The 57,671-nt window shown below is 43.8% G+C and carries 55 protein-coding genes and 1 pseudogene (1 of these 56 only partly in view); 34 read left to right on the top strand and 22 right to left on the bottom strand.

Features of this window, described 5'->3' with window-relative positions; all coding sequences use genetic code 11:
* From R7Z49_RS04185 to R7Z49_RS04140, 10 genes are all read right to left on the bottom strand, one after another.
* Positions 1-616, bottom strand: partial view of a DUF1501 domain-containing protein gene (locus R7Z49_RS04185; RefSeq protein WP_132936433.1) — the 5' end (the start) only. It extends 710 nt beyond the left edge of the window; only the first 616 of its 1,326 coding nucleotides appear in the window; the start codon lies at positions 614-616; the stop codon falls past the left edge of the window.
* 9 nt (positions 617-625) lie between these two features.
* The gene (locus tag R7Z49_RS04180; protein ID WP_064369239.1) at positions 626-2,194 is read right to left on the bottom strand and encodes a DUF1800 family protein; all 1,569 of its coding nucleotides are present in this window, start codon (positions 2,192-2,194) and stop codon (positions 626-628) included.
* A gap of 407 nt (positions 2,195-2,601) precedes the next feature.
* Positions 2,602-3,864, bottom strand: a complete 1,263-nt coding sequence (locus R7Z49_RS04175; protein ID WP_047101062.1) for a hydroxymethylglutaryl-CoA reductase — start codon at positions 3,862-3,864, stop codon at positions 2,602-2,604.
* A gap of 352 nt (positions 3,865-4,216) precedes the next feature.
* Positions 4,217-5,434 carry a mannose-6-phosphate isomerase, class I gene (gene manA, locus R7Z49_RS04170; RefSeq protein WP_005376084.1) on the bottom strand — a complete coding sequence of 406 codons (1,218 nt, stop codon included), beginning with the start codon at positions 5,432-5,434 and terminating at the stop codon, positions 4,217-4,219.
* Positions 5,435-5,558: 124 nt separating this feature from the next.
* Complete coding sequence (locus tag R7Z49_RS04165; RefSeq protein ID WP_064369240.1) at positions 5,559-6,899, bottom strand: MFS transporter; 1,341 nt, start codon at positions 6,897-6,899, stop codon at positions 5,559-5,561.
* A gap of 6 nt (positions 6,900-6,905) precedes the next feature.
* A complete protein-coding gene (uhpB, locus tag R7Z49_RS04160) occupies positions 6,906-8,408 on the bottom strand; it encodes a signal transduction histidine-protein kinase/phosphatase UhpB (RefSeq protein ID WP_170893244.1) in 1,503 nt (500 codons plus the stop codon).
* The gene (gene uhpA / locus R7Z49_RS04155; protein ID WP_005376090.1) at positions 8,408-9,016 is read right to left on the bottom strand and encodes a transcriptional regulator UhpA; all 609 of its coding nucleotides are present in this window, start codon (positions 9,014-9,016) and stop codon (positions 8,408-8,410) included. Before uhpA ends, uhpB begins: the two co-directional genes overlap by 1 nt.
* A 138-nt stretch (positions 9,017-9,154) precedes the next feature.
* Entirely contained in the window at positions 9,155-10,549 is a 1,395-nt protein-coding gene (gene uhpT / locus R7Z49_RS04150; protein ID WP_021707729.1) for a hexose-6-phosphate:phosphate antiporter, read from the bottom strand.
* A gap of 405 nt (positions 10,550-10,954) precedes the next feature.
* On the bottom strand, positions 10,955-11,785 hold the full coding sequence (fdhD, locus tag R7Z49_RS04145; RefSeq protein WP_047101073.1) for a formate dehydrogenase accessory sulfurtransferase FdhD: 831 nt from the start codon (positions 11,783-11,785) through the stop codon (positions 10,955-10,957).
* Positions 11,786-11,838: 53 nt separating this feature from the next.
* On the bottom strand, positions 11,839-12,723 hold the full coding sequence (locus R7Z49_RS04140; RefSeq protein ID WP_054730252.1) for a LysR family transcriptional regulator: 885 nt from the start codon (positions 12,721-12,723) through the stop codon (positions 11,839-11,841).
* Positions 12,724-13,390: 667 nt separating this feature from the next.
* Between R7Z49_RS04140 and R7Z49_RS04135 the strand changes: the two genes are divergently transcribed.
* Together R7Z49_RS04135 and R7Z49_RS04130 are read left to right on the top strand one after the other, a co-directional pair.
* Positions 13,391-15,715 carry an FdhF/YdeP family oxidoreductase gene (locus R7Z49_RS04135; RefSeq protein ID WP_085569020.1) on the top strand — a complete coding sequence of 775 codons (2,325 nt, stop codon included), beginning with the start codon at positions 13,391-13,393 and terminating at the stop codon, positions 15,713-15,715.
* Positions 15,716-15,910: 195 nt separating this feature from the next.
* Positions 15,911-16,387, top strand: coding sequence for a DM13 domain-containing protein (locus tag R7Z49_RS04130; RefSeq protein ID WP_005376099.1), 477 nt, complete (start codon positions 15,911-15,913; stop codon positions 16,385-16,387).
* A 198-nt stretch (positions 16,388-16,585) separates the two neighbouring features.
* On the opposite strand, the gene R7Z49_RS04125 is transcribed toward R7Z49_RS04130, so the two are convergent.
* Positions 16,586-17,035, bottom strand: a complete 450-nt coding sequence (locus R7Z49_RS04125; RefSeq protein ID WP_005376100.1) for a YkgB family protein — start codon at positions 17,033-17,035, stop codon at positions 16,586-16,588.
* Positions 17,036-17,182: 147 nt separating this feature from the next.
* On the opposite strand from R7Z49_RS04125, the gene R7Z49_RS04120 reads away from it, so the two are divergent.
* A complete protein-coding gene (locus R7Z49_RS04120) occupies positions 17,183-17,983 on the top strand; it encodes a PhzF family phenazine biosynthesis protein (protein WP_031781164.1) in 801 nt (266 codons plus the stop codon).
* Between the two features lie 139 nt (positions 17,984-18,122).
* Complete coding sequence (locus tag R7Z49_RS04115) at positions 18,123-18,821, top strand: aspartate/glutamate racemase family protein (protein ID WP_053349909.1); 699 nt, start codon at positions 18,123-18,125, stop codon at positions 18,819-18,821.
* A 67-nt stretch (positions 18,822-18,888) separates the two neighbouring features.
* Here the strand turns inward: R7Z49_RS04115 and R7Z49_RS04110 are convergent, their stop codons facing one another.
* Positions 18,889-20,592, bottom strand: a complete 1,704-nt coding sequence (locus R7Z49_RS04110) for an FAD-dependent oxidoreductase (protein ID WP_318111370.1) — start codon at positions 20,590-20,592, stop codon at positions 18,889-18,891.
* A 151-nt stretch (positions 20,593-20,743) separates the two neighbouring features.
* Here R7Z49_RS04110 and R7Z49_RS04105 point away from each other — a divergent pair, with 151 nt between their 5' ends.
* Genes R7Z49_RS04105 through R7Z49_RS04095 form a run of 3 tightly spaced genes read left to right on the top strand, consistent with a single transcriptional unit; the run spans position 20,744 to position 21,908 of the window.
* Positions 20,744-21,034 carry an ArsR/SmtB family transcription factor gene (locus tag R7Z49_RS04105; RefSeq protein ID WP_005376206.1) on the top strand — a complete coding sequence of 97 codons (291 nt, stop codon included), beginning with the start codon at positions 20,744-20,746 and terminating at the stop codon, positions 21,032-21,034.
* Positions 21,035-21,039: 5 nt separating this feature from the next.
* The gene (locus tag R7Z49_RS04100) at positions 21,040-21,453 is read left to right on the top strand and encodes a YeeE/YedE family protein (protein WP_372058356.1); all 414 of its coding nucleotides are present in this window, start codon (positions 21,040-21,042) and stop codon (positions 21,451-21,453) included.
* Positions 21,454-21,467: 14 nt separating this feature from the next.
* Positions 21,468-21,908, top strand: coding sequence for a YeeE/YedE family protein (locus tag R7Z49_RS04095; RefSeq protein WP_064369247.1), 441 nt, complete (start codon positions 21,468-21,470; stop codon positions 21,906-21,908).
* Between the two features lie 36 nt (positions 21,909-21,944).
* On the opposite strand, the gene R7Z49_RS04090 is transcribed toward R7Z49_RS04095, so the two are convergent.
* A complete protein-coding gene (locus tag R7Z49_RS04090; RefSeq protein WP_064369248.1) occupies positions 21,945-22,808 on the bottom strand; it encodes an endonuclease/exonuclease/phosphatase family protein in 864 nt (287 codons plus the stop codon).
* Positions 22,809-23,117: 309 nt separating this feature from the next.
* Between R7Z49_RS04090 and nrdD the strand changes: the two genes are divergently transcribed.
* Positions 23,118-25,238 (top strand): anaerobic ribonucleoside-triphosphate reductase, encoded by a 2,121-nt coding sequence (gene nrdD / locus R7Z49_RS04085; RefSeq protein ID WP_138940298.1) that lies wholly within the window; start codon positions 23,118-23,120, stop codon positions 25,236-25,238.
* An 84-nt stretch (positions 25,239-25,322) separates the two neighbouring features.
* Complete coding sequence (nrdG, locus tag R7Z49_RS04080; protein ID WP_186585275.1) at positions 25,323-25,793, top strand: anaerobic ribonucleoside-triphosphate reductase-activating protein; 471 nt, start codon at positions 25,323-25,325, stop codon at positions 25,791-25,793.
* Positions 25,794-25,877: 84 nt separating this feature from the next.
* Here the strand turns inward: nrdG and R7Z49_RS04075 are convergent, their stop codons facing one another.
* Positions 25,878-27,263, bottom strand: a complete 1,386-nt coding sequence (locus tag R7Z49_RS04075; protein WP_005388027.1) for an MATE family efflux transporter — start codon at positions 27,261-27,263, stop codon at positions 25,878-25,880.
* A gap of 120 nt (positions 27,264-27,383) precedes the next feature.
* Between R7Z49_RS04075 and R7Z49_RS04070 the strand changes: the two genes are divergently transcribed.
* The 3 genes from R7Z49_RS04070 (at position 27,384) to R7Z49_RS04060 (ending at position 30,279) form a co-directional block, all read left to right on the top strand.
* Positions 27,384-28,241 carry an AraC family transcriptional regulator gene (locus R7Z49_RS04070; protein WP_054575975.1) on the top strand — a complete coding sequence of 286 codons (858 nt, stop codon included), beginning with the start codon at positions 27,384-27,386 and terminating at the stop codon, positions 28,239-28,241.
* A gap of 155 nt (positions 28,242-28,396) precedes the next feature.
* Entirely contained in the window at positions 28,397-29,584 is a 1,188-nt protein-coding gene (locus R7Z49_RS04065) for an aromatic amino acid transaminase (RefSeq protein ID WP_017634625.1), read from the top strand.
* Between the two features lie 11 nt (positions 29,585-29,595).
* Positions 29,596-30,279, top strand: coding sequence for an ATP-dependent zinc protease (locus R7Z49_RS04060; protein WP_206957541.1), 684 nt, complete (start codon positions 29,596-29,598; stop codon positions 30,277-30,279).
* A gap of 129 nt (positions 30,280-30,408) precedes the next feature.
* On the opposite strand, the gene R7Z49_RS04055 is transcribed toward R7Z49_RS04060, so the two are convergent.
* Positions 30,409-30,945 carry a hypothetical protein gene (locus R7Z49_RS04055; protein ID WP_017634623.1) on the bottom strand — a complete coding sequence of 179 codons (537 nt, stop codon included), beginning with the start codon at positions 30,943-30,945 and terminating at the stop codon, positions 30,409-30,411.
* Positions 30,946-31,099: 154 nt separating this feature from the next.
* On the bottom strand, positions 31,100-31,474 hold the full coding sequence (locus R7Z49_RS04050) for a YgiW/YdeI family stress tolerance OB fold protein (RefSeq protein WP_005376220.1): 375 nt from the start codon (positions 31,472-31,474) through the stop codon (positions 31,100-31,102).
* 155 nt (positions 31,475-31,629) lie between these two features.
* Here R7Z49_RS04050 and R7Z49_RS04045 point away from each other — a divergent pair, with 155 nt between their 5' ends.
* The 4 genes from R7Z49_RS04045 to modC all read left to right on the top strand — a co-directional run bounded on the left by R7Z49_RS04045 (position 31,630) and on the right by modC (position 35,726).
* Positions 31,630-33,081 carry a cobyric acid synthase gene (locus tag R7Z49_RS04045; RefSeq protein WP_047101159.1) on the top strand — a complete coding sequence of 484 codons (1,452 nt, stop codon included), beginning with the start codon at positions 31,630-31,632 and terminating at the stop codon, positions 33,079-33,081.
* 69 nt (positions 33,082-33,150) lie between these two features.
* Positions 33,151-33,906 carry a molybdate ABC transporter substrate-binding protein gene (gene modA, locus R7Z49_RS04040; protein WP_017634622.1) on the top strand — a complete coding sequence of 252 codons (756 nt, stop codon included), beginning with the start codon at positions 33,151-33,153 and terminating at the stop codon, positions 33,904-33,906.
* Between the two features lie 27 nt (positions 33,907-33,933).
* On the top strand, positions 33,934-34,623 hold the full coding sequence (gene modB / locus R7Z49_RS04035) for a molybdate ABC transporter permease subunit (protein ID WP_017634621.1): 690 nt from the start codon (positions 33,934-33,936) through the stop codon (positions 34,621-34,623).
* Positions 34,620-35,726 carry a molybdenum ABC transporter ATP-binding protein ModC gene (gene modC, locus R7Z49_RS04030; protein WP_017634620.1) on the top strand — a complete coding sequence of 369 codons (1,107 nt, stop codon included), beginning with the start codon at positions 34,620-34,622 and terminating at the stop codon, positions 35,724-35,726. Before modB ends, modC begins: the two co-directional genes overlap by 4 nt.
* Positions 35,727-35,802: 76 nt before the next feature.
* Here the strand turns inward: modC and R7Z49_RS04025 are convergent, their stop codons facing one another.
* Positions 35,803-36,240: a DUF3069 domain-containing protein gene (locus tag R7Z49_RS04025; RefSeq protein WP_005376232.1), complete on the bottom strand. Its 438-nt coding sequence runs from the start codon at positions 36,238-36,240 to the stop codon at positions 35,803-35,805.
* A gap of 273 nt (positions 36,241-36,513) precedes the next feature.
* Here R7Z49_RS04025 and R7Z49_RS04020 point away from each other — a divergent pair, with 273 nt between their 5' ends.
* Entirely contained in the window at positions 36,514-37,473 is a 960-nt protein-coding gene (locus R7Z49_RS04020; protein ID WP_005376234.1) for a diguanylate cyclase, read from the top strand.
* Positions 37,474-37,726: 253 nt separating this feature from the next.
* Here R7Z49_RS04020 and R7Z49_RS04015 read toward each other — a convergent pair whose 3' ends face one another.
* Positions 37,727-38,965 (bottom strand): GGDEF domain-containing protein, encoded by a 1,239-nt coding sequence (locus R7Z49_RS04015; RefSeq protein WP_206969424.1) that lies wholly within the window; start codon positions 38,963-38,965, stop codon positions 37,727-37,729.
* A gap of 253 nt (positions 38,966-39,218) precedes the next feature.
* On the opposite strand from R7Z49_RS04015, the gene R7Z49_RS04010 reads away from it, so the two are divergent.
* From R7Z49_RS04010 to R7Z49_RS03965, 10 genes and pseudogenes are all read left to right on the top strand, one after another.
* On the top strand, positions 39,219-39,587 hold the full coding sequence (locus tag R7Z49_RS04010; protein ID WP_005376241.1) for a late competence development ComFB family protein: 369 nt from the start codon (positions 39,219-39,221) through the stop codon (positions 39,585-39,587).
* Positions 39,588-39,628: 41 nt separating this feature from the next.
* Positions 39,629-39,910, top strand: a complete 282-nt coding sequence (locus R7Z49_RS04005; RefSeq protein WP_005376244.1) for an HlyU family transcriptional regulator — start codon at positions 39,629-39,631, stop codon at positions 39,908-39,910.
* 434 nt (positions 39,911-40,344) lie between these two features.
* Positions 40,345-41,901: a Re/Si-specific NAD(P)(+) transhydrogenase subunit alpha gene (locus R7Z49_RS04000; RefSeq protein ID WP_318111368.1), complete on the top strand. Its 1,557-nt coding sequence runs from the start codon at positions 40,345-40,347 to the stop codon at positions 41,899-41,901.
* Between the two features lie 8 nt (positions 41,902-41,909).
* Positions 41,910-43,286 carry a Re/Si-specific NAD(P)(+) transhydrogenase subunit beta gene (pntB, locus tag R7Z49_RS03995; RefSeq protein WP_206969441.1) on the top strand — a complete coding sequence of 459 codons (1,377 nt, stop codon included), beginning with the start codon at positions 41,910-41,912 and terminating at the stop codon, positions 43,284-43,286.
* A gap of 155 nt (positions 43,287-43,441) precedes the next feature.
* Positions 43,442-44,896 (top strand): sensor histidine kinase VxrA, encoded by a 1,455-nt coding sequence (gene vxrA, locus R7Z49_RS03990; protein ID WP_053308075.1) that lies wholly within the window; start codon positions 43,442-43,444, stop codon positions 44,894-44,896.
* Positions 44,871-45,533 carry a response regulator transcription factor VxrB gene (gene vxrB, locus R7Z49_RS03985; protein ID WP_005376251.1) on the top strand — a complete coding sequence of 221 codons (663 nt, stop codon included), beginning with the start codon at positions 44,871-44,873 and terminating at the stop codon, positions 45,531-45,533. The genes vxrA and vxrB overlap by 26 nt, the downstream gene beginning before the upstream one ends.
* A gap of 6 nt (positions 45,534-45,539) precedes the next feature.
* Complete coding sequence (locus R7Z49_RS03980; protein WP_005388048.1) at positions 45,540-46,421, top strand: DUF2861 family protein; 882 nt, start codon at positions 45,540-45,542, stop codon at positions 46,419-46,421.
* 60 nt (positions 46,422-46,481) lie between these two features.
* Entirely contained in the window at positions 46,482-47,603 is a 1,122-nt protein-coding gene (locus R7Z49_RS03975; protein WP_005388052.1) for a conjugal transfer protein TraF, read from the top strand.
* 41 nt (positions 47,604-47,644) lie between these two features.
* Entirely contained in the window at positions 47,645-47,806 is a 162-nt protein-coding gene (locus R7Z49_RS03970) for a YoaH family protein (protein ID WP_005376257.1), read from the top strand.
* 875 nt (positions 47,807-48,681) lie between these two features.
* A pseudogene (locus R7Z49_RS03965) lies at positions 48,682-49,068 on the top strand (universal stress protein); the annotation flags it as partial.
* Between the two features lie 93 nt (positions 49,069-49,161).
* Here R7Z49_RS03965 and R7Z49_RS03960 read toward each other — a convergent pair.
* The 4 genes from R7Z49_RS03960 to R7Z49_RS03945 form a co-directional block, all read right to left on the bottom strand.
* A complete protein-coding gene (locus R7Z49_RS03960; protein WP_065275314.1) occupies positions 49,162-49,374 on the bottom strand; it encodes a hypothetical protein in 213 nt (70 codons plus the stop codon).
* 296 nt (positions 49,375-49,670) lie between these two features.
* Positions 49,671-50,510, bottom strand: coding sequence for a LysR family transcriptional regulator (locus tag R7Z49_RS03955; RefSeq protein WP_065275313.1), 840 nt, complete (start codon positions 50,508-50,510; stop codon positions 49,671-49,673).
* A gap of 749 nt (positions 50,511-51,259) precedes the next feature.
* On the bottom strand, positions 51,260-51,544 hold the full coding sequence (locus R7Z49_RS03950) for a hypothetical protein (RefSeq protein WP_249373387.1): 285 nt from the start codon (positions 51,542-51,544) through the stop codon (positions 51,260-51,262).
* A gap of 162 nt (positions 51,545-51,706) precedes the next feature.
* Positions 51,707-52,057 (bottom strand): helix-turn-helix transcriptional regulator, encoded by a 351-nt coding sequence (locus R7Z49_RS03945; RefSeq protein WP_017636227.1) that lies wholly within the window; start codon positions 52,055-52,057, stop codon positions 51,707-51,709.
* A gap of 129 nt (positions 52,058-52,186) precedes the next feature.
* Between R7Z49_RS03945 and R7Z49_RS03940 the strand changes: the two genes are divergently transcribed.
* The 7 genes from R7Z49_RS03940 (at position 52,187) to R7Z49_RS03910 (ending at position 57,291) form a co-directional block, all read left to right on the top strand.
* Positions 52,187-53,266 carry a replication initiation factor domain-containing protein gene (locus R7Z49_RS03940; protein ID WP_318111367.1) on the top strand — a complete coding sequence of 360 codons (1,080 nt, stop codon included), beginning with the start codon at positions 52,187-52,189 and terminating at the stop codon, positions 53,264-53,266.
* A gap of 1 nt (position 53,267) precedes the next feature.
* Positions 53,268-53,603 carry a hypothetical protein gene (locus R7Z49_RS03935; protein ID WP_017636225.1) on the top strand — a complete coding sequence of 112 codons (336 nt, stop codon included), beginning with the start codon at positions 53,268-53,270 and terminating at the stop codon, positions 53,601-53,603.
* An 11-nt stretch (positions 53,604-53,614) separates the two neighbouring features.
* Positions 53,615-53,860 (top strand): single-stranded DNA-binding protein, encoded by a 246-nt coding sequence (locus R7Z49_RS03930; RefSeq protein ID WP_104972595.1) that lies wholly within the window; start codon positions 53,615-53,617, stop codon positions 53,858-53,860.
* A 7-nt stretch (positions 53,861-53,867) separates the two neighbouring features.
* Positions 53,868-54,098 carry a phage coat protein gene (locus R7Z49_RS03925; RefSeq protein WP_256952729.1) on the top strand — a complete coding sequence of 77 codons (231 nt, stop codon included), beginning with the start codon at positions 53,868-53,870 and terminating at the stop codon, positions 54,096-54,098.
* Between the two features lie 133 nt (positions 54,099-54,231).
* A complete protein-coding gene (locus R7Z49_RS03920) occupies positions 54,232-55,842 on the top strand; it encodes a methyl-accepting chemotaxis protein (protein ID WP_318111364.1) in 1,611 nt (536 codons plus the stop codon).
* A gap of 1 nt (position 55,843) precedes the next feature.
* Positions 55,844-56,158 carry a DUF2523 family protein gene (locus R7Z49_RS03915; protein WP_318111363.1) on the top strand — a complete coding sequence of 105 codons (315 nt, stop codon included), beginning with the start codon at positions 55,844-55,846 and terminating at the stop codon, positions 56,156-56,158.
* Complete coding sequence (locus tag R7Z49_RS03910) at positions 56,155-57,291, top strand: zonular occludens toxin domain-containing protein (protein ID WP_033905309.1); 1,137 nt, start codon at positions 56,155-56,157, stop codon at positions 57,289-57,291. The genes R7Z49_RS03915 and R7Z49_RS03910 overlap by 4 nt, the downstream gene beginning before the upstream one ends.
* Positions 57,292-57,671: the final 380 nt, after the last annotated feature.

Genomic DNA, 57,671 nt, shown 5'->3' with positions numbered 1-57,671 from the left:
GATCTTTTTTCAGGACGGTTTGGCGGTGTTCCATTGCCCGTAACCAAAGCGAGTTGCCATGCACACTGTATAGCGGTGTTATTTCTGATTCAGAGTTTAATACATCCAACATTCTGCCAGCCCAACCAAGATTTTTAGACTCGCTCATTCCACCAAGTAACCAAGCGTCTGTTTGAGAATTATGAGAAAACAGTTGCTCGGGAAGTGATGCTTCACCTTGCTCAATAGCTTGTTTGGTGACGGGATGGTTGAGAATGCCACTATTGAGCACGATGCTGGCATCGCCTTGTTCGAAAACGGAAGTCAACGCATTTAACTTTGGGTGTAAGCCGAGCTTCACTGGGTGATTTGAGCTATCGACAGCACTCAAATTGATAGGGAGTATGTCTTCTTTGGCGACAGAGAGTGGCCCTCTGACTTTGGAATATTGACGATAGTGCGCCTCCGATAATGGCAGTATGGTGTTGAATGCATCGTTTCCGCCTGCTAAATACACACATATTAATGCTCGAAAGTCATTGGATGGCGCTGCGAGAGAGTAACCTGGCAGACTAAGAGAGGCTAGTGCGCCCATCGATAGCGTGCTTTGTATAAAATGTCGTCGTGAAATATCCATAATTCACTCCTAATCCTGAATATAGAATTCGTCGCCAGAAATGGCGGTAAATATCACTAGAGCGAGTTTTGTTGTTGGCACATAGTCCCCACGATAATCATTCAGGGCGGTGAGCATGAGCTCTTTCAATTCAGCAGAAGCCGTTCCAGCAAAGAAACGCTCGTTAACCAATTCGACTAAGGCACGGTGATCGTCCAGAAGAAGATAAAACTCGTTAAGATCGAAGTGGTAGGAATCACCACCTCCTCTACGAGTGCTGGTTAACATATAGTTGACCAAATCGGTATAAACAGACCAATTGAGAAGTTCATACTCTGGAGAGTTAATACCAGACTCCGTAAACTCGTTAGACGGCTGATAGTCTGGAGAGTAAAAATTAAACACGGAAGGAGAACGAAGCGGCCCTTGATTAGCGATGTTCATCATCGTTGTTGCGTCTTCGTAACGTGATCCTTTAATCGTAAAACCTGATGCTCGATGAAAATTAGTCAGGACCAGTATCGGTTCTTTCACTTTTATAGGCGGGGTATCCGTCATCCCTAATGCTTCAGGGTCGAGCAATATGGCTCGAACAACGGCGGTTAGATCGCCTTTTTCTCCTTCCCCATTGTTGTTAAATATCGTAGCAACACGCGCGACGTACTCTGGGCTTGGATTTGAACTGACCAAACGTTGGATAAGTAACTTTGAAACAAATGGAGCAACATTTGGGTGAGACATCAACATATCAATCACTTTTGAAAGCTCTTCTTGTGCGGTTAGACCCGATGGGATCACGTTCCCTAGAAATCGCTTCTCGCCGGTGTCGTGTCTTTGACTGATAACTCGCATCGGTTTCACGAATGCGATGTCGGAATTTTTCCATCCAGTTAATGCTCGCGCGAGCTCTTGAATATCAGTTTGATTGTACGTGGGGATAGGTTTGCCTGTTGCGTGGTTTAGCTTTTTACTGCCATCTAAATTGAGTTCATACAAACCGATAGTGAATAACTGCATTAACTCTCGAGCAAAGTTCTCATCGGGAAGCGTTCCTGTCGCACTATTTTCTTTTGCACTACCGAGCATAGACAAATAGCTCCCCATGACTGGATGGATGGAAACGTCATACAACAGGTCTCGGTAGTTGCCAAACGCATGCTCAACCAACAGATCGTAGTAATTCACTAACCCTGTAGGTTTGCTGGAAAGAACGCCGCCATAACGAGAAACGACTACGATCTGACTCAATGCATAAGCCGTTCGCTGTCTGAGCTGATCTTCAGCAGTAACAACAATCTGATACCAAGCATTTTCTCGGTTTGACTGTAGGCCTTTAGAAAAAGGCGTTTGATAAAGTGGTTGATGGTAGGTTGCTGGCAGGTTGATTTGTTTCTGTATCCAGTCCTCTAACCCGTTTTCCCTAACCTCATTAATTAACGCAGGAGTTGGTCCAAAAGAGGTTTGATAGAGAAAACGCGCAACGGTTTGATCGGATGGGGATTGCTGTATTTGTGCTGATACATTAGGCACATGGCTCAGCAATAAGATAGCCAATCCTAGTACCCAAGCAGAGATTTTATTTAGCTTCTGACGTCTCATAGTTAACTCGCTTACCCGAAGTAACGATTTAAGTCCATTTAACGGGAGTTATTAAGCTCTTTTGAGCTGTTTAGTAAATTTATGAAAATCAAGCAGCTGCATAGGCGAGTATAGTAGCTATAAGTGGTGAACAAAAAACTCAAACGATGAATTTGGTACTATAGTGCTAGAAGTTTTTGATGCTATTTTTTCTAAGATACTGATATTAAATATGGCCAATGAAGAGTAACAAGCAGAGATATCGCAATGGATATAGAAGGGGGACAGCTAAAGTACTGTTAACAAGAGATTGGTATGTTTGTTAAGGCTTAAGTTAGTTTCAAGAAATTATTGAGCCAATAAATAAAGTTCATTGGTTTGCACAAGAGAAAACCACACGGATGTTCTCTTGTACAAAGCAACAAAGGTTATTTTCGGGCAAGCTTATGGTGAGCACGAGAAAAGTGATCGGCACAAAATGCGCCCACGATCGAGAGTTCGCCAGCCAGACAAAGCGCAGCTGCGACTTCGGCTAACGCTTTCGCATTGCCGTTGCCGTGCAAACCCAAAATATCCAAACATGCTTTTTGTGTTGGAAGGCCAGTACCACCACCAACCGTCCCCACCATGATGTTTGGCAAGGTCACGCACGCGTACAAGTTGCCTTGAGCGTCCACATCCATACGAGTGATTCCAATGGCAGACTCTGCAACGCAAGCGGCATCTTGACCACAAGCAATGTACAGCGCGGCAAGCGCGTTTGCGTAATGCGCGTTGACGCCAATTGTCCCGCTAAGTAAACCGCCCACTGTAGTCATTTTGCCAAATTGAACCATAGACTCCGGCGTCGTATGCAGATATTTTTCCACCAACTCAGCAGGAATGGTCACTTCGGCGGATACTTTCTTACCGCGTACCGAGCGCAGTGTGTGCGCGTTTGGTTTTTTGTCGCCTGATAAGTTGCCATCCAAGAATGCTTGAGTTGGTTTGATTGGGCTGGTCGCCAAAATATGATGGAACACTTCGTTTGTTGCGATGGTCACCATGTTTTGTCCGGAAGCGTCACCAGTCACGTATTCAAAGACCAAATAAACGTGGTTTCCTTCGATATTTACATTGATGTCTTTGAGTTTGCCATGTGAGGTGGTGGATTCCGCAATTTGACGAAATGCGTCAAACTGGGTCACAACCCAACTGACGAACTGGCCAGCGTCGGCAAGGTTATTAAAGGCGAACACTGGCGTTCGGCTCACCCCTTCACTCAGCAACAATGCGCTCGCGCCACCAGCGGCGGTAATAAGATTTGCGCCACGGTTGTAGGAAGCGACTAACGCGGCTTCTGTCGTTGCGAGCGGAACCAAAAAGTCATCGTTCGCATACAAGCCGTTGACGCGCAAAGGGCCTGCAATGCCGACCGGCACATTAACAGTACCAATGAAGTGCTCGATGTTGTTGGAGTAAGCATCGCAATGTGACTGCGTGAAAGGATCAAGGAGATGATCTTTATTGGTCACGTGTTCCAATACTTGCCAACGGCGCGCCAAATGCTTATCCGACAGGCCAGGGCTTAAGCAGAGACGTTTCTCTGGCTTGTGAAACTTCGGTTCTAATGCCGATTGAATCTTACTGCTGGTTTCGATATCGGAAAGGGCGGAGCTTTGAACAGGGTTATCTTGGTTTAACTTCGGCATACAAACGTTAACTGAAAAATCGAACCAGAGATTGTAGTGATTGAGGCTTTGATTACAACGTTGATTATACGTTTTGCAACAAATACCACTGTGCAAGCGCCTTTATTATCCAAGTGATTTGATATTGGAGCGACGAATTTACCGGACATAAATGGGTTTTGACAATGAATGTTGCAGTAAATGGCAGATCCGGGAGGTTATGCCTCTTAGAGAAACTGGCCTGTAGGTGTTTGGATTCGACAAGGTGTAAGCATGAGTGCCTTAAAAGCGGAATGGTTCAATCTATGAAAGGAATAAATTGTCTAACCCAGTCCCTTGGGTCAGACGTTAGTTTGAATCAGTTATTCAAAAACTAGTTGAAGGCGCGAGCCACACGTCCCGCACTTTGAATACGGTAATGACCAACGTAAGCAGGAACAAATACAGATTGTCCTTTCGAGGCAGTTAACGTCTCACCGTTATCACTGATGAGTGTCAGGTCGGCATCAATCGCCATCAAAATCTCTGCGCTATTGGCATCAACCACTTCATTGTTCGGTTGGTTAAGAATGCTGAAACTAAAGTCTGCCACTGGAACGGGGTAAAGGCTCTGGCAACCATTGGCATTGGGTTTTAGGACAAGGCTGTGAAACGGCTTAGGCACAAAGTCTGTGCATTTAACCAGTTCTTCAACATCCATATGTTTCTGCGTGAGTCCTGCACGCAAAACGTTATCTGAGTTCGCCATGATCTCTAATCCCGTACCTTTAATGTAAGCGTGTGGCGTTCTTGCGCTCAGGAACATGGCTTCGCCAGGTTGCAGCGTGATGACATTCAACAGTAATGGCGCAAACAAGCCGACATCGCCAGGGTATTGAGTGGATAGATCCAAGATGAGCTGGAAAACGTCGTTGTTAGTACCTTGCTCTGATTGGTCTGAAGCTTGGGCAAGAAGCTGTTTCAGTGCACGCTCTTTTGTTTCGCCTTCCATGGTCAGAATGTGCACAAAGAAATCGCGTAAACCTTGTGAGTTGATTTCGCGTTTGAATGCATCTAGCGGTGTGCGTAGCTCATTGATATCGCAAAGGCCAAATGCCTCAATAATCTCGTCATACGAACGAAAACCGTTCATGGCTTGGTAACTTGTCAGCGCGTACACCAACTCAGGTTTATGGTTTGGATCCTTGTAGTTACGATGGCTTGCGTTTAGTGGGATCCCGGCACTTTGTTCTTTTTCGAAGCCTATTTCGGCATCTTGTTTGCTTGGGTGAACTTGAATCGACAGTGCATGTTCGGCCGCTAAGATCTTAAACAGAAAGGGCAGGTCGCCAAATTTCGCTGCGGTTTCTGCTGATAAGTAAGCGGGTTGGTTTTGTTTGATCAGTTCAGACAAAGGCAGCGTGTTTTGCTCAACCTGAACTTCAGAGCAGCCGTTTGGGTGAGTACCCATCCATACTTCTGCTTGAGGCTCATTCGTTTCGTTAGAAAAGCCAAACAAATCGTGAATAGAAGAGGTGCTTCCCCAGGCGTAGTTTTGGATTTTGTTGTTCATTTGAAAGAAGCTATGCGATGAAATAGTGTTCAAATTCATGAATTTTTCCCATAGTTAACCCTCCGAACTGAATCGGAAGAAAAATTGAGCAGAGATACGTTAAATAAGGAGGGCGAGCGCGGTTAGGTCACTCGCCAATTTGCCCTAAGGGCGATAAGTCGATTTACAACCGAGGCTTTGGTTCGAGTGGTTTTCGTGATGGCTGCGCTTGCAAAAATGGCAGCAACAAAAGGCCAATGACGGCTGCACAAACTGAAATGATGATGAAGAAACCCGTCCAATGATATTCTTCAAGAATTAACGCCAGTGGATAACCAGACAATGCTGCGCCCATGTAGGCGAACAAGCCCACGAATCCTGTTGCCGCGCCGGCAGAATCTTTGTGAGAGCACTCCGCCGCCGCCATACCGATCAGCATTTGTGGTCCAAAGACAAAGAAGCCGATGGAGAACAATCCCGCCGCTTGGAATGCAAAGTTGGTCAGAGGCATCAGCCAAAGCGCAGAGACAGATAAGAAAATCCCAATCGCGAACAGCAAGTTCATTGGCCCACGGTTACCGCCAAAGAGTTTGTCTGAGCCCCAACCCGCAACCAATGAACCAACAAAACCGCCGATTTCAAACATAGACAGAGCAGCGTTGGCGTTAATCAGGCTATAGTGATGCTGCTCGGTCAAGTACAGGTTTCCCCAGTCATTGATTGCGGTACGAACGATGTAAACCAACACATAACTGAACGCGAGCAGCCAGATGTATTTGTTGTTAAATACGTACGATTTCAGAATTTCGCGGTAGGTGAGGCCACGTCCGTAATTTTCTTGCGCAAGTTCTAGTGCGTCGTTGCGCCATTGACCGACACTTGGTAAACCCATTGTTGTGGGTTTGTCGCGCAATCGCCAACAAACGAATAGACCGAGCAATACCCCGATGATGCCGGGTAGAATAAAACCTTCACGCCAGCTGTAGTGCAACGTCAAATAGCCCACCAAAATAGGGATCAGCGCGCCACCAACGTTGTGTGCGGTGTTCCAAATCGCCCATAAGAAGCCACGCTCGGAACGTGAATACCAAGTGGTTAACAGCTTGGAGCATGAAGGCCAGCCCCAGCCTTGGAACCACGCGTTTAAGATCCACAGAGTAATGAAAGCCGCGAGTGAGCTAGAAAAACCGAACGCGATATTGACCAGACCTGTCGCAATCAATCCTAATCCCATGAAATAACGAGGATTAGAGCGATCCGAAATCGTGCCAGAAATAAACTTCGAACAGCCGTAAGTAATGTAGAAAAGTGTACCGATAAGACCCAAATCGCCTTTATCTAAGCCAAGATCGGTAATCATCGCTGGTGCGGCGTAGTTAAAGGTCTTACGGGTAAAATAGAAACCTGCGTAGCCGATGTACATCCCCAACATAATGTGCAAACGCCAATGGTGGTAACGCTGGTCGATTTGCTCGTTGCTCAGGCTCGGTTGAGTAAATTTAGGTGAACGTAAAAATCCAAACATCTTGAGTTACACCTTAGGTAAAGTAATGCTGATTTGTGTGCCGATCATTTGATCGCTGGTGGAGTAGATAACGATTTTTCCACCTAACGCGTGCACACGCTCTTGCATGCCGCGAACGCCCATGCCGTTCATGCTGTCCTGAACTTTGAAACCGACACCATCATCGTGAATCATCAGTGACACCGCAGCTTCTCCAATTGTCAGTTCAATATTGATCAACTGCGCTTCTGCGTACTTGGCTGCGTTATTCAATGACTCTTGGCATAAACGGAATAGGGTGACTTTGAGTGTGTCACTCAGGCTGGTGTAATCGCCTTGCCAGTTCAGTTGAACATTCGTTCCGTGATTGGCGAATTCCATCTCTCGCGTCAGTTGCTCGACGGATTCTTTCAAGTCCAAATCATCCAGCATTTTGGGTCTTAGCTTGCTCAACAGTCGCTTAGTGGTGTCGTACACGTTGAGCGAAAGCCCTTCGATCATGTCCGCGCAACCAACGCGTGTTTCTGCGTTGTTCACTCGTTTAATGATGTTGGCTTGTGTGCGGATTGCCGTGATGTTCTGTCCGATTTCGTCATGTAGCTCGCGCGCAATATCGCGTCTTACCGATTCTTCCGCTTTGATAAGCTGGCGAGACAAATTCTGATTGCGCGCAAGTTCGCCGCGCAGTTTGTGATTGAGGTCTTTTTGTTTCTGAACCCCTAAGCCGAGCATAATGCCGGTGATGGTTTGCGCCGAGAGAGATAATAACAAATCGGTGATTTCTAGATTTGATACGCCGCTACGAGCCGCAATCAGCGCTATGCTGTTGAGCATGGTGGCGAGCAGAGCACCTTGCCAGCCGTAACGCAGAGCAAGCACGATGATTGGAATCGCCATACAAAATGGCGCAAATCGTTTTAGCTCTTCAGGCAAGCTGGTTTGCACCAAAATACTGCCGATCAAAAGTAGCGCATAAAGCACGATATGACGCACCTGAAATACAACGGCATTACTAAGTAGGAGAGAGCTAAGCGGAGACCAACGACTTTGGAACAAATAACTCCATAACAAGTAGCACATAGGCACCACGAGCAAGCCTCCAGAAATGCTAGCCAGCCATACCATGTAAACCGAAGGAACGTGAAAACCAACGGCCATCACATTAATAAACGCGTTAATGATAATGACTGCGCTCATCACGGCTAAATGGCGGTTTTGGTCTCCGTAGTAGTATTTTTTCGCAATCAGAGTGACCGGGATACTGGCAATGCTCGCAATCAGCACGGTAAGCCACTGCGGTTGACCCAGTAAGATCGCAAGTGCGATGGAAAGTCCCCACTCCGAAAGGTAAATCGTCGGCCAATAAGCGGTGCGAGTGTGCAGGGCGACACCTAATCTTAAAGCGAAAGGAAACAATAAGATCGCCAGTTCGGGATCATTGACAAAGTAATAGGCAATCACCCATAAGCAGAACCAGGCGCAAGCCATAACAAATAGTCCGCAAATGGTGGTAACAGCGTAAGCTCGCATTAAAAGGACTCTTGAGAAAATAGTTTGGCGAGCTCAACGTTGTTTTTCACGCCGAGTTTGTCGATGGCATTCGCACGATGCACATGCACGGTCTTGTGGCTCAAGCCAAGCTCTGCCGCGACAGACTTTACATCCAACCCGGTCGCAAGTAGCTGACATACCTCGTTTTCACGTTTTGTCAGTTGGCATAGAGAGGTGGTGTTGTCGCTAGGCGTTGCAAGTTTAAGTGCAATATCTGATGTGAGGTAACAGCCGCCAGAAGCACTGGTTCTCACGGCTTGAATAAGTTCGTCTGGGCTACAGCGTTTACTAAGATAGCCTTTTGCACCTAGCTTTAGTGATTTTTCCACCATCGCAGGGGAGTCATGCACGCTAAGCATCACGCAGGCAATGCCAGTTGGTATTTCGCTAAGAAAGTTTAAGCCGCTTTCATCTGGCATGGAGATATCTAGGATGACGACATGAGGGTGTACCGCAGGCAAGCCTTTGCGCGCTTCGGCGACAGAGCCGAATTCACCGACAACGGTAATATCACTTTCTAAATTTAATAATTGTGCGAAACCTGAACGCACGATGACGTGATCATCAACTAGAGCAACATGAATCATTATTACAACCAAATAGAGCAGACGACTAACAACAATAAGCTCCAACAGGAGCCAATAGAAAAACCTTTAATGATACTGAATTGATCAACTCATTTTAATGATCTTGCGCGCTTTACCGAAGTAAAGCGCGCAGAGAAGCTAGGCTTGGTTTTGTGCAAGTTGAAGCTTCTTCGCGTGTCGAATCTTCTTCTCTTCCGCGATAGCGACGAAAGCAAGCAAAACAATACAAATCATGGCGGAGGTATCTAGAGCTGCGAAGGTACCTTTCCAACCAGTTAAGCCGAAGATAGGTGTACCGTCTGCAATCATACCGAGACCAAGTTTCGCGAAGCTGTCACCGATTAGGTAAGCGAATGTACCTTTTACGCCGTCAGCCACACTGATTGCTTTTTTAGGGACAAAACCAACCGCGGCAACACCGATAAGAAGTTGCGGACCAAACACCAAGAAGCCCAATACAAATAGAGAGGCTAAGTACATGAACTCGCTAGTGGCGTGTTGGTAGAACTCAAGCGATACGATGATCAAACCAAGAGATACACAAGCAACCAATGCGCGGCGACCGTTTGCTAGGTCAGACAGGTAACCCCACATCAAAGTACCCACAAGCGCACCGACTTCGAACAGAGTAAAGCCAGAGATTGCCGTTTCTTTTGACAGACCAAGTTCTTGGTACGCGTATACCGTTGACCATTGGTCGATACCGATACGAACGATGTAAAGGAAGATGTTGGCAAAGCAAAGTAGCCAGATAACTTTGTTTTTAAGAACGTATTCAACAAAGATTTCTTTTTTGGTCATTTGGTTTTCTTCAGCGGCGGTGTCTTCTTCACTCACTGCTTCATCGAAAAGTTCTTCTACTTTACCTAGACCGTAAGCTTCTGGAGAGTCGCTACCAAAGCGCATACCGATAAAACCAACGATGATCGCGATGATAGAAGGGAACACGAACATGCCGATTACGTGGCCGTCGAATAGGTAGTTGGCACCGAAAAGAGCAACACCCGCTGCGCCCGCACCACCAACGTTGTGTGACATGTTCCACAAGCCTAGGTAAGAGCCGCGTTTGTTACGAGGTGTCCATTTTGTAATGGTTGAGTAACTAGAAGGGCCACCAGTACTTTGGAAGAAACCACTCAGAGCGTAGAAAGCCACCATCAAGAACAGGCTTGCACTACCGCCGCCCATGCTGAAGCTGAAACCAAGCATTGCAAGACCAGAAAGGATCAGCATAAAAGGGAGGAATTGCTTGGTGTTCTTACCGTCAGCGTAGTAAGAGACAACGGTTTTACCGATGCCGTATGTGATGGAGAAGCCAAGGCCAATAAGACCTAGGTCTGTCATGCTCAAACCGTAAGTTGAGATCATGTCGTTTTGCGCGACATTGAAGTTCTTACGAATCAAGTACATGGTTAGGTAGCCGATAAATACGACCAAGTAAGATTGGATGAACGGTTTAAACCACATCTTTCTTCTAACTTCGACAGGAAGATCGAGGGTCGGCTTCCGCACCTGTTCGAGGAATTTTAACATGATGAACTCTCTTGTAATTGTTTTAGAAACACAACGGAGGCCGTTATGCGCTCTTGTTACCTTTGACTGAGCGGAATTCTAGAGAGTGGTTTTGTGAGGCACATGAGATGGTTGCCTAGATCGGCTAGGAAAAATTCCTAGAAATGCCTAGGAAGGCGGAAAAGCGTGAAAAGAGTCACACAAAATCCTTACTAATTTATGGGTTTTTGACTGGTTTCTTATCGGATTGGAAAGCGTTCAAATGCAAGCAGGTTAATATACGCAAGCTTAGTGCTGACAAGGGGTGAGTACGTTTGGTTGGAAGAATAGTGTCTCGTTGCTAGCTATCAATCGCGAATGAGAAACAAACAACAGAGACCCAGAGGTCTCCGTTAGAAATATTAGGAATTCGGCTAGGTTGACGTGTTAAGGCGCAGGGCTGTATAGACGCGGCGAGCCGTATTTTGGCAAGTGAATTAGGTTCAAATGGTTTCTTCTTGCCCATTCGACGGTTAACGCTGTCGGTGCAGATAAGCAAACCAGAGTGGGGATACGCGCGCGAACGGCTTTGTGGATCAACTCTAAGCTGCAACGGCTTGTCATGATTGCGAAGCCACTTTGAGGTTCGATGTGATTGTTGGCCAATGCGCCAATCAACTTATCTAGCGCGTTGTGACGGCCGATGTCCTCTCGGCACAACTTGATGTTGCCTTGTAAATCTGAAAATAAAGCGGCGTGTAGCGCGCCAGATTCACGTGCGGCTTCTTGATGCAGTGCGACTTTGTCTCGCAGCCCTTCGAATACATCGGAGCGCGGAGGAAGAGACGGTGTTAGCGGTGCTAAATCAGGCAAAGCTTGTTCCAGAGCCTCGACGCCACAAATGCCGCATCCGGTTGTGCCTGCAAGATTCCGACGTTGTGTTTTTAGCGCCCAGAAAGCGCGGTTGCTGATTTCTACTTCCGCATAATGAGATTCGTGATCGCCACCAATTTCAATGTCTTTGATCTCTTTGAAGTCGTGGACGATGCCTGTGCTTAGGCTAAACCCTTTCACAAAGTCTTCCAGATGGCCTGGCGTCACCATCATGACCGCTTGGCTAATGCCGTTATAGCTGATAGCTAAAGCTGACTCACTCGCCAGCGACATTTGTTGCACTGGGCGGCCATCAATCAATTCTCGGTAATTGAACGCACTTGGTTGAGGTGGTGCTTGATTGAAATCGGACAGTTCAAAATAAGATTGAGTAGTACATCTCATGAAATCACCTCATAAGCCGTTATGTATGCCAAAAATTGACGTGTGGGTTGTTGTTATCGATTGAATATGTTCTTCGCTTCTGCGAAGCACTGATCGGTTAGCGCGGAGAAGGGTTCTTGTTTTCGCTTTAACAAACCTAGCGGGGCGTGAACGGCGGCTTCTTCGATAGGGATAATGCGAAGCGTATCGTTCAACTCTTCTAATCCACAGTTCAGCGGCATAATGGCGCAACAAAGGCCACTGGTTACTGCTTGGATCAAGTGAAAGGTGGAGTTACTTTCAATGACGGTTTGCGGAACCAGCCCTTTACTCACAAAGCTAAGATCAATTGAGTGGCGATAGTGCATACCCTTCGAAAGCAGCCCTAGCGGAATGTTATTGAGTGACTCCCACAACACTTCAGATTCGGCAAAATCGAAATGACGCTCATCGAATAAAACGCCAAGTTTGGTCGAGTATAGCTCGATAACATCGAAGTAAGCGGTGTTGACTTGATCGACATAACACATCCCCAAATCAAGTTGATTGCGATTGAGTTGGTCTATGATCTGTTCGGTCGTCATGGAGAGTATTTGAAAGCGTAACTCAGGGAACTGTTGAGCTAATGGTTTGAGCAATTCCATCGGGTTTTGGCTGGCGAGTGGCACCATTCCAAGCCGAAGTGAACCGACCAACTGACCACGGCAGTTAGCAGCCTCGGCTTGCAGTCCATCATGAGCGGCTAAGACGGTTTTCGCCCAAGCTAAAATGCGTTCTCCTGCTTCAGTAAACCCTTCAAATCTTTGACTTCTTTGGATTAATTCGAGATCGAGTTCTTCCTCTAAGCTTCGGATTCTCATGGACAAGGTAGGCTGCGTAATGTGGCACAATGCGGCGGCTTGACCAAAGTGTTTGGTCTGTTCAAGTGCGATGAGATATTTAAGTTGTTTGATATCCATAATGGCTTGTTAACCTTGCGTTGTGAGTCACATGTACGGGGGGAACTCCCTAAAAAGGGCACAGCACTACCGTACTTTTTAAGCGCTGGAGCGTTTTAACTGGGGAATGGAAAACCAAAACCAAGTCAAGAATAAAACCTCACTCAAAATTGATCTGAATCAAGGCTATTCCTGATATTAATTAGGGTCAAATTTAAAGTATCTATAGTGTGATAGATATTATCTATTATCAAGAGTGGCGATTTTATTGAGTTCGTTAAGCGAACTAGGTGGAATCGGATGGGAAAACGATTAACCTCATAAATTGTATTGATTAAAAATGTGATGACCGTCAGTGGAAAAATTCGTCATAGATTTTGTTTATCACTCGGTCAGGATTATCAATTGGACGCATATTGAATAACGACTTAATCTTTGATTTAGATCAAGACGCAACAATGCGCATTGAATCTAACAGTCTTAGAAGCAGTAGGCGGGTATCCGATATCAAGAATCTAGATAAGTAAACGCTCGGACAAGCGAGAGCATGTTGAGTGGTTACTTATTTGGATTAAAAAATACATGGATTAGAAACTAAGCCCTTCAATACTTCCGCATTATCTCAATAAATAACGCGCTTGTTTTCACGGGCACCCTGCTTGCTGGTATATCTGCGAGGAGTAAAGTCGTGAGCCAAAAAGAACAAATAAAAACATACAAAGGTCCAGCTGGTGGTTGGGGTGCACTGAAAGCCGTAACCAGAAGTTGGTGGGGCAGTGAAAATGCAGTTAAAAACATTCGCACTATGCTCAAAACCAACCAAAATGGCGGTTTCGACTGCCCTGGATGTGCATGGGGCGAGTCGCCAGATAGTGGTAAAGTCAATTTCTGTGAGAATGGCGCGAAAGCGGTAAACTGGGAGGCGACCAATCGTCTGGTTGATCCTGAGTTTTTTGCCAATCACAGCGTTTCTTCTCTCTCAACGCAAACCGATTACTGGTTGGAATACCAAGGCCGTATCACGCACCCAATGCGATACGATGCTGAATCCGATCACTACGTGCCAGTCTCTTGGGATGAGGCTTTTGCACTTGTCGCGAAACATCTCAATCAATTGGATTCACCACACCAAGCTGAGTTTTATACCTCTGGTCGTGCAAGCAACGAAGCGGCGTTTTTGTATCAGCTATTTGTGCGCGCATTCGGTACCAATAACTTTCCAGATTGTTCCAACATGTGCCACGAAGCCAGTGCTATCGGGATGAAAGACACCATTGGCGTTGGTAAAGGCACAGTGATCTTTGATGATTTTGAAGAAGCTGATGCGATTTTCGTGATTGGTCAAAACCCGGGTACGAACCACCCACGAATGCTTGAACCTCTGCGTGAAGCGGTAAAACGTGGAGCACAGGTTATCTGTCTAAACCCGCTGAAAGAGCGCGGATTAGAGCGTTTCCAAAACCCACAGATGCCGATTGAGATGTTGAGTAACGGTTCAGAGCCTACCAACACGGCGTACCTGCGTCCTGCTTTAGGTGGAGACATGGCAGTGTTTCGTGGCATCGCGAAATTCTTGTTGCAATGGGAACGCAAGGCATTGCAAAACGGTGGAAAAGCGGTATTTGATCGTGAATTCATCAAGCAACACACAACAGGTATTGATGAGTATTTGGCTGAAGTGGACGCAACCTCTTGGGAACACATCGCGGAACAATCGGGTCTTGATTTAAGTGAAATCGAGATGGTGGCGAGCATGTATCGACGTGCAGAACGTGTGATCATGTGTTGGGCGATGGGGTTGACTCAGCATCGTCACTCTGTGCCAACCATTAAAGAAGTCGCAAACGTGCAAATGTTACGAGGTAACGTTGGTAAGCCGGGAGCGGGGCTTTCACCAGTGCGTGGTCACAGTAACGTTCAGGGCGACCGTACGATGGGCATTGATGAAAAACCTTCAGATCTGTTGTTGGATCGCATTGAAAGTCGATTTAACTTTGACGTCCCGCGTGGTGAAGGCCACAACACTGTGCAAGCCATTAAAGCGATGGAAGAAGGGCAAGCGAAAGTATTTATCGGTTTGGGCGGCAACTTTGCACAAGCAACGCCAGACACAGAACGTACGCACAACGCGATGCGAAACTGTAATTTAACCGTACACATTTCGACGAAGTTAAATCGTTCTCACCTTGTAACAGGTAAAGATGCGCTTATTCTTCCATGCTTAGGCCGTACCGAGATTGATCAGCAAGCGACTGGCCCACAAGGCGTGACGGTTGAAGATACCTTCAGCATGGTACATATCTCATTTGGTCAGCTAAAACCGCGTTCGGAGCATTTGCGTTCAGAACCAGCGATTATTGCCGGTATTGCCAATGCTACACTCGGGGCAAAACCAATTGATTGGTTGTGGGCGATTGAAGATTACGACCGTATTCGCGATTTGATTGCAGACACGATTCCGGGCTTTACCGACTTTAACCATAAGCTTAAACACCCGGGTGGATTCCACTTGGTAAACCCAGCTGCCGAGCGTCGATGGAATACACCAAGCGGCAAAGCACAGTTCAGCTCTAGCGAGTTGCCGAAGCAGTTGATCAGCGAAGCGATACTCGAAAAAGGCCAAAAGCCAGATTTGATCTTGCAAACCATGCGCTCACACGACCAATACAATACGACACTTTACGGCTTGAATGACCGTTATCGTGGAGTATTTGGTATGCGCGAAGTGCTGTTTATCAATGAAGCGGATATTCGTAAACTCGGTTTTGAACCGGGCGACAAAGTGGACATGGTGTCATTGTGGGAAGATGGCGTTGAGCGCCGTGTGAGCGGATTTACGCTTGTTGCCTATGATGTACCAGCAGGTCAGGCGGCGGCTTACTATCCAGAAACAAACCCATTAGTTCCTTTGGACAGTTATGGGGATAGAACGTTTACGCCAACCTCTAAGTTTATTGCGATAAAATTGGAAAAATCGACATCCGATAAGATCGCTTTGGTGGAAGCGGAATAGTGACCAAACCGGCACAACGACATTTCCGATAAGCAAACGGCTGATATTAATTATCAGCCGTTTTTAATTGCGCTCAGTCTGCATTTAGTGCGCATAGCTTGTGTATAATGTTAATGACATTATGCTGCTCGATAATAGACAGATAAGGCCGATTTGAATCTAATTTCAAGTAGTAAAACTAATAAGAAGATGCTTATGACCTTGAAAAATATAATTAAATTAACAATCAGTCACTTAGTGGCAGTTTCTATTGGCATTGCGATAGGTATCTATACTTTACCGATCCTTATTGCACCACCTGCGCCGACCGATGAACAAGTTGCTAAGAGCAAGCAAGGTGCAGAATACAGCGCAGTGTTTAAGAGGGAACTCAAAGGTAGCGACGCTTTTCATTGGGGAGAGGGAGAAATTCATTTGAGTTCTGAAGTCATTACGTTGGTAGGAAAACTCGCTCCCGGACCAGACTATAAACTCTATCTATCTCCTAAGTTTGTCGAAACGGAACAAGAGTTTAATGACCTTAAATCTGAGATGAGCTTAATTGGTGATGTCAAAACGTTCGATAACTTCGTTGTTGAGGTTCCTCAAAGCACTTCAATTTCTGAATACAATACGGTTGTTGTATGGTGCGAGACATTCGGTGAGTTCATTACTTCGGCAAAGTATCAATAAACCTTAGCAGTAGAGTGAAAGGCTTTTCTTTTCACTTTACGCTAGGATGTTGTTTCGCATAATTAAGAGGCAAAGACTCTTAAACACTCTAAATTTAAGAGCCTTTGTTTAGAGTTATTGACAGAACCATTCGACCTGTAAGTCGTTTGCACCTTTCAGGCTACGTTCTGGAAAAACAAGATTTCGAACTATTTAGAGTTATTCTCTGTTTGGCTTGTTTCGTTCGATGACGCTAATCGCAATGGCTAAAAATAGAATATCTTTTACTAAAAAGAAGTTTGTCACCAAAACCCCATCAGACACTTTCCATGTATTCGGTGTCGTAATTAGAAAGCTGAGTGTCGCAAGAAAAATAATTGCGGCGGCTATGCCAGAAAAATAAGCGACTCGTGTGTTTTTAAGGCCAACGATTAATCCAATAGCGACAATGATTTCTGTTGCGCCAATGATGTTTGATACGGCTTGAACTGACATCACATCATACAACCAACTCATCAGAAAATGATTTTCAACGAGCGGTTGTATAAGCTTGGCCTCTGTAGGTGTGAATTTATAAATACCAATCCATATTAGAACTAAAGAAACGCCGAAAACTCCGATAAGATATCCAATTGAGTCACATTGATGATGGCTTTTTACGTTTTGCATAATTAACTACATTCTCCTGTTTGTTAGCGCTTCCAACAAGACCTATAAGGTTGGTAGAAAATTTCATAGGTTTTTTTCGCTCAAACAACAGATATTAAAAATCACGTGATACAGAATTACGTGTTTGATAGAACTTAAGGATATTTCGTGGAAGTTAAAATTTTTCAGGTTGACTCGTTTACATCAGAGGTTTTCAAAGGTAATCCCGCGGGTGTTTGTATCACAGAGTCAAGCCTTGATGAGGAAACGATGTTGGCCATCGCGGCCGAGATGTCGTTATCTGAAACGGCATTTCTGTCACTCAGTACAATGCAACTTCGTTGGTTTACACCGAGGACGGAAGTTGCTTTGTGTGGACACGGCACACTTGCAACGGCGCACGTTCTGAAAGAGCAGGGGTTATATAATACTGGAGATACGATTGAGTTCGTTACGCTATCTGGGGTTTTAACTGCACAACTCGATCATGAAGAAATTCATTTGGTGTTTCCTGCTCCAACTTTAGATATGCGAGCTAGTATTAACAAAGACTTACTTCATGGTTTGGGGCTAGATGCCGCCAATGTAGTCGCCTACGGTCAGTTTGATAATAAGCAGTTGGTCGTCATTAATGATGAATTTGTGCTTGAACAGCTCGACCCTGATTTTGGTGCGCTGCTTAAACAAAAAGGCCGTGGCGTCGTCATCACTGCTCAATCAAGCACTGACGCCGATTTTGTCTCTCGATACTTCGCGCCTTGGGTAGGTGTTAATGAGGACCCAGTTACAGGCTCTGCACATTGCGCTTTATGTGTTTACTGGGCTAAAGAGCTCAACAAAAAGCAACTGAAAGGCTTCCAAGCCTCCAAGAGAAGTGGGGTCGTCCATACAGAGTTGTTAAGCACTGAGCACGTTAAGCTTTCTGGAAATGCAGTAACGATATTGCGAGGATATATGAGAATCGCGTAGCGGTCCTTGTGGGAATGATTTTATTTTCGTGTTACCCAATGCTCAATAGTGAAGACGCTTGAATGCTGCTTATTTAAGTGGCTGATTTTTTTTGTAAAAACCCCCCTGGCACGGTGGTGTATAACGATTGGAGAGTTATATGAAAACTATCGGTCTTCTAGGTGGTATGAGCTGGGAGTCGACGCTTAGTTATTACAAATTGATCAACGAAGGAGTCAAAGAGGCGTTAGGCGGCCTAAATTCCGCAAAAATTTGTATGTATAGCGTGAATTTTTCGGAGATAGAGAAACTTCAACATCAAGGTAAATGGGAAGAAACGGCAAGCATTCTATCTGATGCTGCATCTTTAATAGAAAAAGGGGGCGCTGACTTCATTCTTATTTGTACTAACACAATGCACAAAGTTGCGCCTCAAATTGAAGCCAGTATTAATATCCCCATACTACATATCGCAGACGCGACTGCTGAGTTACTTCGTGAGAAAGGGGTTCAAAAGGTCGGACTCCTTGGTACTCAATTCACAATGGAGCAAGACTTTTATAAAGGAAGGCTTTCCGACCGTTATGGGCTTGATGTCGTCATTCCCGATCAAGACGACCGCTCTAAAGTACATAACATTATTTATAAAGAGTTATGCCAAGGTGAAATCAAAGAGGAGTCAAGGACGATATACTTGCAAATTATTGAAAAACTAAAAGAGCACGGAGCTGAAGCTGTGATTCTCGGGTGTACTGAAATTGCCTTACTTGTAAACCAAAGTCACACCGATGTTACACTACTCGATACCACTTCTATCCATGCTCAAGCAGCAGTCCGTTTGGCAATTGAAGGTGAATGATCTACGCTTTCTTTCCTGCAAAAAAAGAGAAAACCAAGCACGTGGTTTTCTCTTTTTTATTATCAAGTTATAAGCGAGCAAATTTGAGAGTTCTGTATCCACCAATCAAGTTGCGGGCTTTGTAACCATTGTTGACCAGCTGACGGTATGCTACGTTACCGCGTAACCCAACTTGACAGTAAATCACGATCTCTTTGTCTTTAGGAAGTTCGTGCATGCGACGACGTAGTTGATCGACAGGAATATTAATTGCACCTTCAAGATAACCAACGGACTCCAATTCACCAGGATTACGAACATCAAGTAACAGTTGGTCTTCTGTCAGTGAATCCATTTCATCATAATGAATCGCGGTCGCATCGCCTTTGATGATGTTATTTGCCACAAACGCCGCTTGGTTAATTACATCTTTAGCAGAGCCATAAGGTGGCGCGTAAGTGAGCTCGAGGTGTTGCAGTTGCTCTACCGTCATACCAGCACGCTGAGCAACTGCCATTACGTCGATACGTTTATCAACACCGTCTTTACCTACTGCTTGCGCACCTAATATTTTACCTGTTACTGGATCAAACAGCATTTTGAATGACACGGTTTCTGCACCTGGGTAGTAACTCGCGTGACTTGCTGTATGCACATACACTTTTTCATAAGCGATGTTTTCACGTTTCAGCTGTTTCTCGTTTTTACCAGTAGAAGCGACGGCTAAATCAAAAATCTTACAGATCGCCGTGCCTTGCGTACCTTGGTAAGTTTCTTGGCGGCCAAGCATGTTGTCTGCTGCCATTCGGCCTTGACGGTTTGCCGGGCCCGCAAGTGGCACTAGAATTTGCTCGCCAGTCACAAAGTCTTTCTCTTCTACCGCGTCGCCGACAGCGTAGATCGAAGGATCGCTGGTTTGCATGTATTCATTGGTATAAATACCACCAAGAGCGCCGATTTCTAAGCCAGCTTCTTTCGCTAATTTGGTCTCGGGGCGAACACCAATTGCCATAATCAAAATATCGGTGGTGAGTCTTTCACCGTTGTTTAGTGTTAATTCCAATTCACCTTCTAGATGTTGGTGTTTTTCGCTCTCACCAGAGTCGAAACTTGCCACGTGCTCGTTAGGTACGAATTTCACCGACTCAAGTGCGACGCCAAGTTTAAGGTCGATGCCTTTCTCACGAATTTCAGCATGTGCGAAGCCAGCCATTTCACGGTCAACGGGCGTCATCACTTGATCCGCCATTTCAACTAATGTGGTTTTTATGCCTAGCTGGTGGAAGGCTTCCATCATTTCCAAACCGATAAAACCACCACCAACGACCGTAGCGTGTTCAACTTTGTTGGTTTCGATCGTTTTAATGATGCGATCCATATCTGGAATATTGCGCAGCGAGTGCGTTAACGGGTTATCAATACCCGGAATAGGCGGCACAACTGGACCTGCGCCAGGGCTGAGTAGAAGAAAGTCGTAGCTCTCTTGGTATTCCGAGCCATCAAGCAAATTCTTAACCGTAACCGTTTTGTCTTGACGGTTAATAGAAACCACTTCGTTCATCACACGGACATCAACATTGAAACGCGCTAAAAAGCTCTCAGGCGTTTGAAGAAGCAGTTTGCTGCGCTCTTGGATATCACCACCAATGTGATAGGGTAAGCCACAGTTTGCAAATGACACAAATGGACCGCGTTCAAACATAATGATTTCTGCGTCTTCACTAAGACGACGAGCGCGAGCTGCTGCAGATGCACCGCCAGCAACCCCACCAATAATCACGATTTTGCTCATGGATTTCTCCTGCTGAATGATCGAAAACGCCTACACCTTACTTAAATAAATTAGCTAAGTCTAATGTTATTTAATCTACATTAGCATTGACTTAATAATATTAATTAGTAATATCTAATAAAATGTAATGTAGTAATGAAGAGGCATAAGAATGGGCGACAGTATGCTACAAAGTGCGACCGAAGCGAGTGAGCTGCTTAAAATTATGGCTCATCCAGAGCGCCTAATCGTGATGTGTAAGCTGATTGAGGGCGAGAAAGGGGTCGGTGAACTGTTTGAAGGTTCATCATTAAGCCAATCTGCTTTTTCACAACATCTCACCGTATTGAGAAAGCACGACATTATTAAAGCTAGAAAAGTTTCTCAGCAGGTATTTTATTCAATTTCTGATGAAAGAGTTGGTCCGCTGGTTGAGGCCTTTAAGCAAGTTTTCTGTAAGTAATTAGTTTGGCGGTTGCTATGTTTGAAGTTCCTTGGATGTCGCTGTTGGGCGGCATAATAGTTGGCGTATCAGCGATAACACTGATGCTATTTACTGGCAAGACTGCTGGGATCAGTGGGATCTTAAACGGTGCCGTTGAGAACGCAGATCGCGTTTGGCGCATTGTTTTTTTAATTGCGATGGTATTAGGTGGCGTGTTTGCTGTTTATGTTCTTGGCGGGCATGTACCAGAACAGTACAGCGGTTCTGTTGTTTTAGTTATCGTTGCTGGCTTGTTAGTCGGTGTCGGTACGCGTATCGGCAATGGTTGTACTAGTGGTCATGGCATTTGTGGGATAGGGCGTTTCTCAATCCGTTCTGTGGTCGCGACGTGTACTTTTATGGCCACAGCCATGTTAACCGTCTTGCTAGTATCGTGAGGAATAGTGCCGTTATGAAAACTCATGTAATGAAAAGTATTAAGCAAATGTCCGTTGTTGCATTTTCTGGTGTGCTCTTTGGTATTGGTATGGTGGTCTCTGGTATGGCTGAACCGGCAAAAGTGATTGGCTTTCTCGATATTACTGGAGCATGGGATCCAAGCTTAGCCTTTGTAATGGGCGGAGCACTTGCGGTGTTCGTTCCAGCTTATCTTTTATTAATAAAGCCAAGAAGCGAATCTGTGTTTGGTGATGAGATTGTATGCCCAACTTCTAAAGCGATAGACAAAAAGTTAGTCGGTGGTGCTGTACTGTTTGGTATTGGTTGGGGGTTACTGGGTGTGTGTCCTGGTCCTGCGGTTGCCAGCCTTTTCACTGGCAACACACAAGTTCTGCTCTTTATAGCGGCAATGTTGGCTGGGTCATTCACCGCTAAAAGAGTGGTTCGTCAATAAAGAAAGTACTTCAACATTAAAAATAGTACTTAAACGCTAAAAAGTGAGTGTCGTAGAAACCGGGCAATGGTCACTCAGTTTATAGTCGAGTACATCTTGTGTTTTGAAAACGGTTTGAACACCAGACGACGCCTTTAAATCACCACTCACAATAATGTGGTCTATCACCGAGCGGAATTGGTGGGTTTTATTCGGATTACGATTAGAACGCACTTTACATTCCGCTTTAGTGTCTTTAGTCACTAGCTTTGCACTAGTATTGTCTGATATCACGTCCCATAACCAATCTCCTTGATAACCCAAGTTGTGGTTAAAGTCGCCAAGCACGACATAATGTTGTTTGTTGTCCTCGCGCGCCTTTATCCACTTAGCTAGTGCCTGTCCTTGTTGTTTCACTATCTTACAATCGCGGTTATTACGATACGCGCCACTGCAACCCGCTTTCAGATGTACAGAGAGTAGGTGAGTCTCGTTTTCTTGGTTTGGATTTAAAACAAGGTAGCTCGCGAAGCGCAGCTTGCTGTTGCCTCGTGTGATAGAGAAGTCTGGCTTGTCTAATACGCTTACGCCATTGCGCACGGCAAAGCCTGTGTATTGGTTGGTGTCGTTAAACTGAAGGTGTCGGTTGGAGGCGTTTGAACGATCGGAAAGATAAATAGTGAAGTCATTGCCAACAGCTTTTTGCATTGCAGCGACGCTTTCGACTTCTTGAAAAGCAAGAATGTCGGCTTGTGTTTTATCCACATAGTGGGTCAGTTTTTCAAAATCTTGTGGTGTTCTCGACACTTTTCCACCATCTATAGATAACCATTCTATGTTCCAACTGGTTAGATTGATGGAGTTTTGAGCAAATGAAAGAGAACTAAAAAGTAATATTAACGTAACAAAAAGTGATCGCATTTTGGCCTGTTGCACTCCTATCTTTTAGCGTATTCCTTTCCATCCTTTATCCTACAAGACCTCCAAAAATAGCAAGTAGATTTAGTACCAATTTTGCAATTTTCATGGTTTTCTTCGCAACTGAGATCAACGCCAATAAGATCGATTTCTTCTTGTTCGCTAGCCAATCTTTATTGATCAAAATCAATGTTTTTGAGTGGTGCTTCTCGTTAAATACGCCACAATATATTGTGTTGCTAGAATAAAAAATAACCCCATATAGTGTGTTTGTGGATAACTCTGTGAGTATGCTCGGGTAAGGAGAACAAGGTGAAACCAATCGTAATCAAACGCGACGGATCAAGAGCTCCGTTCAACAGGGATCGTATCCAAGCAGCAGTTGAAGCAGCAGCGGAAAACAAAGATAAAGATGTCGCTATTTATGCTCTTAATGTGGCTCTTGCTGTCGAGTTACAGTTAAGAGAACACGATGAAGTTCACATCCATGAGATTCAAGACTTAGTCGAAAATGAACTCATGCAAGGTCCTTACAAAGCCCTAGCGCGTTCTTACATTGAATATCGCCACGATCGCGACATCGCTCGTGAGAAGCAAAGTGCACTAACTCGCGAAATCGAAGGTTTGATTGAAGAAAGTAATCTGGATCTAATCAACGAGAACGCGAACAAAGACGGCAAAGTAATTCCGACTCAACGTGACTTGTTGGCTGGTATCGTAGCGAAACACTACGCGAAGACGCACATTCTTCCTCGCGATGTGGTTCAAGCGCACGAAGTGGGTGACATTCACTACCACGATTTAGACTACGCACCGTTCTTCCCAATGTTTAACTGTATGCTTATCGATCTTAAAGGCATGCTGACGCATGGTTTTAAAATGGGTAACGCTGAGATTGATACGCCAAAATCAATTTCGACTGCAACAGCGGTAACAGCACAAATCATTGCTCAAGTCGCGAGCCACATTTACGGCGGTACAACCATCAACCGTATTGATGAGGTTCTAGAACCGTACGTAATCACAAGCTACGAGAAACACCTAGAGATTGCAAAAGAGTGGAACATTGCTGAGCCAGAAGAGTTCGCAAAAGCGCGCACTGAGAAAGAGTGTTACGACGCATTTCAATCTCTAGAATACGAAGTAAACACGCTGCATACAGCGAACGGTCAAACCCCATTCGTTACGTTCGGTTTTGGTCTTGGTACAAGCTGGGCATCACGCCTGATCCAGAAATCGATTCTGAAGAATCGTATTGCAGGTCTAGGCAAGAACCGTAAAACAGCGGTATTCCCTAAACTTGTATTCGGCATCAAAGATGGTTTGAACCACAAATCAGAAGATCCAAACTACGACATCAAGCAACTTGCGCTTGAGTGTGCGTCTAAGCGTATGTACCCAGACATTCTTAACTACGACAAAGTAGTGGAAGTAACCGGTTCATTCAAAACGCCAATGGGTTGCCGTAGCTTCCTTGGTACTTACGAAGAAAACGGTGAGCTGATTCACGAAGGTCGTAACAACCTTGGCGTCGTGAGCTTGAACCTTCCTCGTATCGCTATCCGTGCAAACGGAAGCGAAGAGAAATTCTACGAGCTTCTAAATGACCGCCTACGTCTTGCTCGTAAAGCACTAGAGACACGTATCTCTCGCCTTGAAAACGTGAAAGCACGTGTGGCCCCAATCCTATACATGGAAGGCGCATGTGGTGTTCGCTTGAAAGCAGACGACTCAATCGCAGATATCTTCAAGAACGGTCGTGCGTCTATTTCTCTTGGTTACATCGGTGTACACGAGACAATTAACGCGCTATTCGGTACAGAAGCGCACGTTTATGATGACGCTGTTTTGCGTGAAAAAGCGGTCGCTATCATCAAGCATCTAAAAGATGCTGTGAATCAATGGGCTGACGAAACTGGCTATGGCTTCAGCTTATATGCAACGCCAAGTGAAAACCTATGCAGCCGTTTCTGCCGCATCGATGCAAAAGAGTTCGGTGTGATTGATGGCGTAACAGACAAAGGTTACTACACCAACAGCTTCCACTTGGATGTAGAGAAGAAGGTGAACCCATACGACAAGATCGACTTTGAGATGCCTTATCCAGAAATCTCAAGCGGCGGCTTTATCTGTTACGGCGAGTTCCCGAACATGCAACGCAACGTTGAAGCACTAGAAAACGTATGGGATTACAGTTACACCCGAGTGCCTTACTACGGTACAAACACGCCAATTGATGAGTGTTACGAGTGTGGCTACAACGGCGAGTTTGACTGTACAAGTAAAGGCTTCACTTGCCCAAGCTGTGGCAACCATGATTCAACCAAAGTATCAGTAACACGTCGAGTTTGTGGCTACCTAGGCAGCCCAGATGCACGCCCGTTTAACTTCGGTAAGCAAGAAGAAGTGAAGCGCCGAGTTAAACACCTGTAAGGTTTACTACCACTCGTTTTAACACTTTGAAAATCAACTTTAAACAGGTTGATTTTCTCTTTCGCGATAACACAGAGACGCATTATGAATTATCACCAATACTATCCAATTGACGTTGTTAACGGACCGGGTACGCGCTGCACGCTGTTTGTGTCGGGTTGTGTGCATCAGTGCCGTGGCTGTTATAACCAGTCGACGCAACGTTTGGATTCTGGTGCACTTTTCACGCAAGAAGCGGAAGACAAAATCATCGCTGACTTAAACGACACGCGTATCAAACGCCGTGGCTTGTCGTTGTCGGGTGGAGATCCGCTTCACCCTGCTAATGTGCCTCATATTTTGAAGATAGTGAAAAGGGTGAGAGAGGAGTGCCCAGGTAAAGACATTTGGGTTTGGACTGGCTACACGCTGACGGAACTGAATGACGCGCAAAGGGAAGTGGTGCAATACATCGATGTTTTGATTGATGGTAAGTTTGAACAAGACAAGAAAGACCTCAATCTCGAATGGCGTGGCAGTTCAAACCAAATCATTCATCGCTTTACGGACATCTAATCAAGCATTCTCCGCACATAAAAAGGGCTCACGCGTGCATAACGGGTGAGCCCTTTTGGTGTGAGTTCGTTAATGTCTTTTTGGTTACGCCGTCACCGATTGGTCATCTTCAACCATATTATTTATCCAACGTTTAGATTGAATACGGTAAGTCGTCAGTACGCCTTTCACTAACTCTTCCGCGAGCAGAGACATCAAGACAAAATGCAAAGGCAGCCCTAACACCATGCCTGTGTAATAAGTAAGGGGGATGCCAATAGCCCACTGACCGAACGTGTCGATGAAAATGCTATAGCGAATATCAGCGCCACTCTTTAGTACGCCGCCAATCCCAACCATGTTAAACACCCTCAAAATCATACCTAGCGCCATGACTAAACATACGTTAAGTGCCATGTCTGCATCGGTTAACGGGCTCAGTACCAATAGGTGATGAATCATGGGCGAGCTCAACCACACTAGGAAAAACAGCAAGGTGGCTAAGATTGCGCTGGTTAACACATACCACCACGCCGTTTTCTCGACTCGGTCATAATGTTTTGCACCAATATCATTCCCAAGAAGAACGGATGCAGCGACCGCAAATCCCATAAAGGTTGAAATCAGTACCCCTTCAATCGGTGATAAGAATGAGATGATCGCCAGTTCTGAAACGCCCAATTGACCATAGATGATGCTGTAAACGATCAATCCACCAGTCCAAAGCGCATCGTGGACCAACATGGGTAAAGAAACCTTAAAGTACTTTTTTCGATACTGTTTTAAGCGGCCTTGTACCCAATCGAACTTAGTCGGAATTAGGTAAGCATATCGTTTGTAGAAAAAATAAATCAAGACGGCGGTTTGGAAAAATCGAGAAACAAAACTACCTACGGCTGCACCAAATACGCCCCATTGAGGGAAACCAAATAAACCAAAAATCAAAACATAATTAAGCGCGACGTTAACGACAATGGCGGAGATACTAACGTTGGTTGCCAGTTTGGTTTGGCCCACGGAGCGCAATACCGCTTCAATCGGTACTACTATCGCCGTAGCAATGAGGCTAAAGCCCGTAACCACAAGATAATCACGTGCATAAGTGACGTATTCAGGATCGTCTGACATAAAAGAGACGATCTCTTCATCAAAAATCGCATAAAGAACGATAAACGGCAGCGTCACCAAAATGGAAATAAACCAAGATTGCGCCAACGTTCTGCGAATTCCGGCTAGGTTTCCTGAGCCGTAGTATTGCGAAGCAAGTACGGTAACTGCACCGCACAGGCCAAAGACAACCGCTAGGTTGAAGAAAAAGATACGATTTCCAACTCCAACTGCTGCCGTTGCAGATTCTCCGAGTAGGCTTACCATGAAAATATCCACGACGCCGAGCAAAGCAAAAAGCATGGACTGAAGTGAAACAGGTAGGCCAATCGTAATCAGCTTTTGCCAAAATGCTTTATCGATGTATTCGCGTGTTAAGAGCATCGCATTTCTCCTTAAAGATTAATGCGAGTAGTTTATCCTCATGATTTGGCGGTGTATTTTTCAAAGGAATCCAAAACCTTTGTAAAACTCTCTACTAACGCACATGTGAGCCAATAAATCATGGAAGATAAACAAGAACGCTACGCGATTTCAGAAAAAACTTATCAAGAGTTTATTGATCACAGTCGAGTATTAGCACTTGAGGAGAGAGGCATTGTGCAGTGCGGCATTGCCACTTGTCGTGACTTCTTCTCTGTTTATCGTAAAAACCAAAAGAAACACATGCTGCTCTATACGGTGCGTGGTAAAGGGTGGCTAGAGAGTGGGACTTATCGATACGATTTGGAGCCGGGCTCGTTGATTACAGTACCCGCAGGTGTTGAAAACGGTTTTGGTATAGAAGAAGAACCTTGGCAGATCGCGTGGCTTTTTCTTGCTACTGATAGAGAGTGGCCGATATTAGAATGCGATGTTCGCTATCAGCTTTCATCTACACCTGAAGTGATGTATGCATGTATCCAAACACTACTACGCAGCATTCACCTTCCAATCGATTATGGTGGTGCGGTAGGTGAGCATAGTGTGGCTCAGTTAGAGCTGATGTTAAACATGCCGCCCTCAGAGTCGATATCACGCAGCCAATTGAGGCTTCGGCGTGTATTTGACCTTGTCCAACGTCAGCTCCATAAGGATTGGAGCGTTGAGCAGGTGGCGGCTCTATATCCATGTTCGGAGCCTCATTTGCATCGACTGACTCAAAAGCAGTTTGGTCGAAGCCCAATGGCACATTTAACGCGTATGCGCATGGAATATGCTGCTAGGTTACTTCGTTCAACAGAATGGCCAATTCAGCATATTGGAGAAATAGTCGGATATCCGACCAGCGCAAACTTTAGTACACGTTTTAAAGCGTGGTCAACCATGACACCAAGAGAGTTTAGAAAAAACGGTAGAGTGGATTGGTACGACGAGGAGTGAATCGTTCTTTTTCTGAACGATAGAGCGCACAAAACTCACCGCAATCCAGAATTTTGTTCTCTAATTGATGAAATAAGTGAAAAATCATTTCGTCATTTTTTGCGATGGTGTTAACGTGAGGTTCGGTACTTGAATTTCAAAGGGTTATGACTTTCATGTTTTCTAATCTCCCAACTCCCGTATTAGATCCTATTTTATCTCTATCCGTTGCATACCGTAACGATGAACGTCCAAACAAGGTTGACCTTGGCATTGGCGTATACAAAAACAGCGCAGGCGAAACGCCGATTATGAAAGCCATTCAAATGGCGCAGGATGTCGTTGTTGAAACTCAAAAAACCAAGTCTTATGTTGGTCTTGCGGGTTGCGAAGAATTTAATAAAAGCATGATCGATTTGCTGCTGACGGGAACGTCTGCAATGGATCGTGTTGCAGCTATTCAAACGCCAGGTGCAAGTGGTGCGCTGCGTATGCTCGGTGATCTAATGAAGATCGCACAGCCAGATACGACGGTTTGGATTTCCAACCCAAGCTACGTAAACCACAAGCCAGTGATGGAAGCAGCAGGCCTTAAAGTTAAGTTCTACCACTATTTCTCTTCGGAAACGAAACAAGTAGACACCGCAAAAATGATGGATGATCTTGCGAAAGCTGGGCCTTCAGATGTGGTACTTCTTCATGGTTGTTGCCACAACCCAACTGGTGCAGATATTGACTTCTCTGCTTGGCAAGCCATTACAGAATTGTCGCAGAAGAACGGTTTCATCCCATTTGTGGACATTGCTTACCAAGGCTTCGGTGATGGCCTAGAAGAAGACGCAAAAGGTCTTCGTTTTATGGCAGATAACGTTGAAGAGATGTTGATTACTACTTCATGTTCGAAGAACTTTGGTCTGTACCGTGAACGAACTGGTGCAGCGATTGTGGTTGGTAAGAACATGCATGATGTAACCAATGCAAAAGGTAAACTCCTCACTCTAGCTCGCTCGACTTACACGATGCCACCCGACCATGGTGCAGCTTTAGTCAAGACCATTCTGCAAGATGACAATCTCACTTCCGTTTGGAAGCAAGAATTGAGTGAAATGCAACATCGTTTGGTTAGCCTTCGTCAAAGTTTGTGTAACGAGTTGAGAAACAACCATAATACAGATCAATTTGATTTCATTGAGGGTCACAAAGGCATGTTTACTGTGCTAGGCTTTAGTGGAAACCAAATGGCGCAACTGCGTGAAGATTATGGCATTTATGGTGTTGGCGATGGTCGAATTAACATTGCCGGACTTACCGAAACTCATATTCCATACGTAGCGGACGCAATTAAGAAAGTATCTCAAGCTTAATTGGAGTGTGGATGAAAAACTGGAAACTGATTCTGCCGCTTATGATGAGCGGCAGTTTAATTGCTTGTACGTCAACTCAAACGACGCAGGAACCTGTTGAGCCAGAGTCGCCAAAGGTCGAAGCGCCCGTTAAAGTCGAGCCAGAAGTGAAACCTGAGGTAGATCCAAAGCCTGAGGTGGAGCCCAAACCAGAAGCGAAACCTGAGAAAAAGCCGGAACCAAAGCCTAAGAAGCCAGTCAAGGTCACAAAAACACCCGATGGCATGTTAATTCTTGGTTCTGAAGAATGGGTTTATGTTCCTGAAATTGACCAGACTTTCAAGGCTAGAGTCGATACAGGTGCGACAACATCATCAATTAGTGCGACTGACATTGTTCCGTTTGAGCGTGATGGTAAAGACTGGGTTAAATTTAAGATAGATTTAGGTGACAAAGACACCAAAGAATTTAAAGTACCCGTTGAGCGCTGGGCTAAAGTTAAGCAGTCTTCGTCAGAAGAGGTGGATAAACGAGCGGTGGTAAAAGCCTACATTACCGTTGGGGATCACAAAGAAAAGACAGAGTTTACGTTAGCCGATCGCGGACATATGACGTTTCCAATTTTGCTTGGTCGAAGCTTTTTTAGAGATATCGCCGTTGTAGATGTATCGAAAAAATATGTGCAAGATAAACCTAAAAAAACCGCTAAAAACTGATGTATTACAGCTAGTTTCTGCTAGAAGCTAATAATTCGTGATTAACAAAAAATGGCCTCCAAAATTGGAGGCCATTTTTATTGAATCATATGCTTGCTTGTGATGCCCTGGTAGTCATAGTCATGTCCACTAAAATGCAAAACGAGCAGACATTACAATTTGCTGGCCATAGACACCATTATTTTTGAAATCTGCACCAAGCGATAGTTGCTGAGTTGAGTGGAATCGTGCGCCCAGATTGTAAATGGTGTTCGAATCGTCATTATCTATGATTTGGCCGATACGGCCATGTAGCTCAACATTTTGCATAAACCAAATACGAGTACCAATATTCACTTCCGTGCGCCACTCGTCACCCACTTTATCACTGCCGTTCTCTTTAATGTTGTGTACCAACATTTGGCCATAAATATCTGCAAATTGGCCTGCTGGCCCATTAAAGCCTATACCACCAGCAATGTCCCAGTCTCCGCTAAACTCACTGTCTGCGCGAGCAATGAAATGGGTATTCTCTGTAAAGTAGGTATTGAACTCGCCACCAAATGTACCAGGGCTAGTGCCCATGCGAAATTCCATCGTGTTGTAGTTGAAATTATTTGCATGTGCGGAAAGTGGCAAAATAGCACACAAACCAAAGGCTGCAACCTTTAGAGCTTTACCTAGCATGGTGTCTCCGGGCAAGATGATTAAAATGAACAAAAAAATGGTCTGCAAAAAGCAGACCAAGATTGATAAAGCTATCATTTTAAGTGCTTGCCGTCATTATTTAGCTGTAATCGTCACTACATCATGTTGATATGCACAGCAATCGGGGTTTGTTTTACATGACCACGAGTTGTTCGACTTCAATCTCTGGTTTGTTCCCGCCTTCAAATTCGCCAAACAGACGGACTTTAGTCGTGTGATCAATCGGAGTATTTAGCTGAATATCGTCATCGAGTTCGACCATCACTTCACCGGAACCATCGCTAAAGACAAACTTATCCGCGCGAACTTGACGCAATAAGTTACCTTCAACGACCACATCTTTTTCAGTAAACATATTGGAGTCGTTTAGCAAGGCATCCAATTTTTCCACAGTGACAGGACCGTTAAACTGCAAGTTTGATTGGTTTTGAGCGTTATCTTTCGCGAACGCGATAGAAGGAGCAATAGCTAAGGCGGCGATTGTTGCGATAATTGTATTCTTTTTCATGTTACATCCTCATCGGTTTGTTTTGATGGGGTCATTAAAGCAGGGCTTGTTTGAACCAATGATGATTTCAACATTCATATTCTATTCATTTGCTTGAGTAAGTGGGGACGATGACGTTATGATTGTTCATCTTCCTCTATTCCTTACAAATGTTCATGAAATCAGCGATCCCATCTTTAATGGTTCAAGGCACCACTTCGGATGCCGGAAAAAGTGTCCTTGTGGCAGGTTTATGCCGTGTATTAGCACGAAAAGGGATAAATGTTGCCCCATTTAAGCCACAAAACATGGCACTAAATAGTGCGGTAACCAAAGATGGCGGTGAAATAGGTCGAGCACAGGCCGTTCAGGCACAGGCGTGTAATATTGAGCCAACTGTACATATGAATCCGGTTTTAATTAAACCTAACAGTGATACAGGTGCTCAGATCATTTTGCAGGGTAAGGCGATTTCCAATATGGATGCGGCTGGCTTTCATGATTACAAGAAAGTGGCGATGGATACGGTGTTAGATTCCTTCTCTCGTCTGACTCAAGAATTTGATTCGATCATTATCGAGGGCGCGGGGAGTCCTGCTGAAATCAATTTACGAGAAGGCGATATTGCAAACATGGGTTTTGCTGAGGCCGCTGATGTACCAGTGATCATTGTTGCTGATATTGATCGTGGTGGAGTGTTTGCACATTTGTACGGAACACTTGCGTTACTTTCTGAATCTGAACAAGCGCGAGTAAAAGGATTTGTTATCAACCGTTTTCGAGGTGATATTCGTTTATTGCAATCGGGCCTCGATTGGCTAGAAGAAAAAACAGGTAAACCTGTACTTGGTGTACTTCCTTTTCTTCATGGTTTGAATTTAGAAGCAGAAGACGCGATCACTGCACAGCAAGAGTTGCACTCTGAGGTAAAACTGAATGTTGTTGTGCCTGTTTTAACCCGGATTAGTAATCATACTGATTTTGATGTGCTGCGATTGAATCCAGACATCAATCTACGTTATGTAGGTAAAGGCGAAAAAATAGATAAAGCCGACCTGGTTATTTTGCCTGGGACCAAATCAGTGAGAGACGATCTGGAGTATCTAAGAAGCCAAGGGTGGGATAACGATATCTTGCGTCATATTCGTCTTGGTGGAAAAGTGATTGGTATCTGTGGAGGCTACCAGATGCTTGGAAACTTGATTGATGATCCAAACGGCGTCGAAGGCCAACCAGGTCAAAGCGAAGGACTTGGGTTGCTTGATATCACTACGACGCTAACTAACAGCAAACAGCTTACAAACACACAAGCACAGCTTTCTCTTAACGGCAAAACAGCCAATGTAAAGGGTTATGAAATCCACGTAGGGCGAAGTGAAGTACGGGGCCTGCAACCTCTTACATTCAGTTCCGGTGAAGCGGAGGGGGCGATCAGCGAGTGTGGCCAAATCATGGGAACCTACCTTCACGGGTTCTTTGACGAGGCAGATGTCTTAAGCCTGGTATCAGAATGGGTAAACGGCACCCAAATCAAACAACAAGACTTTGAAGAGTTAAAGGAGCAAGGCATTAATCGCATCGCAGATGCGATAGAACAACATATGCGCCTTGATTTTTTGTTTAAATAGCACATTAACTGATTGAACTTTATATTCAAATAACCTGTTCTTTCGCTTGCCTTGTATTGGAGTATCTCTATGAAAGCATGGAAACAGCATGCTTGCCTTGCGGCAGTATTAAGCATTTCATTTTCAGCAAACGCAGCAACGAACCTAAAAGTGTATGCAGCCTCTTCTATGACGAATGCGATTAACGAGATCGCGCAAAACTTTGAAGAAAAGTATGACGTTTCTATCACTCCCGTTTATGGTGGTTCTTCTTCTATCGCTCGACAAATTATCAATGGCGCACCAGCGGATGTATTCATTTCTGCGAACACGAAATGGATGGATTATTTGGTCGATAAAGACGTCATTTTTCGTGACAATGTCACAAATCTAGTGCGCAATAGCTTAGTGTTGATTGCTCCCCAGTCTTCAGAATTAACCTCATTTAACTTTTCTGATGCAAAGGCATGGGAGAAGGCATTGCATGGAAATCGTCTTGCTTTAGGCAATCCGACGTCAGTACCTGCTGGTATGTACGCGAAAGAGTCATTGACTACACTGGGTGTATGGAAAGCGGTTCAAACTCACGTCGCACCAGCAAAGAATGTGCGCTTAGCTTTGGCGTTGGTTGAACGTGGAGAAGCGCCTTTAGGTGTGGTCTACAAAACCGATGCTCAGTTAACTGATAAAGTCAAAATTGTCGGCGAATTTGCGAGTGATACGCATGCGGCTATTGTTTACCCGGCTGCAATTGTGAATGATTCTACTGAGTCGGAGCAGTTCTTCCAGTACCTAAAATCGGACGAAGCCGCACGCGTTTTTGCTCAATATGGCTTTCAGCAATAAACCGGCCTTCAATTATAGGAACGAAGCGTGACAGAACTGGAATACCAAGCCTTAATGTTAAGCCTCAAAGTAGGCGCGTACGCAGTACTTTGGCTGATTCCTCTCGGCGTTTTTCTTGCTTGGCTACTTTCTCGAAAAACGTTCTTTGGTAAATCGATTCTCGATAGCTTAATTCATTTACCACTGGTATTGCCGCCAGTGGTAATCGGCTATTTGTTGTTGATTTCTTTAGGACGACAAGGGTTCCTTGGAAAGTGGCTCTATGAAAACTTAGGGGTAGTCTTTAGCTTTAATTGGAAAGGGGCAGTAGTCGCTTGTCTTGTCGTGGCTTTGCCTTTGATGGTTCGTTCAGTACGCTTAAGCTTAGATAGCGTCGACCCTAAATTGGAGCACGCAGCCTCTACGTTAGGCGCTTCTCCTTTAAAAGTGTTTCTCACCGTCACGTTACCACTGACCATTCCCGGAATTATTACGGGCACGATGCTGTCATTTGCTCGTAGTCTTGGCGAATTCGGGGCGACGATCAGTTTCGTCTCTAACATTCCGGGTGAGACCCAAACGATTCCGCTGGCAATGTACAACTTTATTGAAACGCCAGGTGCAGAAATGCAGGCGGCTCGTCTGTGTATCATTTCTATCGCGTTAGCCTTGTCTACATTAATGATCTCTGAATGGCTAAATCGTAAAGCGGCAAGCAGATTGGGTGCGAAGCAATGACGATTAAAGTCCAATTTAAACAAATGCTTGGTGAGACTGACTTCGACATCAAACTTAAGTTACCTTGTAACGGAATTAGTGCCTTGTTTGGACGATCTGGTGCAGGTAAAACGACGTTGATTAACATCATCAGCGGATTGGTCACTCCAAGGCAAGGGTATGTTGCGGTTGGTGAGCATGTTTTGTTTGACAGTGAACAGGGAATCAACCTACCAACGCACAAGCGTGGTATTGGTTATGTGTTTCAGGATTCACGTTTGTTTCCTCACTATTCGGTTCAAGGCAATTTGTTATATGGCGTTAAAGAAAAAGATGACGAGTATTTTGATGCAGTCACCGAACTCTTGTCTATCAAACCGTTACTAAAGCGCTTTCCGGTATCACTTTCTGGTGGTGAAAAGCAACGTGTTGCGATTGCGCGCGCATTGCTATCTAAACCCAATTTGCTTTTGATGGATGAGCCACTTGCCTCACTCGATATGCCAAGAAAGCGTGAGGTAATGCCTTTTCTTGAGGAGTTGTCGGAGAAGGTAAATATTCCTATTATCTATGTCACACACAGTCTCCAGGAAATTTTAAGGCTTGCTCAGCACCTTGCAATTATTGACCAAGGTAAAATTTCGAGTTCAGGTAAGCTTGAGGAAGTGTGGGCTTCTCATGCTATGCGCCCATGGCAATCTTTCTCAGAGCAAAGCAGCTTATTTGAAGGCCGGATTGCTGAACATCATGAACGTTATGCACTGACTTGTATCAGCCTTGCACCTAATGTATTCCTGTGGGTGCAAAAGATTGACGGAACACCAGACACGCCAATACGCTTGCAAGTGCGTGCCAACGACGTTTCTATCACGCTCGAGCAGTCCAAGGCGACGTCGATTCGAAATATTTTGCCTGCTATTGTCGATTCCATCGAGGTGTTTAATGCAGCCGATGACAAGCAGAGTATTAATGTATCACTCAAGCTAGACGAGAAATGTTATTTGTGGGCAACGATCACACCGTGGGCCCTTGATGATCTCAACCTAAAAGTTGGTAGCCGTGTTTTTGCACAAATTAAAGGTGTCAGTGTGACACAAAAAGATATGGCACTAGCGCCTCATTAACCGTTTAGACTGATTTACGCTTCATGATCAAAAAAGGCCGCAAAGTGCGGCCTTTGTTACTAGAAGAATGTCGGAATTACTTCGCGAATACTTCTTTGAATTCACGCTTAAGAAGTGGGTCACGACGTGCTTTCTTAAGTTGCTTAACCATGTCTTTCACACAGTTGTGAAGCACATTATCAAGTAGTTGAGCACGGTATTCTTCTTTATCTTCATCTGTCATGTTTTCTGGCAGATTAAGAGTAGGAAACTCTTCCATCACATTAATACCAGCGAATGCTTGGCCTACAGAAACTAGAGCATGAAACTGTTCAAAGTTGTCTAGAATGTTCTGTGCGCTTGCTGGCATTTCGTCCCATGATTCACGTACCGCTTCTTCAGACACTTCATGGATAGAGGTAACCATTTCGAACATTTGCTCTGGAACTTCGTCAAATTCGATAACTTTACGTAGCTCTGGAGAAATGCTGGCTAGATCGATTTTTTTGCTTTCGCTGTTAGTTGCTTCTGACATGGTGTGTCTCTCATTACAAAAAGGCGGGAATATTAATACCAAATGCATCAAATAGCTATACCCATTAGTCCGCAAGATGACCAAAGTGAATGAGTTTGTTGAACTTCTGCTCACAGGCCATGATTAGATAGGGTAACATCCAGTCTAACTGCTTTATGCAATGGATTCCGTGATATTCAAACAAAAATATAGCACTTAATTATTAGTCGAATGCAACAACTCTATGAGTATGGTATATGTTTAATAAAGACATAATTAAAAATGGAACGCGTTATGCAACCGACAGGGACATCGATGCGAATCCTTCTGGTTGACGATGTTCAGCTAGACAGGATGCAGTTGGCTATTCGTCTAAAGCAACTTGGACATATTGTAAAAGCCGTAGGTAGTGGACTAGAGGCGTTAAATACCTACGAGAGTTTTGATCCGGAACTGGTGTTACTCGATATATCAATGCCAGATATGAACGGTTTTGAAGTCTCTCTTCATATAAGAGAAACGTTTCCGGATTGGATCCCAATTATTTTCTTGAGTAGTCACGAAGAGCCAGAAATGATTGCTAAAGCCATAGACGCGGGCGGTGATGACTATTTAATTAAGCCGGTAGATAAACTGGTACTGAACTCTAAACTTATCGCAATGCAGCGTATTGCTCATATGAGACGAGAGCTTAAGCAAGCGACAGCTCAATTAGAGCAAGTTAATCAACTTTTGACTCAGCAAGCGAATGAAGATGGCCTAACCAAACTCTATAACCGCCGTTATATCGACCATAAGTTGGAATCGATGGTTGCATGGCATGGCCGTCACAATATGCCAATGGCTTTGATTCTATTGGACGTCGATTTTTTTAAACCGTTTAATGATAATTACGGTCATATTGAAGGCGACCGTTGCTTGCAAGCGATTGCGAATCAACTAAAGGCGACGTTTTGTCGCTCTGGGGAATATGTAGGTCGATATGGTGGAGAAGAGTTTGTCGTGTTGCTAGGGTGTACCGACACTCAAACAGCAGAAAGAGAAGCCGAGCGTATACAAGAGGCTATGTATTTTCTCGATTACCCACATGAGTATTCTAGTGTGTCAAATAGAGTGACAGTGTCACAGGGTGTTTTTGTTTTTCAACCGACAGGGAAAGAAGTGCAATCAGACTTGTATGCAACCGTTGATAAAGCGCTATATACCTCGAAGTCTTTGGGAAGAAACACACATACTTTAGTTAATTCTCTTTAAAAACAAAACCTTATGAATGCCGCTCTTTTTGTTGCGTTGTCACTTTTTTGGTGGTTATTTTTAAAACTCACTCAAAGTAAGATAGGCAAACAGTGCGAACGGAATGTCGCAATCGGGCGTATACCTTATACCTTTGATTAGATAGATAACATCTGGATAGTGGCAACGATGAGTGCAGTTATTATGCTGATGGGGAAGTTCGGTTTTGTTGTAAACCCAGACAAGCTTATTAACTTTCACGATTGGTGAGGGTCTAACGAAGCTTTATGCAGTTACGTCCGGCCTTTTTCGCTTTGTAAAGTGCTTCGTCCGCTGATTTAATGACGTCCAGAGGAGCTTGCCCATTCCGGCTATCAGCAACTCCGAAACTTGCGGTAACAAAAACCGACTTTCTTTTCGAACTGTTGCTACCACGACGTTTTTGTCCTTGTTTATGGTTCTCAGGGCGAGATTCTTCATCGCGTAATATCATCTCGTATTCTGCAATCGATTTGCGAGCTTCTTCCAAAAAGTTCTTACATTCGTCAGCGTATTTGCCTTTAAAAACGATGGTAAATTCTTCTCCGCCAAATCGATAAACTTTTGCGCCGCCTGGGGTTTTAGTGAGGCGCGAAGCGACCATTTTTAGAACGTCATCACCAGTATCGTGACCGTAGGTGTCGTTAAACTTTTTAAAATGGTCAACATCAAGCATTGCGATCGTGAACTTCTTACCCATGTGTTTTAGATCGAGATCAAGTGCACGTCTGCTCGGAATCAGCGTTAGGCTATCGGTGAAAGCCAGTTGATGGCTAGCGGAAGCGGCATAAACAATGATAAGCAGCCCTGTTAGCGTAAACATGGTGCTTGATATGTACTGCACATCAAAGAAAATGAACGTCGCAGACGCCAATACCATGGCAGAGTAGGTCATCGCATGAATAATTTCATTCTTCTTTAAAACAAGGATTCCAAGAAAACAGACAATACCCACGCAATATAAAACAAGAATTAAAGGCAGTTTAGAGACGGTCGGTACAATAAATAAAATACCGCTTGTCCATTGTTCAAACCCTCCTTCAACGTAATATGCTAGCGTTAGATAAGACCAAAGAACGAACATTGCTAACATCAAGATATAAGTCAACATGGCTCTGGAGTCAAAACCTTCTTTACTAAACAAAAATACCGTAAGAAACGAGACAGGAAGTAACGTGGCTAAAATGGTTAGCTCAAGTAAAGCGGTACCACTTTGAAGCGGGACTTGTAGGCGGTGCTGTATCACGAAATAGGCTAGCAACATTGCCAAGCACACCATGGACTCTCTGCCTTGCTTAAATGAATAACAAAGGAGTAGCGCACAACATAATAGTATGTACGGCAAGTTTGCGGCAATGCCCCAGTTTGCCTGAGTCATCTGAATAATGCTGTCCATGCCCGAACTCACTATGCCCAGTAGCAAAAAAGGGAATAAGAATCTGAAGCCTGATGAAGTCATTGACGATGAGGACATCTATTACAAACTGCCTGAAAATAGTTGACTATATAATTGGTTAGGTAAATCGTTTTATCAATATGGATATTTATCCGTTATTGAATTTCGAACTTTGAGAACTAGCAAGAATACGTCTATTTGTTCCTTTTCCCAAGTATTTTGGAAGACATTACCGCAAAAAGAGAGAGATTGATTAAATTAAGAGCAATCAATAAGTTGTTATAAACAAGTCGTTGCTATACTCATTTCATAGGAAAAAGGAGATTTACAGATGCAGATAAGCTCAGATGTGCACAACTACATGGAAACATTAGTAGGCCAGGTTCTCAGTTTGCCTGAATTTTTAGAACAGTATGACAACGAACAGTTAGCCGATATTGCTTGCCTTGCGCTTATCCAGCTCAAGCCTGTCTATATCCGTCATGATATTGATTTTTTGTCTTCACTTCCTGAACAAAAATTAAGCCAGTTTAAGCAAAGCGCGGATATAGCGGTGAAAAACGCCGCAGAAATGGTGAAAGAAGACAGGCGTAAGAACCGAGAGTATGATGTGCCTGTAATTTTTTCCCATACTAGTTATGATGATGACAAAGAGTTGGATTGGTATGAAAAACCGATCCTTAACGTTAATATTAAGTAAGAGTCGCTCAGTTGACTAGTGAGCTGACCCAAGGAGGAATCGTGGGATTTTTTTCGCGTTTGTTTGGTGGTAGTGAGAAAACGGTTGAAGCCAAAAATATCGAACCAGTTGAGTATAAAGGTTTCCTTATTTACCCAGAGAGCCTTTCAGAGGGCGGACAATATCGCATCGCTGGTCGAATAGAAAAGCATGACAATGATGAAGTGAAAACACATCGGTTTATTCGCTCCGATTTACTTGGCTCAGAGCAAGATGCCAATGACCTTATGTTGAAGAAATCTCAAATGTTTATTGATCAAATGGGCGATAAAATCTTCGACTAGCAATTTACTGCAATTTGATTCCAGTCATCTTAAAAAGAGCCATTAGTGTATATGCTAGTGGCTCTTTCTTTTTAACGCTTAAATCTCTGTTAAGTCAGTATTTAATCGTCACCTGGTTAGACCTCAGTCTAGTACGGTGTTGCGTTGTTATTTTTCGTGCACAGAGCGACAATCATTCATTACTTAGCGTTATATGTAATGAAATTTAGTATTTAAATTACAAAACACTTGAAGTAATGAGACGCGTTCGATACAAACAGAATAATAACAGGGCTGTTAGTCAAGGTGTTATTGTGCAAATGGGTGTCCCCAAACATCATCTTTCGTTTGCAATTGTCTTGCGTGGTAAACAGATAGAAATAAAAAAGAATTAGAGTAGAGCGACGCTCTGTTTTGGGACTAATTTATTGATATGTATACAAGGAGTATGCGTTTTGCAAATCGGTGTACCTAAAGAGATACTCGCGGGTGAATCGCGAGTGGCTGCATCGCCGAAGTCGGTTGAGCAGTTAATAAAATTGGGATTCGATGTCGCGATTGAATCCCAAGCGGGGGTGCTAGCGAGTTTCAATGATGCCGCTTATGAAGCAGCTGGTGCGAAAATCGTTTCTAGTGAAGAAGTTTGGGCATCTGGCCTTATTTTAAAAGTTAATGCGCCAATTGTGGATGATGAGCAAGGCATTGACGAAATTGCGTTACTGCAAGATGGATCAACACTGGTTAGCTTTATTTGGCCGGCTCAAAATGCTGAGTTGATGGAACAACTTTCAAGTAAGAACATTAACGTTCTTGCCATGGATTCCGTTCCTCGTATCTCACGTGCACAAGCCTTAGACGCGCTATCTTCGATGGCTAATATCGCTGGTTATCGTGCAGTGGTTGAGGCAGCTCATGAGTTTGGTCGTTTCTTTACAGGTCAAATTACGGCTGCCGGTAAAGTACCTCCAGCGAAAGTATTGGTTGCGGGTGCTGGCGTCGCTGGCTTGGCGGCTATCGGTGCTGCAGGTAGCTTAGGTGCCATTGTCCGTGCGTTTGACGTCCGCCCAGAAGTAAAAGAGCAAGTTGAATCGATGGGCGCTGAGTTCCTGACCGTTGACTTTCAAGAAGAGTCAGGCTCTGGGGATGGCTACGCAAAAGAAATGTCTGATGACTTCAACAAAAAAGCGGCAGAGTTATACGCAGAGCAAGCTAAAGATGTTGATATCATTATTACGACCGCGCTCATCCCTGGTAAACCTGCGCCGAAGTTGATCACCAAAGAAATGGTCGACAGCATGAAAGCGGGCAGTGTAATTGTCGACTTGGCAGCTGCTAATGGCGGTAACTGTGAATATACAGTGAAAGACCAAGTTATCATGACGGATAACGGAGTAAAAATTGTTGGTTACACTGACATGGTTGGTCGTTTGCCAACACAATCTTCTCAGCTTTACGCGACAAACCTTGTTAACCTTCTAAAACTGCTGTGTAAAGAGAAAGATGGCAACATCAATATTGATTTTGAAGATGTTGTTATCCGAGGCGTTACCGTGGTGAAAGAAGGTGAAGTTACTTGGCCAGCGCCACCAATTCAGGTTTCAGCTCAGCCGCAAGTGAAACAAGAACAGCCTGTGAAGCCAGAGCCTAAAGTAGAAGAACCTACGTCTCCAACGAAGAAAATTATTGGTGTGGCAGCGGCTGTTGGAGCCTTTGCATGGGTTGCATCGGTTGCTCCGGCAGCGTTTCTTTCTCACTTTACTGTATTTGTTCTAGCGTGTGTTGTCGGATACTACGTAGTATGGAATGTTACCCATGCACTTCATACTCCACTAATGTCAGTAACGAATGCTATCTCTGGCATTATTGTCGTTGGTGCATTACTGCAAATTGGACAAGGTAATGGCGTCGTTTCATTCCTATCTTTTATTGCCGTATTGATCGTGAGTATCAATATCTTCGGTGGTTTCACCGTCACCAAGCGTATGCTTGAAATGTTCCGCAAAGATAAATAGGAGTCACAATGTCTGCAGGATTAGTACAAGCAGCTTACATTGTTGCTGCATTATTTTTCATCATGAGTTTGGCGGGGCTTTCAAAGCAAGAGTCTGCTCGTAATGGTAACTACTACGGTATCGCTGGTATGACGATCGCGCTAATAGCGACGATCTTTAGCCCAGATGCGCAAGGTTTTGGTTGGATCATTATCGCGATGGCGATAGGTGGTGCGATCGGTATTTTCTATGCGAAGAAAGTAGAAATGACCGAGATGCCAGAACTGGTTGCGATTCTACACAGCTTTGTAGGTTTAGCTGCGGTTTTAGTTGGCTACAACAGTTACCTAGATGCGCCAGAAGCAGCAACACATGCTGAGCATGTTATCCACCTTGTAGAAGTATTCTTGGGTGTGTTCATCGGTGCCGTAACTTTCACCGGTTCAATTGTCGCATTTGGTAAGCTGCGTGGTGTGATTTCTTCGTCGCCACTTAACCTGCCTCATAAGCACAAAATGAACCTCGCAGCGGTTGTTATTTCTACGCTTCTTATGATCTACTTCGTAAAAGCAGATGGCAGCATGTTCGCTCTTATTGTGATGACTTTGATCGCGTTCGCATTCGGCTACCATTTAGTCGCTTCAATCGGTGGTGCTGATATGCCAGTTGTTGTCTCTATGTTGAACTCATATTCAGGTTGGGCAGCAGCGGCAGCAGGTTTCATGCTAGCAAATGATCTATTGATTGTAACAGGTGCTTTGGTAGGTTCATCAGGTGCGATTCTTTCTTACATCATGTGTAAAGCAATGAACCGTTCGTTTATCAGTGTTATTGCCGGTGGTTTTGGTCAAGAGATAGTGATTTCAGGTGACGAAGAGCAGGGCGAATATCGTGAAACAACGGCTGAAGAAGTTGCAGAGATGTTGAAGAACTCAAAATCAGTAATCATCACTCCAGGATATGGCATGGCAGTAGCTCAGGCACAATACCCTGTTCATGAAATTACTGATGTACTTCGTTCACAAGGTATTGAAGTTCGCTTTGGGATTCACCCAGTAGCGGGTCGTCTACCGGGGCATATGAATGTGTTACTCGCTGAAGCAAAAGTACCGTATGATATCGTTCTTGAAATGGATGAAATCAATGATGACTTTGCAGAAACCGATACCGTATTGGTTATCGGTGCTAACGATACGGTCAACCCAGCCGCACTGGAAGATCCGAACAGCCCAATCGCTGGTATGCCCGTATTGGAGGTATGGAAAGCGAAAAACGTAGTGGTATTCAAGCGCTCAATGAATACTGGTTACGCAGGAGTACAGAACCCACTGTTCTTCAAAGAAAATACATCAATGCTATTTGGTGATGCGAAAGAAAGTGTTGAGTCTATTTTTAAAGCACTTTAACCATTCTTGATTTAAAACTATACAGGGTCAGCAATCGCTGGCCCTTTTTTGTTCCGTTTCAATGTTATAGTAATGCAAATCCTTCTGTTAGCAGATGTCAATTGCTTGTAGATTGATGTATAGTTTTGGCTAATGTAACAAGTGACGGTAACAGTTTGATTAAAAAGTTTTTGCTCGGTTTTGCAACTGTATTGCCGCTTTTTTCGGCACCTGCATTTTCCGATTCACTACCAGAAAGAATAGATACGTTTACAGAGCTATTTAACTATGAAGTAGCTCTTAAGTCGTACGATATTCGTATTCTGCAATCAAATTATCCTACCAAGTTACTTGCGCCAGATTCGCTTCTGCCGCAAACGTCTGACTATCCGTTAAAAGATATCCAACAGCTTTACAGCTTGGCGAATACTTGTCGTGGCAAATTACCATTAAGTCCTTTAATTACTGAGCCTTTAGTATTTACAAGAGCGATTTGTAAAGGGACGCAGCTGACACCTCGTTGGTTCTCGCGTAGTGGTCTCATTCACCCTGGTGGTGGGACGTACGCGGCACGTTATGTGGATAAGTATCCAGAACTCAAACCCAAACTATCTCAGTACATGCATATAAAAGAGCGTGATGACGAGGAAGGGGATGAGTTGCTAGAAAGCTTGAAAAACATGGATGACGACGCCATTAATGCTTTGATTGCAGGCGCGAGCATGTTTATTGAAGGTAACGAACTTTGGCTAAGACGTGGTGACCGTTACTTTGTTTTCGAGAAAGATATCTGGCAAGAGAACGTAGCGAATGCGGGTCTGTCATACGCTCTAGCCTCTCAAAGCAAAAGTTGCTTTGTTAAACGAGGCAATATTTGTTGGGATGTAGAAGATCACTCGCAAGTTTTGCGGATCAGTATGATCATACTGGTAATCGCCAATATTCTTTTGGTGATTGGTTGGGCGGTATACCGTTGGAATAGCAAGCGAGAAGAACTACGTAGTAGAATGCTCGTGTTGCAAATTTTAACGCATGAGCTCAGAACACCGATTGCATCTCTATCACTAACGGTTGAGGGCTTTCGTCGAGAGTTCGAGCATTTGCCTGAAAGTGTGTATGACGAATTCCGCAGATTGTGTGAAGATACGCGCCGCCTGCGTCAATTGGCAGAAGCGAGTAAAGATTATTTGCAATCTGATAACCAAATGCTTGCAACAGACTGGGTACCATCCGTTGCAGATTGGTTAGAATTTAAGATCGAAGAAGAATTTGATAGTGCCGTGCTTTTTAACATCAATGAAGATGTGGCTGCTAAAGTTAATGTGTACTGGTTAGGAACTTGTATCGATAACTTGCTTCGTAATGCGCTTAAGTACGGTGTCGCACCGGTTGAATTGGATGTCTCAACTAGTGAAGAAAAAATAGTATTCCAAGTCCGAGATGCAGGAGGCCTAACGGCTAAAGATTGGGCAAATTTGAAGAAACCGTTCGTAAGTAAGAGCGGGTTAGGACTTGGATTAACAATCGTTGAATCTATGGTAGGCCGCATGGGCGGAAAAATGTCCTTAATGGGACCACCTACAACTTTTATATTGGAGATACCTTGTGAAACAGACACTGCTTCTCGTTGAGGACGATAAAAACTTGGCTGACGGCCTGTTAGTAAGCCTGGAACAAGCAGGATATGAGTGTTTACATGTGGAGCGTATTGCAGACGTAGAGCCACAATGGAAAAAAGCTGACTTGGTAATTCTCGATCGCCAACTCCCAGATGGTGACTCTGTACAATGTCTCCCAGAATGGAAACAGATTAAAGACGTACCAGTTATCTTGTTAACGGCACTTGTTACCGTAAAAGATAAAGTTGCAGGCCTTGATTCCGGCGCGAACGACTACTTAACAAAGCCTTTTGCTGAGGCGGAGCTTTTTGCGAGAATCCGTGCACAGCTACGAGCACCGGATTCAGCAGAACAAAGCAACGCTGATAAAGTGATTACAAAAGACTTAGAGATTGACCGCTCGACTCGTGAAGTGACTTATAAAGACGAGCTAATTACGCTTACTCGAACAGAGTTTGATTTGCTGCTATTTTTGGCGTCAAACTTAGGTCGCGTGTTTACTCGTGATGAGCTACTTGACCACGTTTGGGGTTACAATCATTTCCCGACAACACGTACGGTTGATACACATGTACTACAGCTTCGTCAAAAACTGCCAGGACTGGAAATTGAAACACTTCGTGGTGTTGGCTACAAGATGAAAGCATAAGTCGTAATGAAAATACTACTCCCTGTAGTTGTCTCATTAGCGTTAGTGAAACCAGTCCATGCGATGGACTGGTTTCAAACTAACACGCCTTTAACACAGGCACATCAACACTTACTTGAAGATGATCTTGCGGGTATGTTCAACTCTCTTGTTGAACTCTGGCAAACGGAACCAAGTAAAGATTTGACTCCTCACCTTAATGATCTTCTTGGTCAGTCACTATCTAAAAACTGTGGCAAGGCTCTCACTGGTGTAACGCTGCCTGATTGGATAAGTGGTGTGAACGTTATTCGTCAGACTATTCAAAGCCCTGGGCGAGATACATTTAGATTGGTGATCAAGCTAAGAGCTACAACTGACATCGAAAATATTTCATTTAATCGATGGGTGGATGATTCTATATCCGCGGACAGTTCATTCAGCTATGAACAACAGCCGAACGGGACAGAACTTGCCAACGAGCGTAGTTACTCGAAACGCTATAACTTAACAGGTAAGCTTGAAGCTGGTTTATATCACTTAACCGTTGTTTCTACTGATAAACAAGAGTATCGAACTTGGGTAATACTTGGAGATTCAAACTCTTCTCAATATGTTCGTTGGACATCTAAAGAGAATTGGAAAGTAGAAAAGAGCGCACTTCGTAATCCCCATTGTCCATTACCGCAACTTGAAGTCGGTTTGTATGACTACATTGATGGCCAGTACGAGCAAATGTGGAAAAAGACTTACGAGTCTAATTATCCAAATTCATTGGAGCTAGCGGGTGTCCCAAACGATAGATACGTATTGGCGGTAAGTATCAATAGTCGCCGTTGGCAGGGCGATATAATTGTTGAGCAGGCTCAAACTATTAGCCGAACCTATGATCTTTCCCAGGAAGAATAGTTAAAGAAATACTACTTGTGCCGATAAAGGTTCAGGACGAACTAAAATCACAAGTGTAGTATGAAAAACAAATATAAAATTCTTGCCACTTCTGTTGCTACTATTCTTTTCGCTAATGCTGCCTCTGCTGCTACTTATGCGATAGAGGCTCGTAGTGATGCAATGGGTGGCGTTGGTACCGTATCAGCAACTTATCTAACTGCGCCTTTTTTCAACCCCGCTCTTACTGCGATTTATCGCCGAAATGACGATGCAGGCATGATCGTGCCAAGTTTTGGTGGCAGCTACGATGATCAATATGATCTAGTTGATGAGATCGAACGCATCAGCAAATTGACAGACGTCGATGAAATCAAAAAATCGATGGATGCTATCGATGGGAAAAAGACAGACTTTGATCTTGGTGGTGTCGTTGCCATTGGTATTCCCAACAAATTCTTATCTGCAACTGCATACGGTAAGCTATACACTGAATCATTCGTACAACCAAATGTTGATACCTCAGGTACTAATCCATTAGATGATAGCTATGTACAAGGTGTTTCTATTGGCGTGGCTGAAGCTGGTATTTCACTTGCTAAATACACTAATTTCATGAACCAACACCTTTCTTTTGGTGTTACTCCTAAACTTCAGCGTATATACACATACTCATACGCCACGAGTTTTCAGAATTTTGATACTAAAGACTTACGTGAAAATGAGACCGCGGAAACGATGTTTAACTTAGACGCCGGCGCACTTTGGTTCTTTGGCCCATATCGTCTCGGTATTTCAGCGAAAAATTTGATCGGAAGAGACGTTAAAACAAAGTCATTCCAATATGGCAGCGATACGATAAAATCATACGAATATAGCATGCGTCCTGTATACACAGTTGGGGCAGGGATTGTTGCCGATTACTTTACGATGAGTGTTGACTACGATCTTAACGAAGAAAAACGTTTTTCATCCTTTGATGATAATACGCAAATGATTCGAGCTGGTATTGAATTTGATATTTTGCGTCAAATGGCATTACGAGCAGGGTATATGAAGAACTTAGCTCGAAGTAATGACGAAGGAACCATTACTGCTGGTATCGGGTTGTCTCCACTTAAGTTGTTCGAATTGGATATCGCAGCTCAGTACACAAACGAGAACGCTATGGGTGCATCCATTAATTTCCTTGCTACCTATTAATTGAATCGTTATAGTCAGCTCCTCAAAATGAGGAGCTTTTTATGTTTGACGATTTACCCCCTCTATCTCACCAAGAGCAACAACAAGCTGTAGAGAGAATTCAAGAATTGATGGCGAAGGGCACAAGTACTGCAGAAGCTATCAAAATTGTTGCCGAACGGATTCGATCTGAGTACGCAGAAAAACAACAGCAACAAAACTAATCAATTCATGGACAGGGCATACGCCCTGTTTTTTTTGCGTTTCTATTTTCTATTCCTTTACATTCCCAAATACCACCCTGGTTACGCTGTAACTAAAATTTACTATACCTCTATGATTGTAATCTTGTTCAATTACCTTTAAAACTAAATAGCGGGTTAGTAAAATTTTACCTCATCATATTAACCTTGGCTTACACAGTGCAGGTAATTAGGCATTTTTTAAAGAACTTATAAATTAAACTCAATTATATCAATTATTTACCTCGGTCTTTTAATCTGCCAACCATATTGGTCGCGATTGATCTTGTAATTTAATTACAAAGCCCAAGAGAGCCTCGTTCTCAGGCAGAAGATTATGCTAAAAAAAGAAAAAAGAGATACCGTAACTTATAACGATAATTCAACTGGAGTTATTAAATAAGCGATATAAAAACAGTAAGCACTCGCAGACATATGTAATAGATGAAGCGAAATTCATCTTATTGAGCTGCTTTTTTTAGCCGAAATACGTCTCCTGGATTTGAGCGGAGCGTTACATATTGAGCATGCTTAATCTAAAGTAGTTTTACTAAACTAGGCGACGTTGAAGTGGGTAATATGAAACCTCAAGAGTAGTAGAAATCAAGAGTAGTAACGCGTGTTACAACGTAATGTTTTCTGGCATCCTTCCTGTTAAATAGTCCGATAATTAGAGAAGAAATTGGAAAAACATCGTTGATCTTTGGATGAGAGGAAGCAACAAGGTTGCAATGAAAACTATTTGCCTGTTTTACACTAAACTCCTTTAACTATCATGTAGCAGTAGTTTTGATGTTGTGTTCGCTCTATGTGGACTAGACTTAATATGAGAACAAAAACTAACCTAGGGAGGAATGATGGGTTATAAGCACGTTTTGGTTGCTGTCGACTTATCTCAATCTAGCCAAGCCGTTATCGAAAAAGCAATAATGCAAGCAGATAACTCAAGCAGCAAACTCTCATTTGTTTACGTAGATGTTGATCGCATAGTCATGGAAGCGAAGGAAGAGCAAGAATTGGAAAGAAGGCTGCAAGAGCTCGCTGATAAATGCTTATACCCAGTAAACGAGACCATGGTAGTAATAGGCGATCTTCATATAAAACTATCGGGAATCGTCAAAAAAGAGGGGATAGATTTAGTTGTCTGTGGTCATCATCACAACTTATTGAGTCGCTTTTTTTCATCGATACCAAAGGTTGTGAACGAAGTTGAAGCTGATTTATTAATCGTCTATTTAGACGAGTGCTCGACAACTCTTGTTCGCACTCATCATTTTTTGTCACTAAAAAGCCGAACGTTTATGTTCGGCTTGGTGTATCGGTGATAATAAAAGTTTTTAGCCAGGAATGATTGATGCCTCATGAGATAAAACAGATGCAGACTCCGCGTTTGACTGCAGATCAAAATGTACGTTAACTTGCACGCCTTCTCGCTCAAAAGTGACATCATCAAAATCGGTCATAGTGATTTTGAATCCATTTCTAGCAAAAAAGCCAGTCACCATAGTTCGCTGCTTAATTTCTAATGCAGACGCGAGTAGCTTATCCATGGCATTCTCCTTGGTTATTGTGGGGATATGGGTAGAAGATACACATAGATTGGTATGAAATCAATTTTATACAAAGTTGCTTTTGATGAAAATTTTAATGTAAGTCAATCTATCGTTTACCCCACGTGATTTATTCCACGCAAAACCTTGATAACAAGACGGCAGAGCATCTCACATTGTGATAGCAAGCATAAAGATGGGGGTGTTAATAAATACCGCTGAAACAATATGTTACAAAGATTAGCGTTAGGCCTAGTTGCGTAGACAACGCAAAATTCTAAATCTGAACAACCGCCCTAAAATGACTCACTCTTCAATACTTGTGATAACTCAGACCTAATAAAAGTAGATATCTCAGCTAGCTTTCTTGGCAAAGGGTTTTGATAAGGGTAGGCAATATACATGGAACGTTCTATATCAAAAGTTTGCGATATTCGGATGTTTTTGTCTATATAGTTACTTTTAATAAGATAGTTTGGAATGACACCAACCCCAACTCCCTCAGAAACAAAGTTTATTAAAATAGAGGTGTTATCAACTTCGATAACATCAGTATATTGATTTTTAATTGATTCCTTATTCGAATGATGTTTGTAGATTAATAGTGTTTTGTTGTTGGCATTACTTATCCTAGATATCAAAACATCACTATAATCACCAATTTTATGTGCAATAAGAGTGTCATCAATAACATTATTAAGCCTAATCGCTAAATCTACATTGCTTTCTAATAAATTTTCTACATTGTTACTTGACGATATTTCAAAATCAACTTTTGGATATCGTTCTTTTAAGTCTTTAAGAACAGAACCAAAAATAGAAGAGGCTATAGAGTTGGGCATTGTGATTTTAAACTTTCCATCAATGCATTCACTCAACGAGCTAGCTCTGTAATTTAACTCGTGCAAACTCTCTAACGTCTTGATAGCAAGCTCTCTAATGCTTTCGCCATGATCAGTTAAAACGAGTTTCCTTGTTGTTCTGTGGACGAGTGTTACGCCAAGTTGTTTTTCTAATGCTGCTAGCTGCCTGCTGACTTGAGCCTTCGACTTTCCAAGTTCTTTTGATGCCTCTGTAAGAGAGAGGTGTTTACAAATGGCTGCAAAGCAGATCAGCTCATTGTTCATCAATTCCATGATTGTTACCTTTTTGCAACTTTTAAATTATAAAGTTAAACGTGTAAGGATATTGAAATATGAAGACTGCAATACAAAATTCGAAAAGATGTGTTTATCAGAAAGATACATTGTATAGAATAATAAATAATATTAGTACTTTGTATACCAAATCACTAGTAAAATTATTTGGTGAAGAGTTGAGAATCCATCATTGCAAACATAAGATTAATGTAAGAACCACTAACGAGTTGAGTGAACATATGAAGAAAGATCTAGGTATCGATTGAAAAGTAGAGAGTTTACATCTGTTAGATTCCTTGTTCCTATAAAGATAATCTAGTACTTACACGTTTGGGTTAAGCAAATGCGTGTCCATGTTGACTCATATCGAATGAGCAAGATGCAAAACCAACGTGCATGGTGTCGGACGTAACCAAAGATACAGTTCAAGTGGTCGCTGTGGTGGAATCGAAGTTCATGGCCCATACAAGACAGCTGATGAAATTTGCAAGGAAGCAAAAGCCAAATACAGTGTAACTAAACTGACTTTACCAATGCTAATCTTCTAACTCTTAAGTTCGCATTATGGGTGAGTGTTATGTTGAGTGGTTCGCCTTTGGCCTAGAACGTACAAAGGGTGGGCGAGAGACTTGCTCATTGTCGGCTTGCCGTACATGCCAGGAAAGAGAATCGCTTTGAAGTGAGAGCCCGTAACATAACACACATAATGCTGCACTAATGAAATGACATACCAAACGTTGAGTATGTCATTTTAGTTTGTCTTTGTGTTTAAACATGAAGTAGTTTATGAGGCTTTTGCAGTCTTCTGGTCTTCCTTCTAGTTTGATACTTTTTATTTTTCCGCTTTCATCGGTTTTGTATTCATACATGCAGAGATCATCACCGTTTCTGATTTTGTCTATGCGTTCCTTGCCATAGACTTCTTCAAGTGGTCGGTTTGGATCTTCTTCACGACCAATGATTTCGCCCATCGTCGGGTCTGCCAATGAACTTGAGCTCATTAAGGCCATTGATAATATGATTTTCTTCATCGTCATAACTTCGTCGGTTAGCGAGCATTTTGGGAGGGGCCCGCTTAGCGGGAGGGACCTAAAAGCGGAGCCAAACCCCCGTCTAGTATTACGGGGGTAAATTCCACTGAACCATCAGTGTTCTCCGTGTATTCGCAAGCGTAGCGCGCCAGTGTTTGAGCGTTAGCGAGTCTTATCTGAGGAGAAATTATTTCTAGCTCTGTTGCTTTGATTCCTCAAATACAAACCTTCGACCATTATCGACAGTGATTCGATCTCCGCGTCGTTGAAATCTCCAATCGCTGAACTAATTTTCTCTATCAGTCTTTCGTGCGGATTCTGTTCTCTTCCAAGTACTTCATTAACTGATACCCCAAGTCTTTTAGCTATTAAAACTAGCTCTGATGCTTTTGGCTCAGTCTTGCCTGATTCCCAGTTCATAACGGTTTTTGCCGATGCTCCGACAGATTTAGCCATTTCAAGCTGAGTGACTCCTTTTTCCTCTCGGAGTCTCTTAATGTTCTCATTTAGCATGTTAAACCCCTTATTGAGTCCATGTTTTTTCTCATTATAAGGAGTGTTTTTTCATACAGTATCTTGACAAGGTAAAAATATTTACCCAAGATATGCAATAAATTTACTCTTGACAGGTTTTCAGAGAACATGAAAAAACAAGTATTCACCCCTGAAGAATTGGAAATCGATACTGAGGCGAGTCCTTTTGTTTTTGTTGATTACCTGTCTTGGACAATCCCTTACTCATCTTTGCGTCACGCTCATAAGTCCGACCTTTCATCTGCTATCTGGGCTCCAATCCCCAAGCCAAATTACCGCATGGCTAAAACTCCTGACCAAAAAGAAAAGTTAATCGAGCGATACAAACAGCAATGGAACGTTGCAATGATGGAACGTTTGGAGGTTTTTTGCTTGCACGTTCTTGGCCTTCGAATGTCGCCTTGGCGTGGTAAGGGGTTATACGGTTACGAGGATTCATGTCACTTGATGACTAAACACTCTAACAAGCACGTTGGTTTTGTTGCTTTGGGTGGCAACCGCGGAACCTGTTATTTCCAAATTGAGGGGCTAGGGTGCAAACACGTTTTTGAGCACACAAGTGCATTCCGTTTGCATTGGTGGTTAGAGCTTCTCGACTGTAACCGTCTATCTCGAATCGACCTTGCAGTCGATGACTTTCACGGCCTGTTCGGTCGTGAGTATGCAAAAAAAGCCTATGCCGATAATGCGTTTCGCACATCTGATAGGGGTTGCGGCCCTAGTGCAGGTGAGCGTTATTTCGCTGAACCGTCCGGCAAGGTTATCAATGAATCGTTCGAGGTTGGCAACCGCAAATCTCGTATTTACTGGCGTATTTATAACAAGGCTGCTCAGCTTGGGCTCGATATGTTTTGGTTTAGAAGTGAGTGTGAGCTGAAGGAGATGCCAATCGATGTGCTTCTCAATATCAGCGGTTACTTCGCCGGAATTTGTGCGTATAGCGCATCTATCGTATCCAGCACTCCAGTAAAGGTGGTTACAAAAAAGAAACAAGTTGCGCTCGATATGCACGGGCGCATTCGTTGGGCTCGTCGTCAAGTTGGCCGCACGTTAGCGGATATTGCTAAGTACTTGGATGGTGACTTGGAGAAAGTTTTCGGGTTGCTCATATCTGAGGATACGCAGGGTGATTTGCTCAACTTGCCTGATACATACAAACACATAATCAAAGAGATAATGGAGAATTAGCATGGCTGTTCGTTACGTTCTAACAGGTGGCACTTACTCAAAAGGCGTTGGTAAGCAATCTGGTAAAAAATATGAAATTGGTCGTTTGTTTGCTGGTAAGGCGCTGAAGCCTTGGGAAAACGAAAACGGCTCTCAAATTGCGTTTGGTATTGAATCTGTTGAGGTTCCATTTGCGCCAAACGATGCACTTCTCGCTAAGTTCGAAACTACTATGTGTCCGGCTCTTGTTGAGTTCGAATACGAACCTGACCCAGAAGACCCTCGCCGTAACTTGGTTTGCGATTTCAAAGTTATTCGCAGCCTGTTCGACAATCCTGTCTCTGATAAAGCTAAGTAAGGTTTTTAATTATGCCTGTGTGCGCACTTCCAAACGCTGACGGTTTCATTGCTGTCGTTCCTGAGGTTGATGCTGCTTCTTGTAGCGGTTACGTCATGGTTACGGCTCAAGAATACGGTTCGCTGATGGATTTCACTCAGGTTACTGGCCCTGAAGCCACTCAAATGTTCGGCCTTGGTTTTTCCTTGGTTTTCTTTGGGGGCTTCATGTCTACCTATGCCATCAAGATGGCAATTCGTTTAATCAAACTTCTCTGAGGTACTTATGAAATACATCAATCAAGCGAAGAAATTCGTAAAACGTGGTGCTGCTACTGTTGCTGTGGCTGCTTTCTCTGGTGCTGCTTTCGCAACTGAGTCAGGTGCTGACCCATTTAGTGCAATCGATCTTGCTGGCGTTGCCGCCAAAATCGGCGCAGCTGGCCTAATCATTGTTGGCATCACTATGGCCTACAAATCTATCACTCTTGCTAAGCGTGCTGTGAATAAGGCTTAAGTTTATGTTGGCCGTTCTCCACGATGTCCAACTCATCGTCTTTGTGCTTTTGGGTGGCATGGCTGGATTTGTGGCCTCTCAAAACTTTAGAGGATAGGGGGGCTTCGGTCCCCTTTTTTAATGAGGTTTATACATGAGTATTCAACAAAGCATTGCGGCACTGGTGATACTTTTGAGTGTTTCGTTTAGTGCTAATGCTGAATATATAAGGTTACATTACGAGGGTAATTACGCTTCTATTGCTTATCGTTGTACGGGATATTCCAGAGGGGATGTTGTTGATATTTCACATCCTCCTTCTGTTTCTGGTGTTTGGTGGGAGAATGGTAGTCGACGTTATATTTGTGAGGATGCTTATTATGCTGCTAACTATTTGCATGTTGAGTTTAAAATTTTCGGAGATTCTAAGTTAACAACTGCGACTATAGGAGGTTCTATAGTGCAAAGTTGTCCTGAAGGTCAAAAGGTAAACCCTGAGACTGGTAAATGTGAAGAGCCTCCTTATTGCTCACGGCAGTCTACTATTGACGCTATAGAGCAAGCGAGAAACTCTTGCGAATCATCAGGTAAAGAGTTTTCTTTCATTTGTAGCAATGAAACTGAGTCATGGGAACCCGAATGTAATGGTCGTGATTGTTCTGATGTTGAGGGCGAGCATGATTCGGTCACTTGGGATTCATCTATATGGGGTAATTCATCTCCCGCCAGTTATCTTTGCTCCTCAAAAGGCGGCGGTTGTGGTGCTTCAATTGACGGCTCTAGCTCTTGGTGTGGTGAGTCCGGTTGGTGTTATGCCAGTTACACTGTCATAGGCCCAGCGTGCGACGTTCCAAACGGTCCCTCTTTTTGTTCCGATCCTTTATGTACCAATTTTAAAGACCCTGACACTGAAGAAAAACCAGATACAGACCCCACTCATGACCCTGATGACCCAACAGGTGGTGACATTGAAGACCCTAGCGTTTTGCCGGATTCGGATAGTGATGTTGTCGTTCCTGACCCTCCAACAGATGAACCTGACGTTGAGGACCCTCCAACAGATGAATCGACAGACACGGCAGTAGTTAGCGCAATAACGGGAATGAATAAGGATGTAAACAAGGCGCTCAATGCGATGAACATCGACATTAATCAGGCAAGTGCTGACGTTCAGAATCAAATCATTGCGCTTAATGCTTCAGTTGTTACCAATACGCAGGCCATTCAAAAGCAGCAAGCTAACGACAATGAAATCTATCGTAAAACAAAGTCTTTAATTCAACAGGCCAATGCTGACATAACAACAGCGGTAAACAAAAATACCAATGCCATTAACGGCGTTGGTGATGATGTTGAACAAATTGCTGGCGCAATGGATGGTATTGCTGAGGATGTCGCTGGTATTTCTGACACCTTAGACGGTATCGCAAACACAGATACGTCTGGTGCAGGTACGAGTGGTACTTGTATCGAGGCTGGCAATTGTTCTGGCTTTTATGAATCTGCTTATCCTGATGGTTTAGGCGGTTTGGTGTCTGGTCAACTTAATGATCTAAAAACCAATGTGATTGATGACTTTGTTAATTCATTTGGCAACATAGATTTGTCCAACGCTCAGCGTCCTTCTTTCGTTCTTCCGGTTCCATTCTTCGGCAACTTCAGCTTCGAGGATTACATTAATTTTGATTGGATTTTCGGCTTCGTTCGTGCGGTTCTCATTATGACGTCCATCTTTGCAGCGCGTCGCATCATATTCGGGGGATAATATGGATTGGTTAGTTGATTTGTTTAACAAGCTTTTGGTGTTTTTATATCAGCTTTTAGTCTCGCTTTTTAACATGCTCAAAGACCTGTTCTTTTGGGCGGTTGAGCAAATCATGGCAATGGTGAATCTGTTGCTCTCTGGTGTGTTCTCTCTATTCGCTCCGGTCGATATGAGTCAGTATATGACGTCAATTCCTCCAACAGTCTCTTGGGTTATGGCTGCGGTTGGTTTACCTCAGTGCCTTTCTATCATCCTTGCTGCAATCACGGTTCGCTTAATGCTTCAACTCATTCCGTTTACGAGGTTAGGCTCATGATTTATGCAATAGCAGGTAGACCAGGAGGCGGTAAGACTTACGAGGCTGTTGCTTATCACATTATTCCGGCTATCAAGGAAGGGCGTAAAGTTATCACCAACATTACGCTTAATGTTGATTGGTTCGTAAAGATATTCGGCGAGGATGTGCGCGACTTAATCAAGATAGTTGATGGTCGTTTGACGGATTTTGGCTCTACAAGTCGGCCTTTTAGTCAGATTGAAGATTACTCGGACGAGTGGCGAAACGAGAAAGGACAGGGGCCTTTGTACATTGTTGATGAGGCTCATATGAGCCTACCATCTCGTGGGCTTCCGGCTGCGATTCTTGAGTGGTTTTCGATACATCGTCACTATGGTGTCGATATCATCTTGCTGACTCAGAACATACGCAAGGTGCATCGCGATATTAAAGACATGATTGAAGTCACTTATCGCTGTACCAAAAACACCGCAATGGGCTCCAGCAACTCATACACTAAAAAGGTTCAAGATGGTTGCAATGGTGAGGTGGTAAACACTTCGATACGATCTTATAAGTCGGAGTATTTTCCGTTTTACAAAAGTCATTCTCAATCGAACAAGCATGTGCAAGAAGCACAAGCAAAGGACATAAAGCCTTTTTGGAAACGTTGGCCTGTCGTCGGGAGTGCGTTGTTATTGTCTCTTGGTCTGGTCTTTAATATTTGGGCTTGGTGGCCTGAACCCGAAAAGGCACCGGAACCAGTCACGCAGCAAAATGTTAACTTAGAAATTCCAGCTGGTACTCCAACAGCTCAAGGAACGCGGACTTCACCTAAGAAAAAGACCAGTTCCGGTTTTGGCCCTTTAGATGGTTACGACTTTTTTATCACTGGGTACGCTAAGCAAATCGCGCTTACTACTAACTTGAAATCGATGGGAGAGCTAAATCGTGACCTAACTTTCTATAAGATATACATTGATGTTTACGATGGTACGGATAAGCTTTTCAGCTTTGACCATACAGATTTGGTTGATATTGGCTATCAGTTCGAGGTTCTTTCGGATTGTGTCTATCGGGTAACTTGGGAAGATTCAGAAAGGATCTTCACTTGCGGCCAACGTGAAAAGCCAACCGATATTCTCCAGCAAAATATTCCTGTTCAGATATAGCTATGCTGGTAAATATTCTTTGGACCCTGTTCTGGGGCTTCTGCATTTGGGGGACAATAATGCTATTCAGATGGGCAGCCTCTAGTTAGACCGCTCGCCGCAAGAAGTGATATTGAGCTTGCGAAAATCGCTTCGAGGAAGCGGAACATGTACACAGCTAATCTTTGGCACGTTCACACTGGAGTTGTTTATGATTGATTTGATACTTGAATATCCTTATGAGTTTCTAGGACTTCTAGGGGTTTATGTTTTAGGTTTGGTTGTTGTGATTCATGGCTTCAGTAAAAAGCAACTGCCTTAGTGCGCATTATGGGTGAGTGTTATGTTGAGTGGTTCGCCTTTGGCCTAGAACGTACAAAGGGTGGGCGAGAGACTTGCTC

Origin of the sequence: Vibrio sp. 1562, assembly GCF_033340155.1 — a bacterium.
Taxonomy (GTDB): domain Bacteria; phylum Pseudomonadota; class Gammaproteobacteria; order Enterobacterales; family Vibrionaceae; genus Vibrio; species Vibrio alginolyticus.
The sequence above is the reverse complement of the archived record's forward strand: the minus strand, read 5'-3'. Positions and strand labels throughout refer to the sequence as shown.

Excerpts from the sequence above, each read along its gene's own strand:
- R7Z49_RS04180 (WP_064369239.1), bottom strand. The coding sequence starts at position 2,194 with ATGAGACGTCAGAAGCTAAATAAAATCTCTGCTTGGGTACTAGGATTG.
- R7Z49_RS04175 (WP_047101062.1), bottom strand. The coding sequence starts at position 3,864 with ATGCCGAAGTTAAACCAAGATAACCCTGTTCAAAGCTCCGCCCTTTCC.
- manA (WP_005376084.1), bottom strand. The coding sequence starts at position 5,434 with ATGAATTTGAACACTATTTCATCGCATAGCTTCTTTCAAATGAACAAC.
- R7Z49_RS04165 (WP_064369240.1), bottom strand. The coding sequence starts at position 6,899 with ATGTTTGGATTTTTACGTTCACCTAAATTTACTCAACCGAGCCTGAGC.
- uhpB (WP_170893244.1), bottom strand. The coding sequence starts at position 8,408 with ATGCGAGCTTACGCTGTTACCACCATTTGCGGACTATTTGTTATGGCT.
- uhpA (WP_005376090.1), bottom strand. The coding sequence starts at position 9,016 with ATGATTCATGTTGCTCTAGTTGATGATCACGTCATCGTGCGTTCAGGT.
- uhpT (WP_021707729.1), bottom strand. The coding sequence starts at position 10,549 with ATGTTAAAATTCCTCGAACAGGTGCGGAAGCCGACCCTCGATCTTCCT.
- fdhD (WP_047101073.1), bottom strand. The coding sequence starts at position 11,785 with ATGAGATGTACTACTCAATCTTATTTTGAACTGTCCGATTTCAATCAA.
- R7Z49_RS04140 (WP_054730252.1), bottom strand. The coding sequence starts at position 12,723 with ATGGATATCAAACAACTTAAATATCTCATCGCACTTGAACAGACCAAA.
- R7Z49_RS04130 (WP_005376099.1), top strand. The coding sequence starts at position 15,911 with ATGACCTTGAAAAATATAATTAAATTAACAATCAGTCACTTAGTGGCA.
- R7Z49_RS04125 (WP_005376100.1), bottom strand. The coding sequence starts at position 17,035 with ATGCAAAACGTAAAAAGCCATCATCAATGTGACTCAATTGGATATCTT.
- R7Z49_RS04115 (WP_053349909.1), top strand. The coding sequence starts at position 18,123 with ATGAAAACTATCGGTCTTCTAGGTGGTATGAGCTGGGAGTCGACGCTT.
- R7Z49_RS04110 (WP_318111370.1), bottom strand. The coding sequence starts at position 20,592 with ATGAGCAAAATCGTGATTATTGGTGGGGTTGCTGGCGGTGCATCTGCA.
- R7Z49_RS04105 (WP_005376206.1), top strand. The coding sequence starts at position 20,744 with ATGGGCGACAGTATGCTACAAAGTGCGACCGAAGCGAGTGAGCTGCTT.
- R7Z49_RS04095 (WP_064369247.1), top strand. The coding sequence starts at position 21,468 with ATGAAAACTCATGTAATGAAAAGTATTAAGCAAATGTCCGTTGTTGCA.
- R7Z49_RS04090 (WP_064369248.1), bottom strand. The coding sequence starts at position 22,808 with ATGCGATCACTTTTTGTTACGTTAATATTACTTTTTAGTTCTCTTTCA.
- nrdG (WP_186585275.1), top strand. The coding sequence starts at position 25,323 with ATGAATTATCACCAATACTATCCAATTGACGTTGTTAACGGACCGGGT.
- R7Z49_RS04075 (WP_005388027.1), bottom strand. The coding sequence starts at position 27,263 with ATGCTCTTAACACGCGAATACATCGATAAAGCATTTTGGCAAAAGCTG.
- R7Z49_RS04070 (WP_054575975.1), top strand. The coding sequence starts at position 27,384 with ATGGAAGATAAACAAGAACGCTACGCGATTTCAGAAAAAACTTATCAA.
- R7Z49_RS04065 (WP_017634625.1), top strand. The coding sequence starts at position 28,397 with ATGTTTTCTAATCTCCCAACTCCCGTATTAGATCCTATTTTATCTCTA.
- R7Z49_RS04060 (WP_206957541.1), top strand. The coding sequence starts at position 29,596 with ATGAAAAACTGGAAACTGATTCTGCCGCTTATGATGAGCGGCAGTTTA.
- R7Z49_RS04055 (WP_017634623.1), bottom strand. The coding sequence starts at position 30,945 with ATGCTAGGTAAAGCTCTAAAGGTTGCAGCCTTTGGTTTGTGTGCTATT.
- R7Z49_RS04050 (WP_005376220.1), bottom strand. The coding sequence starts at position 31,474 with ATGAAAAAGAATACAATTATCGCAACAATCGCCGCCTTAGCTATTGCT.
- R7Z49_RS04045 (WP_047101159.1), top strand. The coding sequence starts at position 31,630 with ATGAAATCAGCGATCCCATCTTTAATGGTTCAAGGCACCACTTCGGAT.
- modA (WP_017634622.1), top strand. The coding sequence starts at position 33,151 with ATGAAAGCATGGAAACAGCATGCTTGCCTTGCGGCAGTATTAAGCATT.
- modC (WP_017634620.1), top strand. The coding sequence starts at position 34,620 with ATGACGATTAAAGTCCAATTTAAACAAATGCTTGGTGAGACTGACTTC.
- R7Z49_RS04025 (WP_005376232.1), bottom strand. The coding sequence starts at position 36,240 with ATGTCAGAAGCAACTAACAGCGAAAGCAAAAAAATCGATCTAGCCAGC.
- R7Z49_RS04020 (WP_005376234.1), top strand. The coding sequence starts at position 36,514 with ATGCAACCGACAGGGACATCGATGCGAATCCTTCTGGTTGACGATGTT.
- R7Z49_RS04015 (WP_206969424.1), bottom strand. The coding sequence starts at position 38,965 with ATGTCCTCATCGTCAATGACTTCATCAGGCTTCAGATTCTTATTCCCT.
- R7Z49_RS04010 (WP_005376241.1), top strand. The coding sequence starts at position 39,219 with ATGCAGATAAGCTCAGATGTGCACAACTACATGGAAACATTAGTAGGC.
- pntB (WP_206969441.1), top strand. The coding sequence starts at position 41,910 with ATGTCTGCAGGATTAGTACAAGCAGCTTACATTGTTGCTGCATTATTT.
- R7Z49_RS03980 (WP_005388048.1), top strand. The coding sequence starts at position 45,540 with ATGAAAATACTACTCCCTGTAGTTGTCTCATTAGCGTTAGTGAAACCA.
- R7Z49_RS03975 (WP_005388052.1), top strand. The coding sequence starts at position 46,482 with ATGAAAAACAAATATAAAATTCTTGCCACTTCTGTTGCTACTATTCTT.
- R7Z49_RS03970 (WP_005376257.1), top strand. The coding sequence starts at position 47,645 with ATGTTTGACGATTTACCCCCTCTATCTCACCAAGAGCAACAACAAGCT.
- R7Z49_RS03960 (WP_065275314.1), bottom strand. The coding sequence starts at position 49,374 with ATGGATAAGCTACTCGCGTCTGCATTAGAAATTAAGCAGCGAACTATG.
- R7Z49_RS03955 (WP_065275313.1), bottom strand. The coding sequence starts at position 50,510 with ATGGAATTGATGAACAATGAGCTGATCTGCTTTGCAGCCATTTGTAAA.
- R7Z49_RS03950 (WP_249373387.1), bottom strand. The coding sequence starts at position 51,544 with ATGAAGAAAATCATATTATCAATGGCCTTAATGAGCTCAAGTTCATTG.
- R7Z49_RS03945 (WP_017636227.1), bottom strand. The coding sequence starts at position 52,057 with ATGCTAAATGAGAACATTAAGAGACTCCGAGAGGAAAAAGGAGTCACT.
- R7Z49_RS03940 (WP_318111367.1), top strand. The coding sequence starts at position 52,187 with ATGAAAAAACAAGTATTCACCCCTGAAGAATTGGAAATCGATACTGAG.
- R7Z49_RS03935 (WP_017636225.1), top strand. The coding sequence starts at position 53,268 with ATGGCTGTTCGTTACGTTCTAACAGGTGGCACTTACTCAAAAGGCGTT.
- R7Z49_RS03930 (WP_104972595.1), top strand. The coding sequence starts at position 53,615 with ATGCCTGTGTGCGCACTTCCAAACGCTGACGGTTTCATTGCTGTCGTT.
- R7Z49_RS03925 (WP_256952729.1), top strand. The coding sequence starts at position 53,868 with ATGAAATACATCAATCAAGCGAAGAAATTCGTAAAACGTGGTGCTGCT.
- R7Z49_RS03920 (WP_318111364.1), top strand. The coding sequence starts at position 54,232 with ATGAGTATTCAACAAAGCATTGCGGCACTGGTGATACTTTTGAGTGTT.
- R7Z49_RS03915 (WP_318111363.1), top strand. The coding sequence starts at position 55,844 with ATGGATTGGTTAGTTGATTTGTTTAACAAGCTTTTGGTGTTTTTATAT.
- R7Z49_RS03910 (WP_033905309.1), top strand. The coding sequence starts at position 56,155 with ATGATTTATGCAATAGCAGGTAGACCAGGAGGCGGTAAGACTTACGAG.